Origin of the sequence: Photorhabdus bodei (assembly GCF_003287735.1) — a bacterium.
GTDB lineage: Bacteria > Pseudomonadota > Gammaproteobacteria > Enterobacterales > Enterobacteriaceae > Photorhabdus > Photorhabdus kayaii.
The window spans coordinates 1-53,995 of sequence record NZ_NSCM01000030.1 but is presented as its reverse complement, the minus strand read 5'-3'; the positions used below and the strand labels follow the sequence as shown (position 1 = coordinate 53,995).

The 53,995-nt window shown below is 42.2% G+C and carries 55 protein-coding genes, 1 tRNA gene and 1 pseudogene; 35 read left to right on the top strand and 22 right to left on the bottom strand.

Annotation, left to right across the window (positions count from 1 at the left end; genetic code table 11):
- On the bottom strand, positions 1-565 hold a 565-nt coding region (locus CKY02_RS15740; protein ID WP_146747456.1), incomplete at its 3' end, for a POTRA domain-containing protein.
- 476 nt (positions 566-1,041) lie between these two features.
- On the opposite strand from CKY02_RS15740, the gene CKY02_RS15735 reads away from it, so the two are divergent.
- The gene (locus CKY02_RS15735; protein WP_112896020.1) at positions 1,042-1,224 is read left to right on the top strand and encodes a hypothetical protein; all 183 of its coding nucleotides are present in this window, start codon (positions 1,042-1,044) and stop codon (positions 1,222-1,224) included.
- Between the two features lie 71 nt (positions 1,225-1,295).
- On the opposite strand, the gene CKY02_RS15730 is transcribed toward CKY02_RS15735, so the two are convergent.
- Both CKY02_RS15730 and CKY02_RS15725 read right to left on the bottom strand, forming a co-directional pair.
- Positions 1,296-1,916: a tyrosine-type DNA invertase gene (locus tag CKY02_RS15730; protein WP_112896019.1), complete on the bottom strand. Its 621-nt coding sequence runs from the start codon at positions 1,914-1,916 to the stop codon at positions 1,296-1,298.
- Positions 1,916-2,110, bottom strand: coding sequence for a hypothetical protein (locus CKY02_RS15725; RefSeq protein WP_112896018.1), 195 nt, complete (start codon positions 2,108-2,110; stop codon positions 1,916-1,918). Before CKY02_RS15725 ends, CKY02_RS15730 begins: the two co-directional genes overlap by 1 nt.
- Before the next feature lie 560 nt (positions 2,111-2,670).
- Here CKY02_RS15725 and CKY02_RS25805 point away from each other — a divergent pair.
- From CKY02_RS25805 to CKY02_RS15705, 4 genes and pseudogenes are all read left to right on the top strand, one after another.
- Positions 2,671-2,829: pseudogene (locus CKY02_RS25805) on the top strand (MurR/RpiR family transcriptional regulator); the annotation flags it as partial.
- Between the two features lie 326 nt (positions 2,830-3,155).
- On the top strand, positions 3,156-3,485 hold the full coding sequence (locus CKY02_RS15715; protein ID WP_112896017.1) for a hypothetical protein: 330 nt from the start codon (positions 3,156-3,158) through the stop codon (positions 3,483-3,485).
- 80 nt (positions 3,486-3,565) lie between these two features.
- On the top strand, positions 3,566-4,237 hold the full coding sequence (locus CKY02_RS15710; protein ID WP_112896024.1) for a helix-turn-helix transcriptional regulator: 672 nt from the start codon (positions 3,566-3,568) through the stop codon (positions 4,235-4,237).
- Positions 4,238-4,292: 55 nt separating this feature from the next.
- The gene (locus CKY02_RS15705) at positions 4,293-4,988 is read left to right on the top strand and encodes a helix-turn-helix transcriptional regulator (protein ID WP_112896016.1); all 696 of its coding nucleotides are present in this window, start codon (positions 4,293-4,295) and stop codon (positions 4,986-4,988) included.
- Positions 4,989-5,307: 319 nt separating this feature from the next.
- Here the strand turns inward: CKY02_RS15705 and CKY02_RS15700 are convergent, their stop codons facing one another.
- From CKY02_RS15700 to CKY02_RS15690, 3 genes are read right to left on the bottom strand one after another with little or no spacing between them, the layout of a single operon-like run.
- Positions 5,308-6,564 (bottom strand): PTS ascorbate transporter subunit IIC, encoded by a 1,257-nt coding sequence (locus tag CKY02_RS15700; RefSeq protein WP_112896015.1) that lies wholly within the window; start codon positions 6,562-6,564, stop codon positions 5,308-5,310.
- 13 nt (positions 6,565-6,577) lie between these two features.
- Positions 6,578-6,865, bottom strand: coding sequence for a PTS sugar transporter subunit IIB (locus tag CKY02_RS15695; protein ID WP_112896014.1), 288 nt, complete (start codon positions 6,863-6,865; stop codon positions 6,578-6,580).
- A 28-nt stretch (positions 6,866-6,893) separates the two neighbouring features.
- Positions 6,894-7,337 (bottom strand): PTS sugar transporter subunit IIA, encoded by a 444-nt coding sequence (locus CKY02_RS15690; protein WP_112896013.1) that lies wholly within the window; start codon positions 7,335-7,337, stop codon positions 6,894-6,896.
- Positions 7,338-7,614: 277 nt separating this feature from the next.
- On the opposite strand from CKY02_RS15690, the gene CKY02_RS15685 reads away from it, so the two are divergent.
- Positions 7,615-8,655, top strand: a complete 1,041-nt coding sequence (locus CKY02_RS15685; protein WP_112896012.1) for a LacI family DNA-binding transcriptional regulator — start codon at positions 7,615-7,617, stop codon at positions 8,653-8,655.
- Between the two features lie 62 nt (positions 8,656-8,717).
- Here CKY02_RS15685 and CKY02_RS15680 read toward each other — a convergent pair whose 3' ends face one another.
- Together CKY02_RS15680 and CKY02_RS15675 are read right to left on the bottom strand one after the other, a co-directional pair.
- Complete coding sequence (locus CKY02_RS15680; RefSeq protein ID WP_112896011.1) at positions 8,718-9,119, bottom strand: nuclear transport factor 2 family protein; 402 nt, start codon at positions 9,117-9,119, stop codon at positions 8,718-8,720.
- Between the two features lie 181 nt (positions 9,120-9,300).
- On the bottom strand, positions 9,301-10,356 hold the full coding sequence (locus tag CKY02_RS15675) for an alkene reductase (RefSeq protein WP_112896010.1): 1,056 nt from the start codon (positions 10,354-10,356) through the stop codon (positions 9,301-9,303).
- Here CKY02_RS15675 and CKY02_RS24755 point away from each other — a divergent pair.
- Positions 10,328-10,483, top strand: a complete 156-nt coding sequence (locus CKY02_RS24755) for a hypothetical protein (RefSeq protein ID WP_167405316.1) — start codon at positions 10,328-10,330, stop codon at positions 10,481-10,483. The two genes, CKY02_RS15675 and CKY02_RS24755, sit on opposite strands and share 29 nt — an antisense overlap.
- A 368-nt stretch (positions 10,484-10,851) precedes the next feature.
- A complete protein-coding gene (locus CKY02_RS15670) occupies positions 10,852-12,573 on the top strand; it encodes a phospholipase D-like domain-containing protein (RefSeq protein WP_112896009.1) in 1,722 nt (573 codons plus the stop codon).
- A 194-nt stretch (positions 12,574-12,767) separates the two neighbouring features.
- Here the strand turns inward: CKY02_RS15670 and CKY02_RS15665 are convergent, their stop codons facing one another.
- Together CKY02_RS15665 and dsdX are read right to left on the bottom strand one after the other, a co-directional pair.
- Complete coding sequence (locus CKY02_RS15665) at positions 12,768-14,099, bottom strand: D-serine ammonia-lyase (RefSeq protein ID WP_112896008.1); 1,332 nt, start codon at positions 14,097-14,099, stop codon at positions 12,768-12,770.
- A gap of 291 nt (positions 14,100-14,390) precedes the next feature.
- Positions 14,391-15,728, bottom strand: a complete 1,338-nt coding sequence (gene dsdX, locus CKY02_RS15660) for a D-serine transporter DsdX (RefSeq protein WP_112896007.1) — start codon at positions 15,726-15,728, stop codon at positions 14,391-14,393.
- A 241-nt stretch (positions 15,729-15,969) separates the two neighbouring features.
- On the opposite strand from dsdX, the gene dsdC reads away from it, so the two are divergent.
- Entirely contained in the window at positions 15,970-16,908 is a 939-nt protein-coding gene (dsdC, locus tag CKY02_RS15655) for a DNA-binding transcriptional regulator DsdC (RefSeq protein ID WP_112896006.1), read from the top strand.
- Between the two features lie 318 nt (positions 16,909-17,226).
- Positions 17,227-17,799 carry an Ail/Lom family outer membrane beta-barrel protein gene (locus CKY02_RS15650; protein ID WP_112896005.1) on the top strand — a complete coding sequence of 191 codons (573 nt, stop codon included), beginning with the start codon at positions 17,227-17,229 and terminating at the stop codon, positions 17,797-17,799.
- Between the two features lie 180 nt (positions 17,800-17,979).
- Here the strand turns inward: CKY02_RS15650 and CKY02_RS15645 are convergent.
- Positions 17,980-18,055 (bottom strand) — tRNA-Lys (locus CKY02_RS15645).
- 252 nt (positions 18,056-18,307) lie between these two features.
- Between CKY02_RS15645 and cycA the strand changes: the two genes are divergently transcribed.
- Positions 18,308-19,714 carry a D-serine/D-alanine/glycine transporter gene (gene cycA, locus CKY02_RS15640; protein WP_112896004.1) on the top strand — a complete coding sequence of 469 codons (1,407 nt, stop codon included), beginning with the start codon at positions 18,308-18,310 and terminating at the stop codon, positions 19,712-19,714.
- 170 nt (positions 19,715-19,884) lie between these two features.
- On the opposite strand, the gene CKY02_RS26745 is transcribed toward cycA, so the two are convergent.
- The gene (locus tag CKY02_RS26745) at positions 19,885-19,953 is read right to left on the bottom strand and encodes a helix-turn-helix domain-containing protein (protein WP_420899235.1); all 69 of its coding nucleotides are present in this window, start codon (positions 19,951-19,953) and stop codon (positions 19,885-19,887) included.
- A gap of 459 nt (positions 19,954-20,412) precedes the next feature.
- Between CKY02_RS26745 and CKY02_RS15630 the strand changes: the two genes are divergently transcribed.
- Positions 20,413-21,441 (top strand): NAD(P)-dependent alcohol dehydrogenase, encoded by a 1,029-nt coding sequence (locus CKY02_RS15630; protein ID WP_112896003.1) that lies wholly within the window; start codon positions 20,413-20,415, stop codon positions 21,439-21,441.
- A gap of 3 nt (positions 21,442-21,444) precedes the next feature.
- Positions 21,445-22,956 (top strand): xylulokinase, encoded by a 1,512-nt coding sequence (xylB, locus tag CKY02_RS15625; protein ID WP_112896002.1) that lies wholly within the window; start codon positions 21,445-21,447, stop codon positions 22,954-22,956.
- Between the two features lie 245 nt (positions 22,957-23,201).
- Here xylB and putP read toward each other — a convergent pair whose 3' ends face one another.
- Entirely contained in the window at positions 23,202-24,740 is a 1,539-nt protein-coding gene (putP, locus tag CKY02_RS15620) for a sodium/proline symporter PutP (RefSeq protein WP_112896001.1), read from the bottom strand.
- 486 nt (positions 24,741-25,226) lie between these two features.
- On the opposite strand from putP, the gene putA reads away from it, so the two are divergent.
- Positions 25,227-29,207, top strand: coding sequence for a trifunctional transcriptional regulator/proline dehydrogenase/L-glutamate gamma-semialdehyde dehydrogenase (putA, locus tag CKY02_RS15615; protein ID WP_112896000.1), 3,981 nt, complete (start codon positions 25,227-25,229; stop codon positions 29,205-29,207).
- A gap of 84 nt (positions 29,208-29,291) precedes the next feature.
- Here putA and CKY02_RS26740 read toward each other — a convergent pair whose 3' ends face one another.
- The 4 genes from CKY02_RS26740 to CKY02_RS15595 all read right to left on the bottom strand — a co-directional run bounded on the left by CKY02_RS26740 (position 29,292) and on the right by CKY02_RS15595 (position 32,503).
- Complete coding sequence (locus CKY02_RS26740) at positions 29,292-29,540, bottom strand: GNAT family N-acetyltransferase (RefSeq protein ID WP_112895999.1); 249 nt, start codon at positions 29,538-29,540, stop codon at positions 29,292-29,294.
- Between the two features lie 360 nt (positions 29,541-29,900).
- Positions 29,901-30,413, bottom strand: a complete 513-nt coding sequence (gene fliZ, locus CKY02_RS15605; protein WP_011146218.1) for a flagella biosynthesis regulatory protein FliZ — start codon at positions 30,411-30,413, stop codon at positions 29,901-29,903.
- A gap of 53 nt (positions 30,414-30,466) precedes the next feature.
- Positions 30,467-31,189, bottom strand: coding sequence for an RNA polymerase sigma factor FliA (locus tag CKY02_RS15600; RefSeq protein ID WP_112896022.1), 723 nt, complete (start codon positions 31,187-31,189; stop codon positions 30,467-30,469).
- Between the two features lie 246 nt (positions 31,190-31,435).
- Entirely contained in the window at positions 31,436-32,503 is a 1,068-nt protein-coding gene (locus CKY02_RS15595; protein ID WP_112895998.1) for a FliC/FljB family flagellin, read from the bottom strand.
- Between the two features lie 274 nt (positions 32,504-32,777).
- Between CKY02_RS15595 and fliD the strand changes: the two genes are divergently transcribed.
- From fliD to fliT, 3 genes are read left to right on the top strand one after another with little or no spacing between them, the layout of a single operon-like run.
- Entirely contained in the window at positions 32,778-34,199 is a 1,422-nt protein-coding gene (gene fliD, locus CKY02_RS15590) for a flagellar filament capping protein FliD (protein ID WP_112895997.1), read from the top strand.
- Between the two features lie 12 nt (positions 34,200-34,211).
- A complete protein-coding gene (fliS, locus tag CKY02_RS15585; RefSeq protein WP_011146214.1) occupies positions 34,212-34,622 on the top strand; it encodes a flagellar export chaperone FliS in 411 nt (136 codons plus the stop codon).
- Positions 34,622-34,996, top strand: coding sequence for a flagella biosynthesis regulatory protein FliT (gene fliT, locus CKY02_RS15580; protein ID WP_112895996.1), 375 nt, complete (start codon positions 34,622-34,624; stop codon positions 34,994-34,996). Before fliS ends, fliT begins: the two co-directional genes overlap by 1 nt.
- 375 nt (positions 34,997-35,371) lie before the next feature.
- On the opposite strand, the gene CKY02_RS15575 is transcribed toward fliT, so the two are convergent.
- Entirely contained in the window at positions 35,372-36,202 is an 831-nt protein-coding gene (locus CKY02_RS15575; RefSeq protein WP_112895995.1) for a DUF2829 domain-containing protein, read from the bottom strand.
- Positions 36,203-36,799: 597 nt separating this feature from the next.
- The gene (gene fliE, locus CKY02_RS15570) at positions 36,800-37,111 is read right to left on the bottom strand and encodes a flagellar hook-basal body complex protein FliE (protein WP_112895994.1); all 312 of its coding nucleotides are present in this window, start codon (positions 37,109-37,111) and stop codon (positions 36,800-36,802) included.
- Positions 37,112-37,395: 284 nt separating this feature from the next.
- Here fliE and fliF point away from each other — a divergent pair, with 284 nt between their 5' ends.
- The 18 genes from fliF (at position 37,396) to CKY02_RS26350 (ending at position 50,689) form a co-directional block, all read left to right on the top strand.
- Positions 37,396-39,099 carry a flagellar basal-body MS-ring/collar protein FliF gene (gene fliF / locus CKY02_RS15565; protein ID WP_112895993.1) on the top strand — a complete coding sequence of 568 codons (1,704 nt, stop codon included), beginning with the start codon at positions 37,396-37,398 and terminating at the stop codon, positions 39,097-39,099.
- Positions 39,096-40,088 (top strand): flagellar motor switch protein FliG, encoded by a 993-nt coding sequence (fliG, locus tag CKY02_RS15560; protein ID WP_112876887.1) that lies wholly within the window; start codon positions 39,096-39,098, stop codon positions 40,086-40,088. Before fliF ends, fliG begins: the two co-directional genes overlap by 4 nt.
- Positions 40,081-40,785 carry a flagellar assembly protein FliH gene (fliH, locus tag CKY02_RS15555; RefSeq protein ID WP_112895992.1) on the top strand — a complete coding sequence of 235 codons (705 nt, stop codon included), beginning with the start codon at positions 40,081-40,083 and terminating at the stop codon, positions 40,783-40,785. Before fliG ends, fliH begins: the two co-directional genes overlap by 8 nt.
- Entirely contained in the window at positions 40,785-42,149 is a 1,365-nt protein-coding gene (fliI, locus tag CKY02_RS15550; RefSeq protein WP_112895991.1) for a flagellar protein export ATPase FliI, read from the top strand. Before fliH ends, fliI begins: the two co-directional genes overlap by 1 nt.
- Before the next feature lie 42 nt (positions 42,150-42,191).
- Positions 42,192-42,635 carry a flagellar export protein FliJ gene (fliJ, locus tag CKY02_RS15545; RefSeq protein WP_112876884.1) on the top strand — a complete coding sequence of 148 codons (444 nt, stop codon included), beginning with the start codon at positions 42,192-42,194 and terminating at the stop codon, positions 42,633-42,635.
- Entirely contained in the window at positions 42,635-43,933 is a 1,299-nt protein-coding gene (locus CKY02_RS15540) for a flagellar hook-length control protein FliK (protein ID WP_112895990.1), read from the top strand. Before fliJ ends, CKY02_RS15540 begins: the two co-directional genes overlap by 1 nt.
- Before the next feature lie 19 nt (positions 43,934-43,952).
- Positions 43,953-44,204, top strand: coding sequence for a hypothetical protein (locus CKY02_RS23985; protein ID WP_146747455.1), 252 nt, complete (start codon positions 43,953-43,955; stop codon positions 44,202-44,204).
- A 68-nt stretch (positions 44,205-44,272) separates the two neighbouring features.
- Positions 44,273-44,749, top strand: coding sequence for a flagellar basal body-associated protein FliL (fliL, locus tag CKY02_RS15535; RefSeq protein WP_112895989.1), 477 nt, complete (start codon positions 44,273-44,275; stop codon positions 44,747-44,749).
- 5 nt (positions 44,750-44,754) lie between these two features.
- A complete protein-coding gene (fliM, locus tag CKY02_RS15530; RefSeq protein WP_112876881.1) occupies positions 44,755-45,759 on the top strand; it encodes a flagellar motor switch protein FliM in 1,005 nt (334 codons plus the stop codon).
- Positions 45,752-46,171 carry a flagellar motor switch protein FliN gene (fliN, locus tag CKY02_RS15525; protein ID WP_112895988.1) on the top strand — a complete coding sequence of 140 codons (420 nt, stop codon included), beginning with the start codon at positions 45,752-45,754 and terminating at the stop codon, positions 46,169-46,171. Before fliM ends, fliN begins: the two co-directional genes overlap by 8 nt.
- 1 nt (position 46,172) lies before the next feature.
- Complete coding sequence (gene fliO, locus CKY02_RS15520; protein WP_112895987.1) at positions 46,173-46,625, top strand: flagellar biosynthetic protein FliO; 453 nt, start codon at positions 46,173-46,175, stop codon at positions 46,623-46,625.
- A 46-nt stretch (positions 46,626-46,671) separates the two neighbouring features.
- Complete coding sequence (gene fliP, locus CKY02_RS15515) at positions 46,672-47,388, top strand: flagellar type III secretion system pore protein FliP (RefSeq protein WP_112896021.1); 717 nt, start codon at positions 46,672-46,674, stop codon at positions 47,386-47,388.
- A 20-nt stretch (positions 47,389-47,408) separates the two neighbouring features.
- The gene (gene fliQ, locus CKY02_RS15510; protein ID WP_049581963.1) at positions 47,409-47,678 is read left to right on the top strand and encodes a flagellar biosynthesis protein FliQ; all 270 of its coding nucleotides are present in this window, start codon (positions 47,409-47,411) and stop codon (positions 47,676-47,678) included.
- 2 nt (positions 47,679-47,680) lie between these two features.
- Positions 47,681-48,463 carry a flagellar biosynthetic protein FliR gene (gene fliR, locus CKY02_RS15505; RefSeq protein WP_112895986.1) on the top strand — a complete coding sequence of 261 codons (783 nt, stop codon included), beginning with the start codon at positions 47,681-47,683 and terminating at the stop codon, positions 48,461-48,463.
- A 355-nt stretch (positions 48,464-48,818) separates the two neighbouring features.
- Entirely contained in the window at positions 48,819-49,229 is a 411-nt protein-coding gene (locus CKY02_RS15500; protein WP_112895985.1) for a cytidine deaminase, read from the top strand.
- 266 nt (positions 49,230-49,495) lie between these two features.
- Positions 49,496-49,756 carry a type II toxin-antitoxin system RelE family toxin gene (locus CKY02_RS15495; protein WP_112895984.1) on the top strand — a complete coding sequence of 87 codons (261 nt, stop codon included), beginning with the start codon at positions 49,496-49,498 and terminating at the stop codon, positions 49,754-49,756.
- A 109-nt stretch (positions 49,757-49,865) separates the two neighbouring features.
- The gene (locus CKY02_RS15490) at positions 49,866-50,204 is read left to right on the top strand and encodes a helix-turn-helix domain-containing protein (protein ID WP_338015629.1); all 339 of its coding nucleotides are present in this window, start codon (positions 49,866-49,868) and stop codon (positions 50,202-50,204) included.
- 353 nt (positions 50,205-50,557) lie between these two features.
- Positions 50,558-50,689, top strand: a complete 132-nt coding sequence (locus tag CKY02_RS26350; RefSeq protein ID WP_274382147.1) for a hypothetical protein — start codon at positions 50,558-50,560, stop codon at positions 50,687-50,689.
- A gap of 727 nt (positions 50,690-51,416) precedes the next feature.
- Here the strand turns inward: CKY02_RS26350 and CKY02_RS15480 are convergent.
- The 3 genes from CKY02_RS15480 to CKY02_RS15470 all read right to left on the bottom strand — a co-directional run bounded on the left by CKY02_RS15480 (position 51,417) and on the right by CKY02_RS15470 (position 53,821).
- Positions 51,417-51,686 carry a type VI secretion system PAAR protein gene (locus tag CKY02_RS15480; RefSeq protein WP_036783358.1) on the bottom strand — a complete coding sequence of 90 codons (270 nt, stop codon included), beginning with the start codon at positions 51,684-51,686 and terminating at the stop codon, positions 51,417-51,419.
- 126 nt (positions 51,687-51,812) lie between these two features.
- On the bottom strand, positions 51,813-52,829 hold the full coding sequence (locus tag CKY02_RS15475) for a hypothetical protein (RefSeq protein WP_112895982.1): 1,017 nt from the start codon (positions 52,827-52,829) through the stop codon (positions 51,813-51,815).
- A 182-nt stretch (positions 52,830-53,011) separates the two neighbouring features.
- Complete coding sequence (locus CKY02_RS15470) at positions 53,012-53,821, bottom strand: hypothetical protein (RefSeq protein ID WP_240002065.1); 810 nt, start codon at positions 53,819-53,821, stop codon at positions 53,012-53,014.
- Positions 53,822-53,995: the final 174 nt, after the last annotated feature.

The following is a 53,995-nucleotide window of genomic DNA, read 5'->3' as shown; positions in this document are numbered from 1 at the left end:
AACGTTGCAAGTTTTCCAATCCCTGCTCGATATCCCGTAAATCCAGCAGTTTGCCTTCACGCGCGGGAAAGGGGGTTATCCGCTGGATATATTTCCCGCTGTCAGGGGTATAGCGGATATGCCGGATGTTGCCCGGTATCATCACCAGTTTTAAGGTGTGGGTACGCAAATCCTGGGGAGGAGCCAGAACCCGGCTGGTGACATAGCCGTGATTAATGAGCTGATCTTGCAACTGGGTTATCAGCCGACTAATGCCTTTATCGCCCAGGCAATGGTTTTCGCCCTGTTGGGCGACACGCCGGAGCGGTAACCAGTGCGGGAAATTTTCGGTACCTGCCAATACGACATGAGTGACAGGAAAACAGGGGGTTTCCACCGCAAAGGCGGCTGACTCCCCGGTTTCCGGTACCGACAGATGAACTTCCGCAGGCGGCGGGGCTAATTGCGCTTCCAGCGCTTGCTGACGGGCCTGTTGATGAATGAGTTGTTGATCTGCGATGTCGGCGGCCTGACTGCCTGAAACCACGCTACAAAAAACCACAAATACTAAAATACTGCTTTTCATTGACTTTCTATTCCACAATGTCGAAACAGCATTAACCACGAATTTAACTTAGCGATCAATATTTAGGGTTGATTATCAACCGGGCAACTAAAATAGGGGGTTGGTTAAGATAGCAGCAAAAACAAGAGGTTATATGACAAGGCAAAAAACAGGCCAATGTGATTATTTTGTGACAACATTGTATAAAAAATAGATTAATATTAATCATTTAATAATCAACATTAATAATTTCAAATTAATTTTATTTCTTTTGTTTTGGTTATGTGGTGTGAATCACATTTATGATGATTAATTTCGGTATGAAATTACTTGAACTGTGACGGTTGTTGTTAATTTGTGATGAGGAATTACCTTTTTTGATTAGGTTGGATGATGATTTTTAGCTCAGTTGGCAGAACAGGTATTAGGCTATTGCGGATTGGGAGATAATCATCAGAAGCAGGTGTTCGTAATTAATTCACAGATTGGAAAAAATCATGAAAAAACATTCACAGCCACTTAAAGAAAATAGATATTTATTAAAAGCGTTATCCCAGAGGCTATTTACTATTGCCCCTCAACTTCCTGGATATAATAAAATCATTGGCTATCAATCAGCAGAAAAAACAAGGGAAACGGTTTTACTGTATTACAGCAATGGTAAGGATCTCCCCGTATGAGAATCTTAAAAGTCATACTTTTAAGATGGTTTTTATGTATGCGCCTTAACAGGCGCATACATCAGAATCACTTATTCAATTGAACAAGCATTTTCCTGTGGGACATAATCAAAGTGTAATTCCCGGCTCCGATTCCTTTTTACACCCCAAACACCGTGGAAACGCTCTGCATTACTGGCAGTATACCGCACAGTATGGCGAATATTGCTGTGCCCAAGATAGTCTTGTATCAACCGCGTATCTATTCCCCTATCTGCAAGTGCAAAACCGCAGGCATGGCGCAACATGTGCGGATGAGAACCTACGGAAATATTAGCCAATTTCCCTAACTGACTAATAATTTGATAAATGCGCTGGCGAGTTAGTGGTTTTCCGGTACGCGACAGAAACAACCAATCACTTTCTGCCCCTCGGAAGGTTTTACGGACTTTTAGCCACTCCCTGATCGCCTGGATTTCATAGCCCAAAAGAGGATGAATAGTAGAAAATCCGCCTTTTAAACGCCGGATATATAAACTTCCATCCTCCAAATCCAGATCAGATATCCGTAGATACCTAGCTTCACTAACACGTAAGCCATGAACAAAACTCATGTATACCAGACAATAGTCGCGCTCCCCATTAGGGCTCTTTTTCGCCATTTCCAGCATACTTTCCACTTCGTGTTGCGTTAGATGTCTTCGCTGACCCATTATGGTCTATCCCAAATATTCTTTGTTTCAACGCATTTAACATGCTGCGTTATCTGTAACTGATTAAGACCCGGAACCAACCCTAAATCCCCCATAGTAATTAAACCTGCACCGAAATGGCGGCAGATGACTGTATAAAAACCCTGTTTCTGTACTTGATCTATGCTCAAGCTGCGTAATGGATAGATATTCAATGTCTGTTCTCCGGTAATCCCCCCCTATTCTTACCATCACAAGGCCAAAAGAAAAATAGTGATTCAATTAACCGATCCCCACCAAATAAGGCTTTTTGGCTAGAATTACCAACAAAAATCGCTGCAATAGGCCTAATAACCATTTTAACAAAAGGACATGTCCGTCAGATTGATATCTGGTTCAAATCACTAAGGAAGGATGTTGATGCAGCAATGTTTGCCGGCTTCCGATAAACATTTAATCCCTCTATCTTTGCTAGAGGAACCCGGCAGACAGCAAATCTAACAAACTGGTAACACAGGTAGACGATCCTCTATGCAGAATGATCTGGTATATCAGCTAGATACAATATTCAGCTTTTCAAACCACTACCAGATTTTATCCATGTCGTCATCAATGATGCCTTTTATAAATTTTTTAAACCTCAATATTATGACCCATTATTGCCCTCCTCCGCCAATCATTTGCAACAAAATTTGGTTTGCGAGTGTCTCACGCGTTTAAAAGTTACATGTTACTTTTCCCGTTAATTGACGTTAAGGGGTGATCCACATCCTCTACCCGCTCATCTGCTAATCCATTGGCTTCACTAGCTGATGTGCGCTTTGCGCTGTATGACGAGGCAATTTATTTCGATGCAGAAATCAACGAAATAACTTCATTCGAGTCTAACCTGATCATGTTCATTGATTTACTATTATTACAAGCAACGTCTTAATTCATTGAGTACAAGCTATACAATATGATCTCGACAGCCAAGGAAAATAAAAACAGAGAAAGAGATGTTAAGAATTAAATCAAACCTGTATAAAAACCATTTAAATAATTTCAGAACTAAACAATATTAACACTTATATTTTTTACATAGAGGTATTTTTTACACAGAATAATAAACCATTTAATTAACAGATATGTGTAAAAATCAATAAATTTTATTTCTTTACGAATTAATTATTGCAATCTCTTATATATTCAGGTTATTTTAAGTGTAATCATTAAAAAAACGCTTCAGATAATGATTTAAAGACTCATTAAGGAGTTGCCATGTTAAATATAAAAAACAAACAAAATAATATTACTCCGCAATTAGTTTACATGTGGGAAAATAGTCATGATTTTTGGGAAACTAAACATTGCCGGTCAAAATTTATTTATGCAAATCCGCTTTTTTGCCAACGACTTAACTTATCTGAACATTCTGATATTACCGAACTTTCAGCAAGTGAGTTACCCTCGCCTATTGCAAAATATGAAAATTCAGGAAGTTGTATTAATACTCTCTTTGATGCCAATAAAGAAAAAGATTTCTCTCTAACCTGTCTGTGTTTTACAAAAATACATCGGCCAAAAATAAAAAGAATATTGTTGTCTTAACGATGTTGATCTCGACACACCAGAAAAATTTTTGCAACAAGAAAGCATTATGTTTTCCTAAATCAAAATATTACACAAATATGACTAGAAAAAATTCAACCACTTCGTTACAAATAATCAACACATTGGAAGCAAGCAATGAACCGTGGGGAGTAAAAGATAAATCTTCCTGTTTTCTCTATGGTAATAGTGCATTAATTAAACTCCAAAATATAAATGCCAACTATGATTATGAAGGTAAATATGATAGTGATATTCCCTGGAAAGGTAATGAATTTGCCAAAAATTTTATTACACATGATTTGCAGGTCATAAAAAATAGAGAAAGTATTTTATCATTAGAGACACATGTCTTTGGCCGAGATAAAGTTTTATCATCTTATTTCCAGGAAAAATTTCCATTCTATGATGATAAAGGTGAATGCATCGGTGTTCTTTTCCATGCCTGGAAAGTTCAGGATAATTCACTGACTCGGCTATTTCACAGTAAACTGCCCGCTTCTATTATGTTTCAATCGCCGACTCATCTCCTTACTGAACAAGAATGGGAAGTTGTCTTTCTTTTTCTACAAAAATATAGTAGGACACAAATCTGTCAATTACTCAAAATTTCAAATAAAACCATAGAGGAATATATAAGAAAGATTTATAATAAATTGAAAGTTAACTCAGACTCACAACTGGAGGAATATTGCCGACTAAATAGTTTTGATCTCTATGCACCAAAAAGGTTCTTATTGTCTTACTTATAAATATCGTCTATTTATTCAAATTTTTTATAAGGTAATAATGTTATAAAGGTCAAATATGAGTCAATCAGGATGTAAAAAAGTCCCTTTTATTACTCCTCAATTAACTAATATGTGGGATAAAAGCTCAGAACCGTGGTTTGTAAAAGATAAGGAGTTCCGCTTTATTTATGCAAATAAAATGTTTATCAAAGCTAATAAGCTACCTGAAAATATTGATATTATTGGGTATACCGATAAAGAATTACCTTCGCCAGTTAATCAATTCTCTCATCTTTTTGAGGAACATGATCATAAGGTGTTACAGGGTATGCAACGAATATCATCTCTTAGCACTTACCCTCAAGCAAAAAATGAACAAGCCACATCCTATTTCTGTGATAAATATCCGTTAATGGATGAAAATAAACAGTGTATTGGTATAATTGCTCACGCAAGAGAAATACATAATTTTACTGTATCTCATTATATGGAGAACAATATTCCTATATCAATTCGATTTCAACAACCTAACAATCTATTAAAAGAGAAAGAATGGATAATCATTTTTTTATTCTGCCGTGGCGTTAGTAATAGATATATCGCTGACGAAATGAAAATTTCATATCGCACTGTGGAAAAATATTTCGAAAGTATCTATGAGAAACTATCAGTTAGCTCAGCAATTGAGTTAAGAACACTTTGCAAAGAGAATAGTTATGATCTTTATATTCCCCCCCAATACCTTCAATCTATAGGCCATATTTTGCTATAAATAATCGATTTCATTATTACATATTTCTCTCTGACCTGTTTAATTAACCTGAATTTTGCTTAAATTTCCCCTAACTGATATATGGATAACAATTTGATAAATCAAAATAAAGGGCTAAAAACGTGACTAAATAATCATTTTTTTGAAAATTTACTTTTCTATTTCTGTTGAAGACTTTATATAAAAAACGATGAAACCAAGAAATTCTCATGAGCACTGACGGGTGCTTTATCATGGTCGAATGGTTTACATCAACATTTTGGCAAGAAACAGGGTGTTTATGACCCTGTTTCAATTCCAAGATCCAGATACTCCACAATCAACGAACAATAATACCTAACAGAATGCCCAATGCGCCAAAGTCAGCATCACTGAATGTCGTGTTAGCAATACCGATATCCCCCAAAACGGGTAACAGAAATACGGGTAAGAAGGTAATCAGAAAGCCCTGAGTAAAAGCCCCAAGAATAGCGCCTCTACGCCCCCCTGTCGCATTACCAAAAACCCCGGCCGCCGCACCAACAAAAAAATGCGGCACAACACCGGGAATAATGACCGTCATACCCAGTGCATACAGTACAAACATACCGATAACACCAGCCACAAAACTGCTCAAGAATCCTACCAATACTGCATTAGGGGCGTAAGGAAAGACAACCGGGCAATCTAACGCAGGTTTAGCATTTGGGACCAGTTTGTCAGAAATTCCTTTAAATGCAGGAACAATTTCTGCAATGACCATTCTCACACCTTGCAGAATAATGTATACACCTGCGGCAAAGGTAATAGATTGCATTAGCGAGAACATTAATCCATTTTTCCCACCACTGACTTCCCTCACAAAATCACCACCAGCAAATAAGCAACTGATCATGAAAATAATCGCCATCGTAAAAGAGATGGCAACCGGTGTATCACGCAGAAACAGCAAGCTTTTCGGAACATTCATCTCTTCGGTTGAATGGGCCTTATTTCCTAGTTTGCTGCCAATAAAACCAGCGAGAACATAGGAAAGCGAGGAAAAATGCCCAATGGCAACGTCGTCAGAACCTGTTACTTTCTTCATATATGGATGGACAATCGCCGGGAAGAAAACCATGGCAACGCCAACAACCACAGAACCAATAGCCACCAACATCGAGCCTTTGATCCCCGCTGTTGCCAGAATCACCGCGACCATCATGGACATAAATAATGTGTGGTGCCCAGTCAGAAAGATAAATTTCCACGGGGTAAAACGTGCAATCAAGATATTGATCACCATAGCAAAGAACATGATCATTGCCATTTCTTTACCAAAACTCTTTTGCGCAATGGAAACAATTGCTTCGTTGTTTGGTACGACTCCCTGAATACCAAAAGCGTGTTGGAAAATTTCAGCAAAACCCCCCAGTGAAGAGACGACTAATCCAGCACCCGCCCCCAAGATCAAAAACCCCATAATGGTTTTTATAGTACCTTTGATACATTCAGTCACCGGTTTCCTTTGCACGATCAAACCAACAAGCGCGATAAACCCCACCAAAATCGCCGGTTCTGACAGAACATCACTCATCAGAAAATGAAAAAATTCCATGACAATCCCCCGGTTACAGTGCACCAAGTTCAACTAATGCCACGGACAGACGTACTTTCATTGCCGATTTATCCACCATATTGTCCAGCGCAACAATTTTGCCATCGACTGCCTGAATAACCAGTTGTTCTGCAATATCTTTAGTACCGACAAAAATGTCGCTTTGAGTTGCTTTTGCTGACCCCAGATCAACGTGATCAACACTGGCATCTATTCCCATCTCTTTCAGAATATTTTTGATGCTCATTTCCATCATCAAGCTGGTACCTAACCCATGTCCGCAAACGACAGTGATTTTCATACTGTTACCCCATAGCAAAAATAACGACTTAATACTTGTTAATCACGGCAAGAATCTCTTCTTTACTTTTGGCACTCATCAGTAATGCAATATCTTGTTGATTATCAAATAGTTCGGCAAGTTTAGCGATCACTTCGATATGGCTGTTGCTATCAGTTGCCGCCAAGACAATCAACAAATTAACCGGATCATTTTCTTCAGAACCAAACTCCACTCCTTTGCTAATCACAGTTAACGCTAAAGCTAATTTGTTGACCCCTTGTTCCGGTCTGGCATGTGGCATAGCAATTCCCGGCCCAACAACATAATAGGGACCAATTACCTCATGCGAACGATAAATAGCATCAATATAACAAGAAGAAATGGCACCATTTTCCACCAGAGGCTGACAAGCCATCGCGATTGCTTCGCGCCAATTTTTAGCATCCGGTATCACTTGGATCACATCTTGGGTGAGTAACGTCTTTAGCATCAATCTCCCCTAATTAAAATCTCATTCCGCTCTACCTACCCTCTGTCTTCTGTTTTCTGTTTTCTATCTTTATCTTCTGCTAGTGATATTAGTCACAAATGATAGCGCTATCTATGATCGTAACTCATAATTGTGATAGCGCTATCATTTGTTATTTGATTAATTCACCAGAAAGCGAAAGTACATCATGGTTTTTTCCCCACGGTTTGCCTGAGATCAGGTAGAATCCCATCGTCAAATTCATAGCCGTTAATTAAAAAAATAGAAAAATATTTTGATGAAAAAGACACGAAAACGCCGTAATACAGGGCGAGTAACATTACAAGATGTTGCTAAGTATGCTGGTGTCGGTTCAATGACAGTTTCACGCGCATTGAGAACACCAGAAGTGGTATCGGATAAATTGCGAGAAAAAATTGAACACGCTATACAAGAATTGGGATATATCCCAAATGGCGCTGCCGGCGTACTTGCTTCGGGCCAAAGTAATATTATTGCAGTACTTGTGCCCTCACTGACAGATAAAGCTAGTGCTACATTTATACAGTCACTGCAACAAGTGCTGAATAAACATGCCTTTCAAGTTTTGCTTGGATGTCATGAATATAACCATAATAAAGAAGCTGAAATTATCATGACATTACTGCAAAGCAATGCAGTAGCATTGGTGATTTTTGGTTCGCTATTGGCAGATAAAACCCACAGCAATATTTCTCATATCAATATTCCCATTATTAATGTTGCAAACTCTCATCAACAGCAGACGGCAATTAATATAGAAACCGATTATTCCGCGGCTGCCTATACGTTGACTGAACATATGTTGAATAATGGCCGCAAGCATATCGGTTATATTGGTGCCCAAATGGACAACCGTTTACGCAATCAGCAAATTAATGGCTGGCATAAAGCCATGCTGCATCACTATCAGAATGCTGACCAAAATATCACTACCTCGGATACTGCTAGCATGCAATTTGGTCGCCAGGCAATTACTGAAATGTTATTACGTCAACCTGAACTGGACGGTGTGATTTGCAGTCATGAAGTGATTGCCCTAGGTGTCATGTTTGAATGTCAGCGGCGTCTACTTAAAATACCCGCTGATTTGGCTGTGGCTTGTCTGGATGGTTCAAATAACTGTGACCACACACAGCCAACACTGACATCAATTCGCATTGATTATCCCCAAATAGGCAGGGACACCGGAAAATTACTGATAAAACTGCTCACTCAACAAGGTGAAGATGAAACAAAACATCAAAACAACCGATATCACCTATTTTCGTATAAGTTCGAGCCTAGACAAAGTGCTTAGCAAAATTAATCACCCTATGCTATTGTTTGGCTCAGTTAATATTGCTGGCATAATAACCGATGTCACCGAATAGCATAATCTGCATGAGCACGCTCAACTTGAAGCGTATCGGCAGTTTGTTGTAATTTAACTAACCGCCCACCCCGCACTGTCCATATATGAACGAAACGAGAAATGAACCGTTTGCCACGCTTCACCCGTCCCAAATAATTACCCAGAACAATGATATGATCATCTGACTCAAAATATTCAGAACTGTCCACCACAAACTCATCAATATCATTTAAAAACGGCACAAAAAAATTATTTAATACATCCTCAATTCCTTCATAAACCCCACCATACCGAGATCCTTCGGTAACATCCCAAATAATATCACTCGCCATGATCTGGCGAAGAACATCAATATCACCCATAGAGTCGTAAAAACGACGAACAATAGATACATTTAATGAATCTGACATTATCATTCTCCTTCAAATTATCCTGCAATGAAATATGACCGGCTCTTATAAAATGAGCCAGCCGGATATCTTGGGACGTTCAACCAAAAAGCGCCATTAAAGCTTTAAATTAACATCCCCGAAAAACAATTCGAATATCTTTCATGTTAGGCTATCCATTGTGGGTAAGATATCCCCTTACCTAGGTAAGCGCTGGATAATCAGTATAGCCTATAGCTCCAGGAACCATAAACGTTTCCGGTTGTTGTTCATTAAATGACGCTTTAACCAAAAACCGGTGAGGTAAGTCTGGATTGGAGATGAATAATTGACCAAAAGCCACTGCGTCAGCCCGGTCGTCAGCAAGAACTTGCTCGGCACTTTCTTGAGTAAGTTCCTCGTTAGCAATATAGGTTGACCCAAAAGCCTCTTTTATCACCTTACTTAAGTCACCATCAACCACAGCATCACGTGAGAAGATAAAAGCAATACCTCGTTTACCAAGTTCACGTGCTACATATCCAAACGTCGCCACAGGATTGGAATCCGCCATAGAGTAATAACCACCACGTGGGGACAAATGCATGCCAACACGTGATGATCCCCAAACTGAAATACAAGCGTCTGTCACTTCCAGCAGTAATCGAGCCCGATTTTCGACTGAACCTCCGTACTGATCTGTGCGCAGATTAGCATTATCTTGCAAGAATTGATCGAGCAAATATCCATTGGCACCATGTATTTCTACGCCATCAAACCCTGCCGTTTTCGCATTTTCCGCTCCGCGCCTGAATGCTTCGACAATACCGGGAATTTCCTCAGACTCAAGCGGCCGTGGAACCACGAAAGGACGTTTTGGGCGTAATAAGCTAACATGACCATCAGCCGCAATTGCACTTGGCGCCACTGGCCGTTCTCCATTAAGGAAAACAGGGTCCGATATCCGCCCCACATGCCAAAGCTGTATAAAAATACGCCCACCAGCAGCATGCACAGCATCCGTGACCAATCGCCAACCAGCAACTTGCTCATCTGACCAAATACCCGGCGTATTCTCGTAGCCAACTCCTTGCGGAGTTACTGAAGTCGCTTCGCTGATAATCAAACCCGCAGAAACGCGCTGAGCATAGTATTCCGCCATCAGCGCATTAGGGACACGCCCTTCTCCTTCTGCACGATTACGTGTCAGAGGAGCCATAATGATGCGATTTGGCAAGTCGAGATCACCAATGCGAATTGGGTCAAAAAGTGTAGGCATATTTTTTCTCTCATATATACCCGTTATCCTTCAAGTTGCCTCTTTGTTGGCGGCACTCGCTCACCCCGGTCACATCGTTACCTATGCTCCCGGGGATTCACTCCCTTGCCGTCGCGATGCATCTTGAAATCCATAGGGTATAGATTAATAAACTTCAATCTTTGGATCTTTTTGTCCTTCTGACATAACGCGACACCTTACCGCTATTGACTTCGCTTTTTGCCAGTAAAGAATCAAGGATAAAAGAGTACGGCAAATCAGGGTTATCGCGGCCAATCTTAGCCCAAGTTTAGGCTTCATTGAATTGTTTATATCGCCTGAATTACGGATCTATGACTCAGAAAAATCGATTTATCTCCCCTTTAAAAATGCGAAGTCGGTTCTATCTTTTTTAACTTCCCCTCCTCAAAAATTGATTATGATTATAAATAGCTTACCTGATGCTGGCAGGCTGTTGGTTGATATGTAAAAAATTGTTGCTTGGAGGATGTATATATGAATTTATTGGATGGTTTACAAAAAAAACTGGACGGTTACTTTAATAAAACAAGTGAAATCAACTATGTAAAAATATTTGATACTCCCAAAATATGGGGGCTTCCTTTTGGAAAAGAGATAATGCCACAGGCGGTTAAAAGAGCAGTGGAATTTGAAGAGGCTATTGTAAGCATTCTGGAAAACATGCGTTATCGCTGCGATATTTCCTCCTTGAATGCCCCGGATGCAGAGTGGAGAAAAGTTATCCTATCAGCTATTGATCGCGCATTTACCAAAAAAATAGACAGGAAGGACAGAACTCAAATAAGATTCTTATTCGCTCAAACACCGACATCTTTGTTAAACGGTGTGAATTCATACTTTGAAGGTACCCCTGAATATCTGGCATTGAAGAATGATATTATTAAATTAATTCAAGAAAGGAGAGATCATTGGGAGTGTATACCTGAAATATGGATTGGTCGGTTTTACAGGATAGTAGACGGACTTAAAGTATCATTAGAGAAGAAAGTGCTGCCAGAAGAAATGTTCCCAGAAGATGATACCAGAATGACATGGAATCATACAAAAATTATCGCAGTTGATGGAATTGAGTCATTTGTCGGGGGCCATAATTTAAATATGGATCTTTTTAAAAACTACCCTCCAGTTCATGATGTCTCTGTTAAAGTTATAGGAACGGCATCATTAAGCTCACAATTATTTTTAAATAACATGTGGGAGGCTGATACAGACCTCTTAACTAAAGAATTCTTTGATATAGATGAAAATCGATGGGTTAATGCAAATGGTATTGTGGGAAAGCCGGCAGATCCATTAAAAAAAGAGCACATTACTGAATATATAGACAGAAAAAAAGAAGAATGCCTAAAAAATCCACCCAAGGACCCAGAATATAAGAAAACAAGCAGGATATTATCCGTAGGTAAATATTGGTCTGGGCCTGATATGCGAACGGATTATAAAAAAGGCTCCGAAATAATGAAAGAGTTTATAATAAAGAATGCAAAGAAAAAAATCCGCATGTCCCAACAGGATCTTGTCAGTGCATGGAAAAAACAATGGCGAGATCATCATGTGTGCCGATGGTTGATCGAAGCATTACTTTCCAACCCCGAACTGGAAGTTCAAATTGTTGTATCGCCACTTGATGCAGCAGCAGGTGCGGCTGGTGATCAATATTCTTTTGGTTCTGGAGCCAAAAGAACGTTTGAAATATTTAAATACTATTTGACACATGATGAGCATACCGATGAGAAGCTGGAAGATCCGGATGGAATCAGGCAAGCCGCACTGAAAAGAATTGAGGTTGCCCCTTTTTTCTTTACAGACAAAGTACCTGAAGATCTTTTGATTGAAGGTACTACATACAGATGGCCAACCCCGGATGAAAATTCTTATACTGCTACGCTAAAAGAACCGTCTCTTTCTGAAAGACCTCCACAGATAGGTGCTATAGGACGCCCATTCCGATCCTTAATTAAAGCAAGTGGTCCGGTATATCCCAAAGTTCCCCCTGCTCCTGGGAATCATGCAAAAGTAACAATAATTGATGATGAACTCTACGTGGTTGGTTCTGATAATCTCTATCCGGGGTATCTTTCGGAGTTCAACTATCTTATTGAGGGAGAAGATGCGGTGAAAGCTTTCATAGAATCCTACTGGGAACCGTTGTGGAAATATTCAGGAATACATTCATTTAATTACAAAAATGTTTGATGTTAGTAACAAATGTACTGATATATTCCCGCCAACCGTTGGCGGGAATATCACTTGAAAAACATTAAGGAGATGACTTTTCAGAGTAGGAAACCAAATCAACGCGTTTTTCAGTAATAACCTGGAGGCCAGCAGGATATTGAACCTGATAAACCAGATACTGGCAACCGGATTACCCCTGTGAAAAAGACCAATTAGATTTTGGCTGTCGCCAAATATTTTGTCATTTCATCATCGGGCACCATACCACCGCCGGTTGCCCAAACCAAATGCGTAGCCTGTTTCATCTTTTCTGCTGAAAGGTTCTTATTGTTCAGGTAATCAAGGTTTCCACTCACACGAGCAGGACCCGCCATCCCAACTAACGCCGAAGGCTCTAACCGGATACCTTCATCACGATCCAGTAAACCCAACAGATTATACATTTCCTGATCTTGAACAGTATAAAATCCATCCAGCAAACGTTCCATAGCGCGCCCAACAAAGCCAGAAGCCCTGCCTACCGCAAGACCATCAGCAGCAGTGATATTGTCGATTCCGATATCCTGCACGCAAATATTGTCATGCAAACCAGTATATACCCCCAACAACATACTGGGAGAATGGGTCGGTTCAGCAAAAATGCAGTGCACATGATCACCAAAAGCCAGTTTCAATCCAAATGCAACACCACCAGGACCGCCACCGACACCACACGGCAAATAAACGAATAATGGGTGATCTTCATCAACCACAATATTCATCTGCTCAAACTGCGCCTTTACCCGTCCACCTGCGACAGAGTATCCCAGAAACAACGTTTGGGAGTTTTCATCGTCAATAAAGAAACAGTTAGGAGCAGATTCGGCTTCTTTACGCCCTCGGGCCACGGCTACCCCATAATCTAGCTCATGTTCCACGACATTGACCCCATGTGAACGTAGCTTTTGCTTCTTCCATTCACGAGCATCGGCAGACATATGCACGCTGACATTAAAGCCCAATTTTGCACTGACAATACCAATGGACAGCCCCAAATTGCCGGTAGAACCTACAGCAATGCTGTATTGATTAAAGAACTGTCTAAACTCTTCTGAAAACAGTTTGCTGTAATCATCGTTTTCAGAAAGCAACCCCGCCTGTAATGCCAATTTTTCCGCGTGAGTTAACACTTCATAAATTCCACCACGGGCTTTAATCGAACCGGAAATGGGCAAGTGGCTATCTTTTTTAAGCAAAATGCTCCCTGTGATACCCACACCATAATGTTGCTCCAGTGTTTTTTGCATCGTAGGTATAGCCACTATTTCTGATTCAATAATGCCATGTGTGACGGCGGTTTCCGGAAAAGCTTTACATAAATAAGACGCAAAACGATCCAAGCGTGCTTCAGCATCCTCAACATCATCAGCGCCCAAACCGACAAAAGGCAATCCCTCTTTCAAGGTGGTATTACAAGGGTTAAGCCAGAAGATTTCCTCTAATTCCATCAAATTTTTTACTAACGGATGTTCATTTAGTAATTGTTGAATTTCAGTACTTTTCATATATGTATTAACCCAAGATGAGTGTTTCCCTGGTATGTAAAAACAACTCTTGCTTTTTTGATTATTAGAATTTCTTATTATATTTACTGTAACTTCCTATAAATATCAGCACATCATACTTTATTTTTTATCTTCCCCTTATTTTGATCACTACGTTAATGTTTATCTTGTTTATTATTTTAGATATAAATCTGCCTATTTTATAGGCTTCCCTGGTATTGACACTCCGCACTTCTTATTATTATTTTTCAAGCTGAGCGGTTACTTCTTTCCATTACATAATGGTAGCCATTACACGATGGTAGAAAGAAGAAACGTCCCAGCCAACGCAACCACAGAGGCAATAAATGTTGCGGTTGTATAATACTTAAAAGTTTCACTGAGCGTTGTTCCGCAATATTGCCTAACCAACCAAAACAGTGAATCAGTCACAATAGTACAGCCGATAGCACCAGAACCAATAGCCAATGTAATGATTTCAAGGCTAATATCTGGATATAGCGGCAGCATAGGCGAAACAATCGCTGTTGCCCCCATCATTGCGACTGTTGCTGAACCAACCGCCGCATGCAAAATAATGGCAACCAACCAAGACAAAAGAATTGGGTGCATATCCAGATTCGACAAAATAACAGCCAATGTATCACTAAGGCCACTGACTTTTAAAATACTATTAAATGCTCCACCCGCGCCGATAATTAATAAAATATTGGCGATAGAAGAGAAACAATCTTCCGTTTTCGTCAACAGCGTACTCATTCCCATATTTTGCTTGATGCCCAAGGTGTAATAGGCAACAAACGCGGCAATGAACATGGCTGTAATAGGATTACCAATAAATTCCAGCACCGTATAAAACGTGGTACCTTTTTCCATATTTAATTCAGCAGCCGTTTTAAACAACATTAACCCAATTGGCAATAACACAGTAAACAATGTCATGCCTAAAGAGGGTAAATTCTCTTCTTTACGAACTGCAATTTCAGAAAATTCAGCCGGAACCGATTTAAAAGGCAGACGGCTACCGAGAAGTTTCTGAAATAATGGACCACCCACCAAAGCTGCAAACAGGCCAACTATCAGCCCATAAATAATCACCGAGCCAATATCCGCACCTAGTTTATTCGTCACATATAATGCAGCCGGGTGTGGAGGAACAATACAGTGAACCGCCATCAACGCTGTACATAATGGGATCGCTAATTTCAGCAGTGACGTATTGGTTTTCCTGGCAATAGAAAATGCCAGTGGAATTAACAATACCACCCCGACTTCGACAAACAGCGTAATACCACAAACCAGACCAATCAGTACCATAATGATATCAGGTGACAGCCATCGACATTTTTGCAATGTGATACCAATACGCTCTGCCGCGCCGGATATCTCCATCATCTTACCAAGAATGGTCCCCAGACCAATCACTACGGCTAAAAAACCTAACGTATCCCCGATTCCCCCTTGAATGGCGCTCACCATTTCAACAGGGTTCATTCCCATTAAAGCACCGACATAAAAACTGGCTAACAATAGAGCAAGAAAAGGGTGAATCTTTAATTTAATTATCGTAAATACAATTAACACAATACTTGTGAGTAACGTACCAATCACCCAAGGTTGTGAATCCACTTAATCATTCCCCACAGTTAACCTTTGTTCGTCACACGAATTTTCATTATTGAATATGAATATTCAATTTTTGACAAATGATTAATACATAGCCATGCATGAATCAGATTGAGCCAATTCAGTGATACCGATCAAAATTTTCACTTTATTTGCGATTTAAATCACTAAAACTATCTGAAACATACCGCCTTAATGATACGGTTATATTATCCGTCGTCGATGAACTAGAAACACGATAAATATGTACACAGATGATAATTTCATGGTTGTGAATAAGTTACTCAATGGAAGCCAGTTATCAAAGCTGCATACATTTGAGATAGCCGCTCGTCACGGCTCTTTTGTTCTGGCTGCTGACGAATTAGCTATCACTGCCAGTGCGGTCAGCCATCGAATCAGTTCTCTGGAACAAGAGTTAGGATTCAAACTGTTCCAACGTTTTCACAGAAAAATTGAATTAACTTGTGAAGGAAAGCGTTTATTTTGGACAATTAAATCAACGCTGGAACACCTAAATCAGGAAATTCTGGAAATAAAAAATCAAGAGTTATCGGGTAACCTGACTATTTACTCCCGCCCAACCTTTACTCAATGCTGGCTAGTGCCTAAATTAGCTGATTTTAATCAGCTATATCCATCCATTAACCTGAACATTTTAGTCGGTAATGAAAATGTGAATTTCCGCGGTTATGGTATCGATCTTGCGATCTATTTTGATGATATTATATCCAACGAATTATCACATCAATATCTGATGAGTGAGTATATTACCCCGGTCTGTAGCCCGCAGTATGCCGAACAACATAATCTAATGGGAAATATTGATAATTTACGATACTGCACACTATTGCATGATAAACAAGCATGGAGCTACGATTCTGATACCAAAGAGTGGAATACTTGGGCAGAACACTTTGACATGACACTGGAGCCATCACAAAAGTGTATTGTCTTTGATCGTTCCGATTTAGCTGCCGTGGCTGCAATACACCATGCAGGTGTTGCAATGGGAAGAAAAAATATGATTTGGGAAAAAATTGAAAACAATGAATTAGTCGCCCCCTTTCCCAACACTGAAGTATTATGTCAACAATATTACTATACCTGTACCCTGCCTCAACAACAGAATGAGAAAGTCAACGCCTTTATCCAATGGCTAAAATCAACTATAGATAAATAAAAATATAGCCAACCATTAACGGATATAACAAACCTGCTCTATTTTAAGTGGCGACAGTTAGTCGCCACAGAATCTAACAATGGATTCTACCGTACTTTCAATCCCATCATTTATTGGCTCTAGTAGTTTTTTCTATAATCACTATTTCTATCCTTAAAAATTCAGTAATAATGTAATTATTTGAAAATAACATCTAAATTTAATCAAAAAATATATACTAATGGTGTAAGTTATGATATTAGTCACAACTGCTAGTAAGCAAATCGTTTAAATGAGTTATAAAGTCGTTTATTTTAGAAGTATATAGAGTGTAATGAAATGCAAAAATTGTTATTAAGCTGTGGAGTTATCTTTTCTGTATCCGCGATAACTTTGCCTGCTCAAGCAGAACAACATACAGCCTCAATCGGATACGCCTATGTGAAACCACAAGATGTAAGCGCACTAAATGGCGCAACATTGAGTTACCGATATGAGCTTGATGATCAATGGGGGCTATTATCATCATTTACCTTTGCTAAAGGAGATGAAAAAGAGACAACAAAGGATTACCACTCAAAAGGTGATATTAAGTACTATTCCCTAATGGCGGGTCCGACCTATAGGATTAATAATTATATTAGCTTATATGGTCAACTGGGATTATCCAGGATTAATGCAAAATCTTCCACCCACTATAGACCTTCCCCTCGCTATAGTGATAGATATATTGAAAAGGAAGCAGTAAGCAAAAACACTTTAGGTTGGGGCGCGGGTTTTATTATCAACCCAACTACCAACACCTCAATTACTGCCGGTTATGAAGGTAGCCGTTTTAGTATTAAAGACGGAAATGAGAAAGATCATTTATCTACTAACGGTTTTAATATAACTGTCGGCTATCGTTTCTAATTTAATTAATGAGCAATGTATCATCACCGGGGTTGAATATTCCACAAAATTGACAATCTTGGTGATTTATCGAAATAATCTTAACTCAATTCTGCATGCCAGAAAGCCTGACCCTCACTTAAGAAAGCTTATCAACAATGAGTAGCCGCCGATAATTAACGCGTTTGATTGGCCTTAACTTGGTGGGTTGTCGGGGGCTCGAACCCCGGACCAATTGATTAAGAGTCAACTGCTCTGCCGACTGAGCTAACAACCCAATACAAGTAATTATTCCTCTACACAAAGCTGTCGTCAATATATTATGACTATTTTTTTCTAAAAGAATAATTCACATTCAATTCCAACAACATTGACAAGTTAAATTGCAACCAATTTGTTTTTAAAGTGAGATCAGACTGTTATTACTATAGTAATCTGTGTCACAATATTTTTCGCAAACATCATCATATATAAGGCCACTTAAAGAGCCGTAACAATTTACCTAAGAAAATATTGGATACTATATACTATGGCAGAAAATATACACACTTCACTTTCCGCTAAAACCGGGGAAACGCAGTTGCAACGTAATCTAAGCAACCGGCATATACAACTTATCGCTATTGGCGGCGCCATCGGCACGGGTCTGTTTATGGGATCAGGGAAAACAATCTCTCTCGCCGGACCATCGATCATATTCGTTTATATGATTATCGGTTTCATGCTGTTCTTCGTGATGCGCGCAATGGGTGAACTATTGCTTTCAAACCTGAATTATAAATCATTCAGTGATTTCTCCGCCGATTTGCTCGGGCCCTGGGCAGGTTTTTTCGTCGGCTGGACTTATTGGTTTTGTTGGGTCATTACCGGTATCGCCGATGTAGTCGCAATCACTTCCTATATCAGCTATTGGCAACCAGATTTTCCACAATGGCTTACTTCCCTACTCTGTGTTTCACTATTGCTCTCCCTGAATCTGGCTACAGTGAAATTATTCGGGGAAATGGAATTCTGGTTCGCGATGATAAAAATCGTTGCCATTATCGCTTTAATCGTGACAGGTGCTGTTCTGATTGGCATGCATTTTCAATCTCCAGCCGGTCATACCGCTTCACTGGCAAATATATGGAATGATGGTGGATTCTTTCCCAAAGGGTTAAGTGGATTTTTTGCCGGATTTCAGATAGCTATATTTGCCTTTGTGGGCATTGAATTAGTAGGCACAGCGGCCGCAGAAACTAAAGATCCAATGAAATCGCTGCCCAGAGCCATTAATGCCATCCCGATTCGTATTATCACCTTCTACGTGCTGGCGCTGATAATTATTATGTCAGTCACACCGTGGCGTTCAATCATCGCAGATAAAAGTCCTTTTGTTGAGCTGTTTGTTCTAATCGGTTTACCCGCTGCCGCCAGTATCGTGAACTTTGTGGTATTAACCTCCGCCGCCTCTTCAGCAAACAGTGGGGTTTTCTCCACCAGCCGCATGCTATTTGGATTAGCAAAAGAAGGCGACGCACCACGGCAATTCAGCCGCCTTTCACGCCGTTCCGTTCCTGCATCAGGGTTAATCTTCACCTGTTTATGTTTATCCTGTGGTGTAGTGCTGATTTATTTAATTCCTGATGTTATGCATGTATTTACCCTAGTCACTACCGTTTCAGCCATTCTATTTATGTTTATTTGGAGCATGATCCTGTGCTCATATTTGGTTTACCGAAAACGTCGCCCAGCATTACATAAGGCTTCAACCTATAAAATGCCATTGGGTGTTATCATGTCATGGGTCTGTCTGGCATTTTTTGCATTTGTTCTGATATTACTCACTTTACGGGATGATACCCGCCAAGCATTAATCATCACGCCTATCTGGTTTATGGTTTTAATTATCGGTTTTCAAGTTGTAAAAAAACGTAGAACACGTTTGTACAGTTAACTTATTCAAATCCTTAATATCTATATGACCTGTTGGAATAATACTCCACAGGTCTTTTCTATTGCTGCAAGCTGAAAAATTACTACTACACTTACAATCCAGTATTTTTTGAGTCACTTTAAGCCCATGATTCCAGACAAAACGCACACAATCGCATAACTATCGCATAACTATCGCAGGCGCTGCAACTGTTCTTCGGTGAGTTCTAGTCTGAATTTGTAGGCTTTTAGAATTACCATTATCATTCAGTGTGTCATAATTTATTTCCATGGACTATTCCATATTTAGTTAATTTCAATGCAAAAATATCAAATTAATCGCTGCGTTCCTTAATCTCCATAAACGTTATTATTAAATAATCATTTAAACCCATTCAGTCACGCAAAAACGTCATATCACGATCTTTATCGAATTCAAATATCCAAACGCTTTATTCTTGAATTGAATATATCTTTTGCCAAAAAAGCTATTGTTTTTTCAATATACAGTTGCTTGCTCATACTCATAATATTGATATCATTATATTATCAATATATATATTAAAATAGTGACCAAGTGGAAAATTCACTTTTTAATATTGACACAAAAACATCACCATTTAATAAGACCTTAACTTAAATCACATAAATATAATAATTTTCGATCTAATATCCCTCCAAATAAATGATATCGGTAATATCAAAATAAGAGGGCAGATCATGAAGGCATTAGTATTAGAAAAAGCAGGTCAGATTTCAATTCAAGACTGGGAAGCCTCCGAAATACTGGGTGAAAATGATGTTGAAATAAAAATTCACTCGGTGGGGATTTGCGGCAGCGATGTGCATTATTATCAATACGGGCGCATTGGGCCATTTGTTGTCGAAAAGCCGATGATCCTCGGGCACGAAGCATCAGGTGTCATCACAGCAGTAGGTAAAAACGTGACTCACTTAAAAATCGGTGATCGTGTCTGTATGGAACCTGGAATTCCTAATCTGCAATCACCACAATCACGGGCGGGTATTTATAACTTAGATCCAGAAATCCGTTTCTGGGCGACGCCCCCTATTGATGGTTGCTTACGTGAAAGGGTTATTCACCCGGCAGCATTTACGTTCAAATTACCTGATAATGTCAATTTTGCCGAAGGTGCAATGGTTGAACCATTAGCTATCGGTATGCAAGCAGCCACAAAAGCAGAAATTAAACCTGGAGATATCGCATTAGTTGTTGGTGCTGGCACGATCGGAATTGTTACCGCACTTGCTGCATTAGCCGGTGGTTGTTCTGATGTCATTATTTGTGATGTGTTCGATGAAAAACTAGAAATTGCAAAACAGTATCCAGGTCTTCACCCGGTTAATAACAAAGTACTTGCTGAGAAAGTGAATACCTTAACCGATGGTAATGGCGTCAATATTCTCTTTGAATGTAGTGGCGCAAAACCCGTCATTACCACTATTTCAGAGCACATTGCACCGGGTGGAATAGCTGTTCTGGTCGGTATGCCTATTGATCCAGCGCCATTTGATATTGTCTCTGCTCAAGCTAAAGAGATCACATTCAAAACTATTTTCCGCTACGCAAATATGTACCCTCGTACTATTCGTTTACTTAGCTCTGGCAAGCTCAAGGTAACTCCCCTATTATCCGCAACCTATAAATTTAAAGACAGCGTTCAGGCGTATGAACGAGCCGCGGAAGGTCACCCGACAGATATCAAAATTATGTTGGAAATGGAGTAATACATGGCGCTCTATGCTGGTATCGATTGCGGTACACAAAGTACTAAAGTCATTATTGTCGATAGCCAAAAAACGCATATTTTGGGTGAAGGCAGCTCGCCTCATCCAATAATTAGCGATTCAAACGGCCGTCGTGAACAACAGGCTCACTGGTGGACAGAGGCATTGGAAAGTGCCTTTTCTCAAGCGATCGAGCAAGCAGGAATTTCTGGTACAGAAATTGCCGCACTTGCCGTATCAGGTCAACAGCACGGTTTTGTTCCTCTGGATGCAAAAGGTCATGTTTTAGCACCGGTAAAACTCTGGTGTGATACTGAAACTGCGGTTGAAAATCAGGAAATTATTGATGCACTCGGTGGTACGCAAGCTGCTTTAGCACAACTCGGATTAATGCCGCAAACAGGTTATACCGCATCTAAAATTCTTTGGTTCAAAAAATACCATCCTGAGTTATGGGAAAAACTGAACGCCGTTTTATTACCTCATGATTATCTCAATTATTGGCTAACAGGCAGATTAGTTGCCGAATATGGTGATGCTTCAGGAACGGGATTATTGAATATTCGTAAACGCGAATGGGATAACCAAATTGCCCAATTCATTGATCAAGATGGCCGTCTTTGGAATGCACTGCCTGAATTGGTTTCCGCTGAGACCTGTATTGGCACAGTAAAGCCTGAAATAGCAAGAAGATTAAGGCTTTCACCGACAACCAAAGTTGCGTCTGGCGGGGGCGATAATATGATGGCTGCAATTGGAACGGGCAATATCGTTCCTGGCATCACGACCATGAGTTTAGGCACCTCTGGCACCCTATTCACTTACTCTGACAAACCAATTGTCGCTGATTCTGAAATGATCGCGGGTTTCTGTTCCTCTAATAATGGATGGTTACCATTGATTTGCACGATGAATGTGACTTCAGCCACAACCGCCATTCAAAAGCTGTTTAATATGGATATTCAGGCTTTTAATGACACATTGAACCAGAGTAAACCCGGTGCTAATGGTTTGATGATGCTACCGTTTTTTAATGGTGAACGTGTTCCACCGCTTCCCCACGCCAAAGCGAGTCTCCATAACCTGGATATTAGCAATATGAATCAACAAAATTTCATTTTGGCGGCAGTTGAAAGCGCCACCTACGGGCTACGTTTTGGTATTGAATTATTTCGCAAGCAAGGGATTGAAATTAATGAGATCCGTTTGACCGGCGGCGGCGCTCGCAGTAAAAAATGGCGGCAAATTGTGGCTGATGTCATGAATACGCCTGTTATTTGTGTCACTAACCAAGAAGCTGCCGCATTAGGTGCGGCTATTCAAGCTATGTGGTGTGATTCCTTGGCAGAAGAGAAAGATAAACAAGCGCGGCTCGCCCACCTTTGCCAATATTTTGTTCATCTTGATGAAGAAACCCGCACCGTTCCAACCCCCGAAACGGCCACATTATATGATGTGTTTTATCAAGATTATTTATCTCTGCTTACCACTGAATATCCCGAGGTGAAGATATGACGACATTGGTCGCCGATAATTCTCTTAATGAATGACTCAAAGTTACTGGCACCCAATAATTTTTCATGATGAAAAAACAAACCTCGCTATTTTAAACGAGGTTTGTCGGCAGTGTGGTGAAGGCGTTTCGCCTTCACGCTTTTTTACCTTTATTTCAATTTACTTTATTTCAACTCATTTATACCTGTCATCCTTCAAGTTGCCTCTTTGTTGGCTGCACTCACTCACCCCGGTCACATCGTTATCTATGCTCCCGGGGATTCGCTCCCTTGCCGCCGCGATGCATCTTGAAATCCATAAGGTATAGTCTTATATTGCGCCTCAGCATCAATAAAACGCTGTTGCGCTGCGCTGCTCGGCGCTTTACCCAACAGACTCACAATCACGATCGCAATAGAAGCTAAGATAAAGCCAGGAATAATTTCATACAACGCAAACCACTGGTATTTCATCCACACCAATACCGTGACGGCCCCTACCAACATCCCCACTAACGCGCCATTACGTGTCATACGTTTCCAGATAACAGAAATCAGTACGACCGGGCCGAACGCAGCACCAAATCCAGCCCATGCATTACTGACCAGAGCCAGTACTTTATTGTCCGGGTTGGTTGCTATCACCATCGCGATGACCGCCACCAGCAGCACCATGAAACGCCCCACCCACACTAACTCTTTCTGGCTGGCAGATTTACGGATAAAGGGTTTGTAAAGATCTTCCGTCAAAGCACTTGCACACACCAGCAACTGACAGCTTAAGGTACTCATCACCGCGGCCAGAATAGCAGAGAGTAAAATGCCCGCTATCCACGGATTAAACAGAATAACCGCCAATTCCATAAAGATACGCTCACGGTTGGCTGTGACCGGGCCAGACAGTTCAGGATGTATTTCAAAATAAGCAATACCAAAGAAACCGACAGCAATAGTGCCTGCCAAACATAACACCATCCAGGTCATACTGATACGACGAGCCTTGCGGATAGTGTGATGGGAGTCTGCCGCCATAAAACGCGCCAGAATATGTGGCTGACCAAAATAACCTAACCCCCAACCCAACAGCGAGATAATGGCAACAAAGTTCAACCCTTTAAACATATCCATATAAGCCGGGCTTTTTGCTGCTATCAGAGCCAGAGAGGTATCAATGCCACCCACGGAGAAAATAACGATGACCGGCGTCAAGATAAGCGCAAAGATCATTAATGAGGCCTGAACCGTATCAGTCCAACTGACCGCCAAGAAGCCGCCAAGGAAAGTATAGGCAATTGTTGCCGCGGCACCGAGCCACATGGCCTTCTGATAACTGATACCAAACGTACTTTCAAATAACAATCCTCCGGCAACCACGCCAGAAGCACAATAGATGGTGAAGAAGATCAGAATAACCAGTGCAGAAATAATACGTAGAATTTTGCTACTATCCTCAAAACGACCGGTGAAATAATCCGGCAATGTTAGCGCATTATTATTGACTTCCGTCTGGATACGTAGCCTGCCTGCCACCAATTTCCAGTTCAGGTAAGCACCTAAAGCAAGACCAATGGCTATCCAGCTTTCTGAAATCCCCGCAAAATAGACTACGCCAGGTAAGCCCATTAATAACCAGCCACTCATATCCGAAGCACCGGCAGACAAAGCCGTTACCACGCTACCTAATCGCCTTCCTCCCAAGATATAGTCATCAAAATTTTTGGTTGAACGATAAGCCAAAAAACCTATCAACAACATTCCAGTAATGTAGACAATAAAGGTGATTAGCATTGGTGTATTTACTGTCATGCAAGTTCTCCATAGTGTTATCTGTGTTTTGCAAATCCGCAGTTCTCCCGGGTACACAGAGTTTTCCCTGTCAGGTTCAGGAACGTTGCACCTGATTGCACCTAAAGATGGACCATAATTCTAAATTGAAATAATTATTTTTGTAACCAATTAGAAAGTTACAGTGAATCCTAGATTAGCATCAGGTAATTTAACAACTAATTAACGCCATTTTTTACAAAAAACGTTTACTGAATCACATTTATTTGATTTAAAAATTATACTTTTTAACCATTTTAGGGTTATACGCCTACATGAGCCACAAAATGTTAAACCAATATATATCAATCAAATAAAGTCACAAAAATAAATATATCCACCTAATTATAATAACTAGATTAATTTCACAAAAATAAAACAAGCGATTCTCATAAGGTTGCACAAAGTTGCAACATGTCAGATATTATCATGCAATTTTAGATAAACCTTACCTATTAAGGAGCAAGGATGGGTAGTACAACAATGGGCGTGAAGCTTGATGAAGCAACGCGCGATCGCATTAAAGCTGCGGCACAACGGATTGACCGCACTCCACATTGGCTAATTAAACAAGCTATTTTTAATTATCTTGAACGTCTTGAAAACAATGAACAGATCGCTGAACTCTCTGCTAGTCAGGATATTAAAGAAGAGAAGATAATCGCAGAAGAAACGGTAACAGATTCGTCTCATCAACCTTTCCTCGACTTCGCGGAACATATCCTGCCTCAATCAGTAAAACGTTCCGCAATTACTGCCGCCTATCGCCTGCCAGAAACACAGGCCGTTCCCATGCTGCTACAACAGGCGCAATTGCCAGAAGATCAGGCACAAGCGACTCATAAGCTGGCTTACAGCATTGCAGAAAAATTGCGTAACCAGAAAAACAGCATGGGTCGTTCAGGTCTGGTTCAAGGGTTATTGCAGGAATTCTCGCTTTCATCTCAGGAAGGCGTTGCGCTAATGTGTCTTGCGGAAGCCCTGCTCCGTATTCCTGATAAAGCCACTCGCGACGCGCTGATCCGCGACAAAATCAGTAACGGCAACTGGCATTCTCACCTAGGCCAAAGTTCGTCCATGTTTGTCAATGCAGCAACCTGGGGGCTACTGTTTACCGGCAAACTGGTTTCTACCCACAACGAAGCCAAACTCTCCAATTCACTGAATCGCATTATCAGTAAGAGCGGCGAACCATTAGTGCGTAAAGGCGTAGATATGGCAATGCGCCTGATGGGTGAACAGTTTGTGACCGGAGAAACCATCGCCCAAGCGCTGGCAAGTGCACGTAAGCTGGAAGAAAAAGGGTTCCGTTACTCCTACGACATGCTAGGTGAAGCCGCTTTAACTGAGGAAGATGCTCAGAATTATATGGTTTCCTACCAACAAGCCATTCATGCTATCGGGAAAGCATCTAACGGCCGCGGCATTTATGAAGGGCCTGGAATTTCCATTAAGCTTTCTGCCCTGCACCCGCGTTATAGCCGTGCTCAATATGAACGCGTCATGAATGAGCTATATCCACGCCTGCTTTCTCTGACATTACAAGCTCGCCAATATGATATTGGTATCAATATTGATGCCGAAGAAGCAGATCGCTTGGAAATTTCTCTCGATCTGTTGGAAAAGCTCTGTTTTGAACCGCAACTGGCTGGCTGGAATGGCATTGGTTTCGTTATTCAGGCTTATCAGAAGCGCTGCCCCTTTGTTATCGATACAGTTATTGACTTAGCACAGCGCAGCCGCCGTCGGCTGATGGTGCGACTGGTAAAAGGCGCTTACTGGGATAGTGAAATTAAACGTGCTCAAATCGACGGGCTGGAAGGTTATCCAGTTTACACCCGCAAAGTTTATACTGACGTTTCTTATCTGGCTTGCGCCCGCAAACTGTTGTCAGTACCTAATCTGGTTTATCCTCAGTTCGCTACCCATAACGCCCATACTTTAGCTGCTGTTTATCATATGGCGGGCCAAAACTATTATCCCGGTCAATATGAATTTCAGTGTCTGCATGGCATGGGAGAACCATTATATGAACAAGTGGTCGGGAAAATCGCTGATGGTAAATTAAACCGCCCATGCCGTATTTATGCGCCAGTAGGCACTCACGAAACGTTGTTGGCCTATCTGGTCCGCCGTCTGTTGGAGAATGGCGCTAACACCTCCTTCGTCAACCGTATCGCCGATACCACATTACCACTGGATGAACTGGTTGCCGATCCGGTGAAAAAGGTTCAGAAACTGGCCGAAACCGAAGGTCAAATCGGTCTTCCACATCCGAAAATTCCTCTGCCTCACAATCTGTATGGCAAAGATCGCGCAAACTCAGCCGGTCTGGATCTTGCCAACGAACATCGTCTGGCATCTCTTTCCAGTGCGCTATTAAGTTCTGCTACCGAAGAACGGTATAGCGAGCCACTACTGGGCGGCAATTATCACCATCAAGATGAGTTACCAGCCGCTAAACCGGTTATTAACCCGGCGACACCTTCGGATATTGTCGGCCATGTTCGTGAAACAACTGAACAAGAAGTCGGTCATGCGCTGGATGTCGCAACAGAAGCTGGCGCAATCTGGTTTGCGACGCCACCATCAGAACGGGCCGCTATTCTGGTTCGTGCGGCGGAATTGATGGAAAACCAGATGCAACCGCTATTGGGTATTTTGGTTCGGGAAGCTGGCAAAACCTTAAATAATGCGATTGCTGAGGTACGCGAAGCGGTCGATTTCCTCCATTATTACGCAGGACAGGTTCGCCATGATTTCGCTAATGATACGCATCGCCCACTGGGGCCAGTTGTCTGTATCAGCCCGTGGAACTTCCCATTAGCCATTTTTACCGGACAGATAGCGGCTGCATTGGCTGCCGGTAACAGCGTATTAGCAAAACCTGCGGAACAGACCCCATTAATTGCGGCAACAGCGGTCAAAATACTGCATCAAGCAGGTATTCCCCACGACGCATTGCAATTATTACCCGGCCGAGGTGAAACCATTGGTTCTCTTCTGGTGGGTGATGAGAGAGTACGAGGCGTGATGTTTACTGGCTCCACTGAAGTGGCCGGCCTATTACAACGTAATATTGCCGGACGACTTGATGCACAAGGGCGCCCAACCCCTCTGGTTGCCGAAACTGGTGGTCTGAACGCCATGATTGTCGACTCTTCCGCACTGACAGAACAAGTTGTTACTGATGTGGTCGCCTCTGCTTTTGACAGTGCAGGTCAACGTTGCTCTGCCTTGCGTATCCTTTGTATTCAAGATGATGTAGCAGAACGCACCATTACTATGCTGAAAGGCGCCATGTCTGAATGCCGGATGGGTAATCCTGAGCGCCTGTCTACCGATATCGGCCCGGTCATTGATGCGGAAGCCAAAGCTGGCATTGATCGTCATATTCAAGCAATGCGTACCAAAGGGCGCACGATTTATCAGGCAGCACAAGATAATGTGGTTGACAACCAAGAGTGGGATCAAGGCACCTTTGTTAAACCGACACTAATTGAACTAGAAAGCTTTGATGAATTTAAGCAGGAGATTTTCGGGCCGGTTCTGCATGTTGTCCGTTTTAAACGTAATGAACTGGATAAATTGCTGGATCAAATTAATAGTTCCAACTATGGCCTGACTCTGGGTGTCCATACTCGTATTGACGAAACGATTGCACAAGTTACCGCTAAAGCGAAAGTCGGTAATCTGTATGTTAACCGCAACATGGTAGGCGCTGTTGTTGGCGTACAGCCATTCGGTGGTGAAGGCTTGTCTGGTACCGGACCGAAAGCAGGCGGCCCACTCTATTTGTACCGTCTACTCTCTTGCCGTCCTCAAAATGCGATCAACCAAACGTTGGAACGTCAAGATGCTGAATATCCATTGGATGCCAATGCCCGTTCAGCGCTAATGGCTCCCTTTGATGCACTAACAGAATGGGCAGCCAATCAGCACAACGAAGAGCTAAATCAGTTAGTTCAACAATATAAATTGCTGGCACAAGGTGGCACCACCCGCCTGTTGCCTGGGCCGACGGGCGAACGCAATACTTACACCTTGTTACCTCGTGGTCAGGTGCTGTGTCTGGCGGATAATCAACAAGATACATTCATTCAACTGGCAGCAACACTGTCTGTAGGCTGTCAATTGCTATGGCAAAATGATGAACTACATCAGAAACTGTTTTGTCAATTGCCAGATAGCGTCCGTAAATCAATTAATTTGGTTCAGGACTGGCAGAGTGAAGATACGGCATTCGAAGCGGTTATTTACCACGGCGACTCTGATCAACTGCGTCAAGTTTGCGAACAAGTCGCTCAACGTAAAGGCGTTATCATTTCCGTACAAGGTTTTGCCCGTGGAGAAACTAATCTGCTGTTAGAGCGTCTGTTACATGAACGTTCACTGAGCATTAATACCGCAGCGGCGGGAGGTAACGCCAGTCTGATGACTATCGGTTAATTTCGGTTATAGCTAAGGGGAACACATCAAAAATGTGTTCCCCAAGAGTCTTAGCTTAATCACTGGTTGTTTGCCCACGGTTCATTATTGTTTCAGATATTCCTTTAGCCATATTCCTTTAGCCATATAGTATTCATCTGTCAGTTCACCATTTATAAACAGTGAGCCAGTTCTGATGCCAGAAAAAATAAAGCCTGATGACAAATACCGCTTTATTGCCAATGTGTTTTTTATTGCAACGGTTAACTCAAGTCTGCTAATGCCATTTTTCCGTGACCAATCTTGCGCTTTGTCGAGTAGAACTCTCGCTATGCCTTTGTTTCTATACCTTATGGATTTCGAATGATGTTGGGATAATTAATGTTGAGACGGCTAAAAAAATAATAAGGTAAAATAAATTGGCACCTATTGTGATATTTAAAAAACTTCCCACATCACTTCTGTAATTTTAAGCAAATGAAATAATAGAAAAAATCCCGTAACAAATAGGTAATTTGCCCAACGTATAAATTCTTCCACACACCCTGATGGGCGATTAAACCGGATTAATGAAGAAAATGAGTTGCATTATTATTCATAATGAAAGAAACGAACCTCGTTATTTTTAACGTGGTTTGTCCGCGGTCCAAAGGGAACACATCAAACATGTGTTCCCCCAAAATTAATCATCTCTTTGCTGTTTATATTTCCAGCTTAGTGACCGCCCTGTTGCCAGCTCAAATACTGTTCATACTTGCGCAAAGCAATGTTGTAGTTACTGAATGCCGACTGTGACAGCTTTTCACTCAGTTTTTCCTGAATTTTCTCTGTTGTGAACTCTTTTACAGGGTAATTGCTTGAAGTGAGCAATTCATCCAAACGTCGTAAACGAACCACATACTCACGAACAGTACTATGACTCATTTCAGTCTGTTCAAACAGGTACTGTTTGAACGACATGATGTCAAAATAATCTGTCTCGCTATTGCAATAAATCTCACTGCAAAAACGACATAACGCGACAAATTTATCTTGCAGCTCATCCCAGGTCTTGTCATCAATCAACTCCGTCATCTCGGAGATGGACTCTTTGTTGATCACTTGGCCATTAAAAACCAAAGAGATACGGTCAAGAGCCTTGTGACAATGCAAGCAATGAGTTTGACTATGTTTGTAGTCTTTAATGTAACGGCTGAGCGGCCGTTTCTTTTGTGTTGTAACAGACATAAGAGATAAGCCCTGTGTGTAGTCTTAAACAAAAAACAAAATAAGCAAAAAAGTTACTTTTCCGGATTTAAGCGTGCCCGCAAGCGTTTAATCGCCTGGCTGTGTAGCTGACTTATACGGGACTCCCCGACTTCAAGTACTGCGCCAATCTCTTTCAGATTAAGTTCTTCCTGATAATACAGCGTCAGAACCATTTTTTCTCGCTCAGGTAACGAATCGATAGCCTCAATTACCCGTTGACGAACGTCACTCTCCAGCAATTGTTGTAAGGGATTAGTTTCATGCCCTTCTTCAATGACAGGTTCACAGCTTTCACCATGAATTTCATGCCATTCGTCATACGAAAACAACTGACTGTTATTCGTATCTAACAGTATCTGCCGATATTCTATCAGATCAATCTTTAATTCTTTAGCAACTTCCTGCTCACTGGCTGGACGGCCTAAGTCTTGCTCAAGTTTACGGATGATGTGCGTCACTTCGCGCGCATTACGACGCACGCTACGCGGAGCCCAATCGCGGCTCCTTAACTCATCCAACATTGCACCTCTGATGCGTTGTACCGCATAAGTGGTAAACGCGGTTCCTTGTAAGGAATCAAAACGTTCCACCGCATTTAGTAAGCCGATTCCCCCGGCCTGAAGTAGATCATCCAGCTCCACACACGCGGGTAACCTAACTTGTAGCCTTAACGCTTCATGGCGAACTAATGGTACGTAGCGCTTCCAGAGGCTGTTTTTGTCCATCACGCCTTCGGCGGTATACAAATCGCTCACAACAACAGACACCTTTGGAAAAAGAGACTAACCATCATTATCCAATCCCCTAACAAGGGCAATCGTTTGAACAATGTAGTAAAAACACTTCTTTTTCACCTATGCGAAATTTATTGTCTGCCTAATAGTATCACAAATTTTAGGCTGTTCCTGATAAACTCCTAAAAAAGAAGGACCGGCGAGCCGATCCTTGATTTGTTTGGATTTTTATGTGAATCAGGTTCACATATTGCCCTAGCTGAGCAATTAACGCAGCAGAGACAATACAGTCTGAGGCACTTGGTTAGCCTGAGCCAGAACCGCAGTACCCGCTTGTTGCAGAATTTGACCACGGCTCATGTTAGACACTTCGGTCGCGTAGTCAGCATCTTCGATACGGCTACGAGCAGCGCTCAGGTTGTTAACGGTGTTGTTCAGGTTGTTAACGGTAGATTCCAGACGGTTCTGGATAGCACCCAGAGAGCTGCGCAGGCTGTCAACTTTTGCCAGAGCCTTGTCCAAAGTTTCCAAAGGCTTTTCTGATGCTTTAGCAGTGATGTCTTTATCTGCTGTTAATTTACCATCTTTAGCAATAGTGGCTTCGAAATATTTTACTTTGCCATCTGTATCGTCAGTACCTTTGACAACATATTTGTCAGGATCAACTGAACCATCATCCTTAACGGCTTTATAGACTTCTACATTTTTCAGGTCCTTAACTTTAGCGTCGGCAGTATGATCGATAGTTTTCTTCCCACCTGCACCATCGTCAACCTGTGTAACTGCTTCTCCGTGTGGAACTTCCTTAGAAACAGTGAATGTTCCCAGTCCCAGAACTTCTTTGTCGATTTTTTTCAGATCAATATCGATAACTTCATTATCATTAGCACCAACCTGAACGGTCATTTTGCTATCTTCACGCAAAACACGAACGCCGTTGAACTGAGTTTGTTCAGAAATACGATCAATTTCCTTTAAACGCTCAGCAACTTCTTCCTGGATAGATTTGGTATCACTCGCAGAGTTGGTTTCGTTGCTTGCCTGAACAGACAGTTCACGAATACGTTGTAAGTTGGTGTTAATTTCGTTCAGAGCACCTTCGGTAGTCTGTGCAATAGAGATACCGTCGTTAGCGTTACGTGCTGCCTGAGTCAAACCTCTAACATTTGCAGTGAAACGGTTAGCGATCGCTTGACCAGCCGCGTCATCCTTCGCGCTATTGATACGCAGACCAGAAGACAGACGCTCGATAGCGCTACCCAAAGTACCCTGGGCTCTATTCAGGTTATTCTGAGTCAGCAGGGACAGGCTGTTGGTGTAGATGACTTGTGCCATAGTTAGAGTTCCTTTTTAAAATCAAGTCGATATATAAGTTTGGGTTTTACCCACGGTGTTCATCACCGCCAACAGTTTTATCGGCGCTCCTCAAAGAACCTTTAATTTTTCTTGAAAAAACTTTTTCTTTTTTATCACGCTGTACTGATAAGCCAAACAGCGTCGGTTCTTCACGACTATTCCTACCATAGAAAAATTATTTTTATTAGTAAACTTTTCTAAAAAATTACCGATAACCGGTTCAATAAAGATTTACTAATAAAGGAGTCAATAAATGGCTAGCATTTCTTCATTAGGCGCCGGGTCGGGGATGGATTTGGGCTCTATATTGGATAAACTTCAGGCAGCAGAACAAAAGCGTTTAGTCCCTCTGACACAACAGCAAACCAGTTATAAAGGTAAGCTAACCGCTTTTGGTACGTTAAAAGGCAGTTTAGAAAAGCTGGAAACCGCGTCTGAGTCACTGAAAAAGTTCGATAAACTTAGCACAACCACTGCCAGCGAAAAACATGATGCATTCGTTGCCAGTACGGATTCTAAAGCCAGCCCAGGTAACTACAGCATTGAAGTTAAACAATTGGCACAAGCACAATCATTACAGACAGAAGAAGTCAGTAATATCAAAGAGTATATGGGTGAAACTTTGGGCGAAGGTAAAACCCGAACAATTACCATTACTCAACCTGGCGAAAAAAAGCCGATGAAAATCGAGCTGACAGACGGACAAACATCCATTATTGAGATCCGTGATGCCATTAATAAGCAGGAAGGTAATGTCAACGCCAGTATTATTAAAGCCAAAGATGGCGAAAACTATTTAGTGCTAACGGCTAAAAAAGCGGGCACTGAATCCGTGATGACCATCAAAGTTGAAGGCGATAACAAACTCAGTCAATTTCTAGACTATCCGGGTACAACGAGTAAACTCACTCAAACGGTTGAAGCGAAAAATGCCCTCTTGACCGTTAATAAAATCCCAATTGTACGTCAGACAAACCATATTACCGATGCACCCGAAGGCGTTAAACTGGATCTCAAAAAAACGACCGAGGATAAAGATAACCCTGGGGAACATAAGCCAGAAATTTTGGTCATATCCCGTGATATTGAGCCGATGAAAGAGGCGATTAAAAACTGGGTTGATACTTATAATGAATTACAAACGACATTTGATTCACTGACCAAATTTAAGCCAGTAAAACAGGGTGAAGAACCGTCGAAAGATAATGGTGCTTTATTAGGTGACAGCACATTACGCGGAATACAGAACCAGCTAAGAAGCCAGATTTTCAGCTCTCAGGCGGCTAATGATATTCCAACCCTGAATAAACTGGGCATTAAACAAAAACTTGACGGCAAGCTGGAAATTGATAACGAAAAACTGGAAAAAAATCTAAAAGAAAAACCGGCTAATGTAAAAGCATTCTTTATGGGTGACGGTAAAGAAACGGGTTTTGCCACCCAAACACATAAGCTATTAAAAGATGCTCTGGATAGTCATGAAGGTACTTTAGTTACCGCGACTAATGGCATTAGCAAACGTCTAAAAAACCTTGATCAACAAGTAGACAGGACGAAACAGAATATTAACGAAACAATTGAACGTTATAAACGCCAATTTTCACAACTGGATAAAATGGTCTCTTCCTTGGGAAAAACCGGTAGCTTCCTCTCACAATTACAGCAAATGAGATAATTAAAGGAAATTATGTATCAACGTTCGGCAAGTCAATTATATGCCCAGATAGATGTGGAGAGCGAAATTATGAACGCCTCCCCCTATCAGTTGATTCAGATTTTGTTCAACGGGGCGCTTAGCGCCCTACGTCGAGCAATTATTCTGATGGAACAAGGTAATATCGCGGAAAAAGGCGCAGCTATTTCCAAAGCGATCAATATCATCGATAATGGCCTCAAACAGGGGTTAGATAATGAAAAAGGTGGAGAGCTGGCACACAATCTCGCTTCCCTTTACGACTATATGACCCAACGTTTACTCTACGCTAATTTACGCAATGATGAGCCAGCCATTACCGAAGTAATAAAGTTACTCACCGAGATTTCAGACGCTTGGCGGCAAATTGGCCCTCATTACAACGCCAGTCAGGATATTGTTTAATGGATAATAAAATGGATCTTTTGTCAGCTTACCAACAGATCCTAAGTTTAAGTGAGCAAATGCTTAATTTAGCTAAAAATGAAAAATGGGATGAACTTGTTGATATGGAAATCACCTACCTCAAAGCAGTAGAAGTGATCAGCCACTCTTCAATATCATCGACGACTTCTCTTTCGTTACAGCAAAAAATGACCAACATTTTGCAGATAATTTTAGATAATGAAAATGAGATTAAAAAACTACTACAGAAAAGACTTGATGAATTAAGTAAACTCATCAAACAAGCAAGCCAACAGCAATTATTAAATGATAGCTACGGCCAATTCCCTGTTGAACCCTATCATACTCTTATGAACTCTACGGAACAAAAGTAATTGAGAAATAAAGGTGATGTACTTTCATCACCATTATTTACCCCTTTGTGAGCTTGGTTTAGGATGTATTGATTTCAATTCAGATTATAAGAAACCTTGGCAATTAAATAGTGTGTTGCTTTTCATTCTCAGTATCTTATATGTCAATGAAAGGTATTTTACATTTCTGACTTAAATGAGGCTAAGCGTCTTTAAAACCTTATAATATCCCAGTCTACAAATCAGGATTGTTCTTCATATTCCATCCTCATCGTGACTAATAGATATTAATGAATTGTTATATGTAGCCCTGTGATTTAAGTTGATTGTGAAAAATAAAAAGACCACGCAGGAGCGCAGCCTTGAATTTAGGGTGTAGATTTGAATTATTTATTCTTATGCATCACTCCAATTTAAGTAAAAACGCTTAGTTACACCTGTTTGCTTTATAATTCTGCCTAGTTTTTCAGTATCCACTTTATGTGGATTATTGGGCGGGTCATTGTTATATAAAACACCGGATGTGGAATTTGTTATATCTGAACTCCATTCTGGGCTTGTTCCAAGATTATAGGTTATATTGTCAACTTTGACATAAAGATTTTTCTTAAATAATTCTTTCACCTTTTGAGAATTAACTTCATCAAAGGATACAGAAAAATGAATATAACCTGGATTTTCAACAGTATGGAATATTAAAATATTTTTAATATCTATCTTATTTTGGATAATAGTTAAAGTCCCTATGGGAGCGGCATTAGAGTCACTTATTTTATTTTCACTCAAATATCCATAATATCCAGCTTTTTCGCCAAACTCTGATTTAAGATCGAAAACCAACATATCATCTGACTCTGGTTCAGCCTTTACCTTATCTTCAAAAAAATTCCAATCACAAGCCATCATATCTTCTTGTGTTGGCTGCCACGGTACAAAGTTACCGTGCTCATTGCGTAGATCAATATGCGTCAAGTAATCATATTTAGTGCCAACGGCGACACCATCAACAGCGTAAGCACTGCCTTCTTCTACTGTTAAATCATTCACACGAGGAACAATAGCCAAATACATCTTTTTATCACTCCAAACAGAACGAGCGACAAGTTTGCGTAGCTTTAATTGAATCAGGGCCCAAGAAAAAGAACCAACCGGAGCGATAACACTGTGACATTCATATTGCTTAGGATCAAACGGACATTCATTTTCAGGTTTCATAACTTCAGACATATTATTTCCTTATATCTATACCCTATGGATTTCAAGATGCATCGCGGCGGCAAGGGAGCGAATCCCCGGGAGCATAGCAAACTATGTGACCGGGGTGAGTGAGCGCAGCCAACAAAGAGGCAACTTGAAAGATGACGGGTATATAAATAATTAAAAATTAAACCACATAATTTAACTTTTAATCTATTATTAAACATTCAGTAAATTTTTATGAATTAATGCAACCGGCATAAAACTTAAGATTCAATTATAACAGGATATACCGCTCATTCTCCTTATCGTTTTTTGATACTTATCAACAAGTTAACATTAATCTCAGAAATTAGAGTTGAGAATTATTATTCGAAACCGTGACACCTTAAATATTTTATTGACAATGAATTTTACCACTTTCCTAGGAAAGATTAACTAAGGAATAACAAAATGGGCAGCGCTGAAATGTGGACAGAAATGCAAAAGCCACCTACAAATACAGGTGGCTGCTGACAAACTGGGCGGGATAGATAACAAAGAACCTGTTTACTTCTAAAAATTAAAAAAGCATACCAAACAGGAAATACAGAAGGTTGATAACGATAGACATCAATAAATTAATACCTACACCTGCATATTCATAATCTCCTGATAAGAAGCCACCAGCTTATTTCTTACCTGGACGCCCATTTGCAAAGCGATACTGGATTTCTGCATCTCCACCATCACATCATTCAATTCAACACCGGGTACACCTAGTGTAAAATCCTGAGTTTGTTTTGTGGCATTTAAACGTGTTTGATTAATTTTACCAACAGCCGCCGTTAATTGACTGGCAAATCCCCCCTGCAATGGCATGGGTTTTGCGATACTGGCTGCCTGTAATGCCTGAGCCTGCATCTGTTGCAACACGCCTTCAATTGCTTGAATTGACATAAAAACCTCGTGTTAAACCACCCTATATCCTACGCAATTCAATGCCATATTAACCCAAAGCTTATACGGCATATTTTCAGACCGCCACCCTAACATAGCCCCCTCAATCTAAAGCGGGTAATTAAAGTAAAAAGTCAGGGCTTATTGTGCCATTAAAAGATGAGTGAACAGCGAATAATGACAAAACTGAAAATAGGAAGAATTTTTTCGCTTGCGTATGGGGAGTCTGTTTTGTTACGCCACGCTTTTAGTATTCATGTTGAACAGCAAGGCAAGGATCGTCTATGAGTGCCGCAACAACCGACGTTGAAAATCAAACTAAAGGTTTCAGTGCTATCATTAACCAGATAAAAGCTGATCCTAAAGTGCCATTATTAGTTGCCGGCAGCGCAGCCGTTGCGATTGTCATTGCCCTTTTCCTGTGGTTACGCAGCCCCGATTATCGGGTGCTTTACAGTAATCTGAGCGATAAAGATGGTGGCGATATTGTCACCCAATTAACCCAATTAAATATCCCTTACCGTTTTGCCGAAAATGGCGCTGCTATCATGATCCCTGCCGAACAGGTGCATGAGACACGGCTAAGATTGGCGCAACAAGGGTTGCCTAAGGGTGGAGCTGCTGGATTCGAGCTACTCGATAAAGAAAAGTTTGGGATCAGCCAATTTAGTGAGCAAGTTAACTACCAAAGGGCATTGGAAGGTGAACTGTCACGCACCATTGAATCTTTAGGGCCGGTGCAAAATGCCCGAGTTCATCTTGCACTCCCTAAACCCTCGCTGTTTGTCCGTGAACAGAAATCGCCCTCAGCTTCCGTCACCGTTGGATTACTGCAAGGTCGTACACTGGATGAAGGCCAGATAAATGCCATTGTCCATATGGTTTCCAGTAGTGTCGCCGGCTTACCGCCGAGCAATGTCACCATCGTTGATCAGGCCGGACGTCTGTTGACCCAAGCCGACGCTACCGGACGCGATCTGAATACCAGTCAACTGAAATACATTCAGGAAGTAGAGAACCGCTTCCAACATCGTATTGAAGCGATTCTGGCTCCGGTTGTCGGTCGTGGTAACGTTCACGCACAAGTGACGGCACAGGTGGATTTTTCACGTCGTGAAGAGACCGCGGAAGAATATAAACCTAACCAGCCACCAAATCAGGCGGCGGTTCGCTCAAAACAGTTAAGCGAGAGCGAACAGAGTGGCGGCCCTCAGGTTGGCGGTATTCCCGGTGCGCTTTCCAATCAACCGAGCCCTCCACCGAGTGCGCCGATTGATAAACCAAATACCAAAGAGAACAACAAAAACGGCAAGAGCGATAAGAAAACCTCATCCGCCGGTAGTAGTAACGAGCGCACGGTCAACAGTAATCGCAATAACCGCCGTGACGAAACCACAAACTATGAAGTGGATCGGACTATTCGTCATGTGCAACAGCAAGCCGGTGGTGTTGAACGCTTATCCGTCGCCGTTGTCGTCAATTATGTCACGGTGGAAGGCAAAAATGGCCCGGAAACTCAGGCGCTAACCCCTGAGCAATTGGCAAAAATAGAAGCGTTGACCAGAGAAGCGATGGGCTTTTCTAAAGAGCGTGGCGACAGCTTGAATGTAGTTAACACGCCATTTACTGAAAGCAAAGAAAATATCGAGGTTATTCCTGTCTGGCAGAACCCAATTCTGTTGGAAAAAGCCTTCGATTTTGGCCGCTACCTGCTATTGATTCTGGTGGCATGGCTGTTATGGCGCAAAATGGTTGTGCCTCAACTTGCCAAAAAACGCGCTGCGGAAAAAGCCGCCCTTGAAGCACAGAAAGTTCAGAAAAAACAAATGACTGAATCTAGTGCAGAAATGGATGAAAAAACGCGCCAGAAACTGACACGTCAACGAGTCAGTGCTGAAATTCAAAGCCAACGCATTCGCGAGCTGGCAGAAAAAGATCCTCGCGTAGTGGCACTGGTGATCCGTCAATGGATGAGTAACGAACAATGAGCCTGAACGGAACAGAAAAAAGCGCCGTCATGTTAATGACCCTGGGAGAAGATCAGGCGGCCGAGGTGTTTAAACACCTGAACTCCAGGGAAGTCCAGCAACTCAGTATCACAATGGCAGGCATGCGCCAAATTTCTAATCAGCAACTGGTGGATGTATTGGCAGAATTTGAAGAAGATGCCGGCCAGTATGCGGCACTGAGTATCAACGCCAGTGACTATTTGCGCTCGGTGTTAATTAAAGCGCTAGGTGAAGAACGCGCCTCCAGTCTGCTTGAGGATATTCTCGAATCCCGTGAAACCACCACCGGTATTGAGACCCTCAACTTTATGGAACCACAAATGGCAGCCGATATGATCCGTGAAGAGCATCCACAGATTATCGCCACCATTCTGGTTCACTTAAATCGTGGACAAGCAGCCGATATCCTTGCGCTGTTTGATGACAAATTACGCAACGACATCATGCTACGTATCGCAACTTTTGGTGGCGTACAGCCGGCGGCACTGGCTGAACTGACAGAAGTGCTCAATAACCTGTTAGACGGTCAGAATCTCAAGCGTAGCAAAATGGGTGGCGTTCGTACCGCGGCTGAAATTATCAACCTGATGAAAAGTCAGCAAGAAGAGAATGTTATCGAAGCCATGCGTGCCTACGATAATGAACTGGCACAAAAAATCATCGATGAAATGTTCCTGTTCGAAAACCTCATTGATGTGGATGACCGCAGTATCCAACGCCTGTTGCAGGAAATCACCACCGACTCTCTGCTCATTGCACTGAAAGGCTGCAACCAGCAACTACGCGATCATTTCCTCAACAATATGTCTCAACGTGCCGCAGAGATTATGCGCGATGATCTGGCAAACCGTGGTCCGGTACGGATGTCGCAAGTGGAAAGCGAACAGAAAGCGATTCTGCTTATTGTTCGTCGTCTGGCAGAAAGCAGTGAGATTATCCTAAATGGTGGCGACGATAGCTATGTCTGATAAGTTAAACAATGCTGACTGGCAACCCTGGAAACCAAACGAACTCACACAGTGGGAAAAACTACGGGCCAAACCAGAGCCCGTTGATGACTCACAGGAAGACTCTGAGCACAATGAAATCCTTGAACAAGCGGCAATGCTGGATAACCTGAAAGAACAGGCTCGACAAGCAGGCCATGAACAGGGATTTACCGAAGGTCAAGCGCAAGGTTATGAAAAAGGCTATCAAGCCGGCTTAGAGGCCGGTCTGGAACAGGGACGAAAAGATGCCATTCAGCAGCAGCAACCTATCACCGAGCAGTGGCAAAATCTGCTAGCGGATTTCCAACATTCATTGGAAGGACTTGACACGATCATTGCATCCCGCTTGATGCAACTGTCACTGACCGCGGCGAAACAAATCTTGGGTCAACCGGCGATTTGTGATGGCACTGCCCTGCTCAATCAGATCCGTGAATTTATTCAACAGGAACCAATGTTGAGTGGAAAACCCCAATTGCGGGTTCATCCACGAGATATGCCAATGGTTGAGCAACAATTAGGCAACACGCTCTCATTACACGGCTGGCGCTTACTGGCAGATAACAAACTGCATCCCGGTGGTTGTAAAATTAGTGCCGATGAAGGCGATTTGGATGCCAGTTTGGCAACCCGCTGGCATGAGTTATGCCGGCTGGCCGCACCGGGGGAATTGTAATGACAGCAAGACTCGGGCGCTGGCTGGCGACACTGGATGCTTTTGAGCAGAAACTGGAGAAAACTTCACCAGTGCGTCGTTATGGACGCCTGACCAGAGCGACCGGGCTGGTGATGGAAGCAACAGGTTTACATCTGCCTCTCGGAGCAACCTGCCTGATTGAGCGACAAAACGGTAGCAATGTTGAAGAAGTTGAAAGTGAAGTTGTCGGTTTTAATGGCGAAAAACTTCTTCTCATGCCACTTGAAGATCTGGAAGGGATTGTACCCGGCGCCCGGGTATACGCCCGCCCATACAGTGAAGATTGTGGCAGTGGACGCCAGTTACCACTTGGCCCGGAACTGTTAGGGCGAGTTTTGGATGGCGCCGGTCGTCCACTGGATGGTTTTCCTTCGCCAGATACCGGCTATCGAGCGCCACTCACCACACCGCCAATCAATCCTCTGCAACGTACACCAATCAGTGATGTACTGGATGTCGGCGTGCGAGCGATTAATGCCCTACTGACCGTAGGCCGTGGGCAGCGTATGGGATTGTTTGCCGGTTCCGGGGTCGGTAAGAGTGTTCTGCTTGGCATGATGGCACGTTACACACAAGCTGATGTGATTGTCGTTGGCTTGATCGGTGAACGTGGCCGCGAAGTTAAAGATTTCATTGAAAACATCCTTGGCACCGCCGGCTTAGCCCGCTCAGTGGTTGTCGCCGCACCCGCCGATATCTCACCTCTGTTGCGCATGCAAGGTGCCTCCTACGCTACCCGTATCGCTGAAGATTTTCGTGACCGGGGTAAACATGTATTGCTAATTATGGATTCATTGACCCGCTATAGCATGGCGCAACGTGAAATTGCCCTAGCCATTGGCGAGCCTCCTGCAACCAAAGGCTACCCGCCTTCGGTTTTCGCCAAACTTCCGGCACTCGTGGAACGTGCAGGCAATGGGGTGAATGGCGGTGGCTCGATTACCGCGTTCTATACCGTACTCACCGAAGGTGATGATCAGCAAGACCCGATAGCCGATGCTGCCCGAGCAATTCTCGATGGTCACATCGTCCTCTCCCGTTCGCTGGCAGAATCAGGACATTACCCGGCGATTGATATTGAAGCTTCTATCAGCCGCGCAATGACCGCACTCATTGATAAGCAGCACTACCGGCGGGTACAGCAGTTCAAACAACTACTCGCAAGCTATCAGCGTAACCGTGATCTGATTAACGTCGGTGCTTATGCGGCTGGCAGTGATCCGCTATTGGACAAAGCCATTGAGCTTTATCCCTACATGGCACAATTTCTACAGCAAGATATTGAAGAGCGTAGTGAATATGAAGCTGCCCGCATTCAATTACAACAGTTGTTACCTACATAACGTAACGATTTTCTGGGCGTTGCCATTAAAGCGAGGAATAAGATGCAGCAACAATCACCTCTCATAACCTTGCGTGACCTTGCACAAAATGCAGTGGAAAAAGCCGCCACTCACTTAGCACAAGTTCGTCAGAACTATCAGCAAATGGAGCAACAACTCGCAACGTTGATGGGCTATCAGGATGAATACCGGGAACGCCTAAATGACACATTGAGTAATGGTATGCCATGTACCACTTGGCAAAATTATCAGCAATTCATGAAAACGCTGGAAAAAGCGATTGAACAGCACAAATTGCAGCTTAATCAATGGCAACAGCGGCTTGATACGGCTTTATCACAGTGGCGGGAAAAACAACAGCGCCTTAATGCCTTCGATACTTTGCAACAACGGGCAGATAACAACCGAAGATTACATCAGAACAGAACGGAACAGAAACAGATGGATGAGTATGCCCAACGTAGCGCACAACGGAGAAATAAATAATGAATCTCACTCTTTTGCCTGCCGACCTGAAACCGACAGAAAATCAACCACCGCGCGGCAATTCACTCACTGATGCCGATCAACCTTCGGCTTTTGCTCAGTTTCTTAATCTGGAAACCGAACTGGCGCAGAAAGGCGGGGCCAAACCAGGAAAAGTATCATCCAAAGAAGGAGAAGAGATTATAGATGATACAGACCACGATTTGTCGCCACTATTATCTGTCCCAAACGAATTGTCTATCGCGAATGAATTATCTACCTCAAATGAAATACCAACGGAACCGATTACCTCCTCGCTGATTCCCCTTGATGTAAAAGCAGATGCAAACAAACAACCGGTTGCTGTTGATGAGAAACTTATGTCAGCAGAAGAGCTGGCGGCAAGTTTACCCATACAATTATCCGGGTTAGCCATCAAATCAGAAAACCAGAAAAGTAGCCTCCAACCTGACGGACTCGTTAAGCATAATGATAAAAACCGTCAAATTAGCGTTACAGGATTATCGACTGAAGAGAATCCTCTGACAGCGATTGCAGAACAACCAAAACAGGAAGAAGAAAAAGCGGAAGCCTTTTTTAAAACCAAACCTGAAAACGGATTTGGGCAAAATTCTTCGGTAAAACCCAAGATTGCTGTCGCAACTATCCAGCATGAAACTGCAACTCAGCCTCATCCACGTGAATCAGCACTAACTCAAACTACCGCTCAAGCTGAGATCCAGCCCGCGCCAGCAGTCACTGAAAATCAACAAACCGGGCAAATCTCCTCTGTGGCAACCTCTCCCCTGCTCTCCGCAGGGCACAATCAGACCGCCCAGTTTCAGTTATCCAGTGCCTCTACTCCCTTACTGAATGCCCAATTGGGTAGTGAAGAGTGGCAACAACAATTAAACCAACAAATTATTTTATTCAACCGCAATGGCCTGCAACAGGCAGAGTTACGCCTGCATCCACAAGAGCTAGGTGCCTTGCAAATCCGCATGTCCGTTGAAGATAATCAAGCACAATTACATCTGGCATCGGCTCACAGCCATGTCCGGGCGGCACTGGAAGCGGCATTACCTGGACTTCGCCACGCACTGGCAGAAAGTGGTATTCAACTGACCCAAAGCAGTGTCAGCAGTGACAACGCTAGCCCGTGGCAACAAGAACAACGCTCTGATTCACAACATTCAGGCGGAACCGCAAGCCGCAATGCGGATGCCACCTCGGAAAATCACTCAGCCACTGAATCCACAGTACATTTAACACCTCATCAACTCGCGTCCGCCCGAGGAGGTGTGGATATTTTCGCCTGATAGTGGAAAATATTTATACGTGCTTATACCCAACAGTGAAGGGTATATACCCTATGGATTTCAAAGATGCATCGCGACGGCAAGGGAGCAAATCCCCGGGAGCATAGATAACGATGTGACCAAGGTGAGTGAGTGCGGCCAACAAAGAGGCAACTTGAAAGATAACGGGTATAAACAAGGTTCACAACAAACGAACGAGTTAGTCGTTTTTTCCCCGTTTGTTCCAGCTATTGCCTGCGGAAATACGCGGGATAATGATTATCGATATTGATGGATAAGTCAGCCCACTATGGAATGCGTGGACACTTATCCGCAACAAAAACAGGAATTTGTCTGTCCATGTCTGACTATAGCTACGAGCATAAACGCAAAAATCCATTTGGGATGATACTGTTAGTACTGATTGCCGTTATCGGTGCCGCCATCGGGGGATACAGTTGGTGGGCACTTAAACAAGCAAAAGAGAGTGACTCCGCGGCATCCAAAGCCATAGAAGTCCCTGTCTTTATGACTCTGGAGCCTTTCACCGTCAACCTGATCGACAATGAAGATCACTTTGACCGAGTGCTCTACATTGGTGTGACTTTACGTTTAGCTGATGAAAAAACTCGCCAGCGTTTCCACGAGTATCTGCCGGAAGTTCGTAGTCGTATGTTGTTGCTATTATCACGCCAAAAATCGGCCGATCTGGCTCATGACAGCGGTAAATTGCGTCTGATGGACGACATCAAGCAAACACTTCGCCCAACCTTGGTACCCGGTGAACCGGATCAGGTCATCACCGATGTGCTGTTTACCACGTTTATTCTGCGATAATCACCATGAGTGACAATATTCTTTCACAGGCAGAGATTGATGCTCTGCTCAATGGCGACAGTGCCAGTGACGACGTGGAAAATACCGCGTCCGGGGAAAATGAGGTTCGCCCTTATGATCCCAATACCCAACGCCGTGTTATTCGGGAACGTCTGCAAGCACTGGAAATTATTAATGAACGCTTTGCTCGTCATTTTAGGATGGGGTTGTTTAACATGCTCCGCCGTAGTCCTGACATTACCGTCGGCGCAATAAAAATTCAGCCTTATCATGAATTCGCCCGTAACCTGGCGGTACCGACCAACCTTAATCTGGTTCATCTGAAACCGCTAAGAGGAACAGCGCTGTTTGCATTTGCACCAAGCCTGGTTTACATCGCGGTAGATAACCTGTTTGGTGGTGACGGACGTTTCCCGACCAAAGTGGAAGGTCGTGAATTCACCCATACTGAACAGCGAGTGATTAACCGGATGTTACGCATGGCGTTGGATTCCTATCGTGATGCCTGGAGCGCCATTTTCAAAATTGAAGTGGAATATATTCGCTCTGAAATGCAGGTGAAATTCACCAACATTACAACATCACCGAACGATATTGTGGTGACAACGCCATTTCAAGTGGAAATTGGTGCGTTGAGTGGTGAATTTAATATCTGTATTCCGTTTGCCATGATCGAACCACTACGGGAACGTCTGACCAATCCACCATTGGAAAATGCCCGGCAAGAAGACAGCCTGTGGCGAGAAAGCCTGGTAAAACAGGTTCAGCATTCAGAGCTGGAATTGGTCGCTAACTTTGTTGATATCCCGCTGAGGCTGTCAAAAATCCTGCAACTTCAGCCGGGCGATATCTTACCTATTGATAAACCCGAACGCCTGATCGTTCACGTTGATGGTGTGCCCGTGCTCACCAGTCAGTACGGAACATTAAACGGGCAATATGCCCTGCGTGTCGAACATCTTATTAACCCCGTTTTAAATGCTCTGGATGAGGAACAGCCCAATGAGTGATGCTAAGCAACCCACAGATACCGCTTCAACCGGATCTGCCGAAGATATGTGGGCAGAAGCTCTGGAACAACAGGCCGCGCAACAACAAACCTCGGACAGCGGCGCGGCGATTTTTGAATCTCTGGAGCCTCAGGATACACTGGCTCACTTATCGGATATCGACCTGATTCTGGATATTCCGGTCAAATTATCCGTAGAATTGGGCCGGACAAAAATGACCATCAAACAACTGCTGAGATTATCTCAAGGTTCAGTCGTTTCTCTTGATGGCCTTGCCGGGGAGCCGTTGGATATTTTAATCAATGGATATCTGATTGCTCAGGGTGAAGTTGTGGTTGTATCCGATAAATACGGTATCCGTATCACTGATATCATCACCCCTTCTGAACGTATGCGTCGCCTGAGTCGTTAATATGGCTTTCCAGCCCTCTTTACATAATGGCGCGGCAGGTTCCGCCGCGCAAACCCAAGCGGTTACTCAAGTCGCCACATCCGCGCCACTTCCCGCAGGTCAGACGTTGATGCAGGTCAGCAGCGCGCTAGCGGGGGTATTGCTATTGATTTTTACCCTCACTTGGCTAATACGCCGTATAGGGCTGTTTTCCAACAAAGGGAAAACTCAGCAACAATTGAGTATCAAAGCCAGTTGCTCCCTGGGGCAACGTGAACGTGTCGTCATTGTCGAAGTTGAAGATAACTGGCTGGTATTAGGTGTCACTGCTCAGCAAATTAATTTATTACACCAGATGCCAATACCTGAATCCCACCGTGATACCACCGAAGAACAAACTATAAAACCGGCACTATTTGGTCAGATTTTAAAAAATACGCTGATGCGACAAGGCAAAGATGATGAAAAAAAGTAGTTCTCTCTTTATAAGGGATAAGTTTGCATTGTCATGCCGCCTGGGGATGATACTCGCTGCGCTTATTTTACCGATAGATGCCGCGGCACAGTTACCGGGCATCATCAGTCAACCGCTGGCAAACGGTGGGCAGAGTTGGTCACTACCGGTTCAAACATTAGTTTTCATTACCGCGCTGACGTTTATTCCCGCCGCCTTACTCATGATGACCAGTTTTACCCGCATTATTATCGTGTTGGGTTTACTGCGTAATGCTTTAGGCACCCCATCGGCACCACCGAATCAGGTTTTACTTGGACTGGCGTTATTTATGACGTTTTTCATTATGTCACCGGTTTTCGATAAAGTTTATCAAGATGCTTATCTGCCTTTCAGTGAAGATAAAATTAGTCTGGAAACCGCGTTAGAAAATGGCGCCAAGCCGTTACGGCAATTTATGTTGCGTCAGACAAGGGAAAACGATTTAGCGCTGTTTGCACGTCTTGCTGATCAACCGCCGTTTGAAACCGCCGATTCTGTTCCTATGCGAGTACTGATGCCGGCATTTATTACCAGCGAATTGAAAACCGCTTTTCAGATTGGTTTTACCCTGTTTATTCCATTTTTGATTATTGACCTGGTGGTCGCCAGCGTATTGATGGCGTTGGGGATGATGATGGTCCCCCCTGCAACCATCTCACTGCCCTTCAAACTCATGTTATTTGTCTTAGTTGACGGCTGGCAATTACTACTGGGTTCTCTGGCACAAAGTTTTTACGGTTGACCTGAAAAGAGGCAAACATTATGACTCCTGAATCAGTAATGGCATTGGGAACAGAAGCCATGAAAGTCGCATTGGCGCTAGCTGCGCCGTTGCTGTTAGCGGCTTTATTATGTGGTTTAATTGTGAGCTTATTGCAAGCTGCAACACAAGTTAACGAAATGACACTATCATTTATTCCCAAAATTCTGGCGGTATTTGTCACTACCGTTATCGCCGGCCCTTGGATGCTAAACCTATTGCTGGACTACATGCGTGAACTCTACAGCAGCATACCGGTGATAATTGGCTAGTTATGATCTCTTTTAACAGTGAAATGCTGATCCAGTTCGTCAGTGAATTTTTCTGGCCGCTGGTTCGGGTGCTTGCGCTGTTCAGTACTGCGCCATTATTCAGTGAAAAACAGGCACCTAAGAAAGTCAAAATAGGACTGGCAGTGATGGTAACACTGCTCTTGATGCCAAACCTGCAACCTGCGCAAGTGCCTATTTTCTCTGTTGCGGCATTCTGGGTGATGCTCCAGCAAATCCTGATTGGGACATCACTTGGCCTGACAATGCAAATTGCCTTTGCAGCCGTGCGTCACGCCGGTGAAATAATTGGTTTACAGATGGGGCTTTCATTCGCTACCTTTTTTGATCCCTCCGGCGGCCCCAATATGCCTATTTTGGCACGAATCTTTAACCTCTTGACCTTACTGTTATTTCTGGCCTTTGATGGTCACCTATGGCTATTATCGGTTCTGGCAGACACCTTCCAGATTCTTCCGGTACAACCACTGCAACTCAGCGCTCAAGGATTTTTACTGCTAGCACAAAGCGCCAGTATGATATTTATCAACGGCATGATGCTGGCTCTACCATTGATAACACTATTATTAACACTGAATTTATCATTGGGGATTTTAAACCGGATGACACCACAACTTTCCATCTTTGTGGTCGGTTTTCCGTTAACACTAACTACCGGTATATTGGTACTCACACTTTTAATCCCGATGTTCGCGCCATTTACCGAACGTATGTTTAGTGAATTATTTAATCGACTGGCGGTCATTATCAGTGGGATGGTTATTTAAAAAAAAGTCTACCTAGAAAAAACCATCCGTATTTTATATGATATATACCCTATGGATTTCAAGATGGATCGCGACGGCAAGGGAGTGAATCCCCGGGAGCATAGGTAACTATGTGACCGGGGTGAGCGAGTGCAGCCAACAAAGAGGCAACTTGAAAGATGACGGGTATAAATTGTACTGTTTTATTAACCCAGAAAAATAAAATAAGCTAACGAGATAGGAGCAGTAAATTAATGAATATATACCCAATGGATTTCAAGATGGATCGCGGCGGCAAGGGAGCGAATCCCCGGGAGCATAGATAACTATGAGACCGGGGTGAGTGAGTGCAGCCAACAAAGAGGCAACTTGAAAGATGACGGGTATAGAACAAGAGTTATATAATGCCGCAGTTAACTTAATTGAAAAACGATATCCCAAAGGATGGGGTGGCGCTGCCGCGGTACGGACAGAATCGGGCAAAATCTTAACCAGCATTGCCCCTGATACCAAAAATGACGCATTATCTCTTTGTATGGAAGTTGGCGCCTATTTAGACGCCCATAAACTGAATGAAGCGGTAACGCACTCTATATGTCTTTGCCGTGAAGATGCCGGTTGTGAATATATCATTTTGTCACCCTGTGGAATATGTCGGGAACGTCTGGCTCATTGGGGAGGCTCAGTAAAAGCGGCGGTGACTAATGAAAAAAACGAGCTGTTATTTAAAACCATACGTGAACTGCAACCTTATCATTGGTCAGCCGTTAATGGGGAAAAACTCTAAACTGTATGACTAAGTAGCCCTCTCTTCCCTGACAGTCGTCTCCCAGGCTGTCTTTCCTTGCCAATACAAAATCAACCGTTCTCAATGTCAGTTATAGAGATATCTCTGTAGTTAACATTATTAGCTTACTACTTGATTATTAGACTTACTATTCTTACATTAGAAAAATGGACATAAAAATTAGAGTTTTCTTGTCAATATCAGACTTTCAATCTAATATTAATCTCATCTAAAATAGATCTGTTTTTTAATCGATAAGGGAAAAAATGATCAAAGTGGTTTGGTCTGGTCGAGCTGCTAAACAGTTAGCCAAGATCGACATCCGGTACCAAAAAGCGATTTACAAAAAAGTATCGGAACTGGAAAGCTTCCCAATAGTTCAACTGGATATAACAAAGCTGAGCGGCAGCAAAAACCAGTATCGATTAAGAGTAGGTGATTATCGCATCTTATTTGACGTAATTAACGGTGAACCTGTGATCATCGAAGTCAAAGAAGTAAAACGCAGACAAACAAACACCTATTAGCAAAAAATAACAAGGAAAAATCATAATACATTGTATTATATTGATTAAATTTAATTTAACCGGAGTAAATTCTATGCCTGTGATTAACTTTATTACTGACGAAAACGGTGTGCGGCAATCAGTCATCCTGCCTATAGCGGAGTATGAACGTCTACTAGTCCTGTCTGATCGAGATGAAGATTATGTATCAGTATCATATGAAGTAGGTGAAAATGATGAAGAAACTATCCCACATGAAGTAGTTGGGATCATGGTTGAACAACAAATTAGTATCATTGCTGCTTGGCGTGTTTATCGCGACTTGTCACAATCAGAAGTTGCAGAAAAGTTAGGTGTCGGTCAGTCTGCTGTCTCTCAGTGGGAAAAATCAGAAAAGCCTCGTCGATCTACCCTAGAGAAACTAGCTACGCTGTACGACTGCCGTATCGGCCAGCTTATAGTCGACTAAATTCAGAAAAGCCTCGTCGATCTAGAAGCGAAAAATACTCAAATGATCAACTGGTATTGGATAATAGTTTATTAACATGAATACGGCCAATTTTGCCGTATTCATGTTACATTTTATCTTCCCAAAAGGTACGAAAGGTGAAATCCATTTCATTAATTTATTTTTCAAGGTGTTAAAAACGATAAAAACAACGGTGAAAACGTTATACCGATTAAAACCATAATTAAAACAATAACTTTTAATAACAGTTTAAAACCTGCCTGTCATAAAACCTAGGACGGGATTTAATTTTTTTCTTGCCTTAAATTCGCATAGTAAATGCAATTAAATCTTCTTTCAAAAAATTGCATTTATTGAATTATACCCTATGGATTTCAAGATGGATCGCGACGGCAAGGGAGCGAATCCCCGGGAGCATAGATAACAATGTGACCGGGGTGAATGAGTGCAGCCAACAAAGAGGCAACTTGAAAGATGACGGGTAAAGATAAAAATCGGATATGATTAGCATCGGTTAAAAGGTAAAACACAATAACTGATGTTCATTAAACTTCACAAAAAACCGGTGCTAAAAATGGTAAAAACAACGGTGAAAACGTTATAGCGATTAAAACCATAAGTTAAAAGAATGACTTTTAATAACAGTTTAAAACCTGCCTGTCATAAAACCCAAGGCAGGAATTAACTTTTCCCCTACCATATCAATTTATTTATCAGCGGTTTTATACTTCATTTATTTTAACCTGCCAGAATCATTTAAAGGTGAAAATACAGAAGTATTAATTTTTTATATCAAGGGAGGATTTAACTTGGTTAAAACTTTTCATAAATAGAGTTAATGGAATTTAATCGAAATCATTAACCATTAATAATGAATTGAAAATAAATCTGCATGTAAAACAATATTCCCCAAATAGATGGGGATTAAGGTTCTTTCCCGCCAGTTATTTTATGAAGAAAATCGTAAAAATAACGCAATAAAAAAGAGATAGACAGTGTGGATTGTCAGACAGACACTGTTTTCCCACCAATGAAATTGCTGCCGGTATACCACCCGCTTCATCAACCACTCAAATATCCCCTATCGGTTCAATCTGATTATAATGAAAAACCCATTTCCCGACTTTTAACACTAATTTTGTGAATATAAGGGTCCGGGGTTTTACAATCACAAACGGCGCTGCGCATATTAACTGAGAATATATTTTTTCCTTAACCAATATTAACGCTACCACCACCAATCACAACTCCACCACAACTCACTGCATCACCGGTTCTCGCCGCAGGTTTACCATCAACAAAAACGGTACTGGAACCACCGGCAATTATGCGTGAATGAGATGAATGTGGCGCTAAACTATCGCCCTGACGAGCTAAAGGAATACCATCAACTTTCACGCTGGTCGATCCCGAAATAACCGATGTCGCTCCACAATCATCATGCGCTGTGCCAATATCACCAATCTTTACCGCATTACCCATATTTCTTCCCCCATATCTGGCAGAATTAACATAATTAGTCTTTATCTTGCGTAACCGATAATAGCTTTCTTTTGCTGTTCCTATCAAGAAAAAATATCGGGTCAAATAACCCGATATTGCTATCCATTAAATTACCTGAACAAAACGACCATTAATCAATGAAAAGATTGGTGCGACGGTAGCCAGAATAGTATCGCCATCTTCATCAACATAATAGTAGGATATTGGGGAATTTTCTGGATCTGATTTATTCACCAATCTGACCATTCTGCCCTGATTCATTATTTTAACGGTATAGTCATCCCAATTAATTGGCTTCATTTTGAAACCTTTTTCGTTGATATCACTGTAAGCAGATTGATCAGCAAAAATACTCTCTTCACTTTCATTAGTAGCCCAAGCCCAAGCTTTGAGCGCAACTTTTTGTTGTTCCATAAGAGTATTTATATCTTTGGCATTATAAGCCTGCCAGACCGCCATATAAGCCTGTTGCAATTGCTGACGCTGTTCAAGTGTATCCGTGTAAGGGGTTGCTTTCACCCATTCCCAATCAGGTAAGCCACTGATTCTTACACTACGGCTAAATCGGTATAAGGTCATATTAGGAGGAAATTCTTTCGGATTAAAATACTTTTTCTCTACATGCCCATCTTCTATATTTTGAGCCTGTACCACATGGCGCACTACCGGTGTGCTAATAGCAGCATATTTCGCTTCATTCGCGGGTGTTGTTGCCACAGGCTGACCATTTTTATCAATTGCCACTTCAATTGCCGTCAGTACTTCACTTTTTTTACCACGCATAGCCGTCAGTTCCAGCGTACATTTGGCCTCAGGGTTAAAATGATTGCGGTCTTTATCTGATAACGCATCTGAGGAAAACCAACCCAGCGCACCAAACTCCAGACTGACTTCATTTTCACCATTTGCCATTAATAGCATAGAAGCTGTGCTGGAGGTACCAAATCCCCGGCCTTCCAGGGCTGAATCTCGGTTATCCATTCCTGTTACGCCATTGGTTTTGATGTCACAAAAGGCATATTGGATATCGAATAAACTGCGGATATACAACTGCGGTTCATTTGCGTTAGCACCTTGCATTACCATCACGCCTAATAATAGCAATAACCATTTTAATCTCATTTTATCCTCACGTTCCGGTGTAACCCGGTGATAAGTGGAATATTATTCAACTTTAATATTAACCAAATCCACAATCCCAGTGTCGTTTTACAATCACCAAATGCTGTATCGATATTACCGACTTTTATTGCATTTTCCATCAAGAGAAAATATCGGGTCAAATAACCCGATATTGCTATCCATTAAATTACCTGAACAAAACGACCATTAATTAATGAGAAAATCGGCGCGGTAGTAGCCCAAACTGTTTCCCCATCTTCCTCATCAACGTAATAGTAGGATACCGGATAACTTCCCGGATCTGATTTATTCACTAGTCTGATCATTTTACCCTGATTCATTATCTGAACCCGGTAGTCATCCCAATCAATTGGCTTCATCCTGAAATTTTTTGCATTGACATTATTATAAATAGGCTGATCAGCAAAAATACTCTCTTCACTTTCACCAGTGGCCCAAGCCCAAGCTTTGAGCGCGATTTTTCGTTGGTCACGAATTACCTGCAAATTTTTTGCCTGATAAGCCTGCCAGACCGCCACATAAGCCTGCTGCAATTGCTGACGTTGTTCTGGGGTATCGGTATAAGGGGTTGCTTTCTCCCATTCCCAATCAGGTAAGCCGCTGATTTTTACATTACGACTAAACCGGTATAAGGTCATATTGAGTGGATATTCTTTCGGATCAAAATACTTTTTCTCTATATGCCCAGCTTCTATTTTTTCTGCCTGTATCACATGACGTACTATCGGTGTGCTAATAGCAACATATTTCGCTTCATTCGCGGGTGTTGTTGCCACAGGCTGACCATTTTTATCAATTACCACTTCAATTGCCGTTAATACTTCACTTTTTTTACCACGCATAGCCGTCAATTCTAGACTACATTTCGCTTCAGGATTAAAACGGTTACGGGTTTCATCTGATAGCTTATCTGAGGAAAACCAACCCAACGCACCAAATTCCAGACTGACTTCATTTTCACCATTTGCCATTAATAGCATGGAAGCTGTACTGGCGGTACCAAATCCCCGGCCTTCCCCTGTCTTTCCTACACAAATATTTTAACCCGCCCCCTCGTTATTGAACTTTTACCTCATAGATTGATCCCAATAAAAAACACGACTTGAGGTAATCTTTATGTTTTCAACCTGCGCCGAACAATGGGC

Excerpts from the sequence above, each read along its gene's own strand:
- CKY02_RS15715 (WP_112896017.1), top strand. The coding sequence starts at position 3,156 with ATGTTAAATATAAAAAACAAACAAAATAATATTACTCCGCAATTAGTT.
- CKY02_RS15650 (WP_112896005.1), top strand. The coding sequence starts at position 17,227 with ATGCAAAAATTGTTATTAAGCTGTGGAGTTATCTTTTCTGTATCCGCG.
- CKY02_RS15670 (WP_112896009.1), top strand. The coding sequence starts at position 10,852 with ATGAATTTATTGGATGGTTTACAAAAAAAACTGGACGGTTACTTTAAT.
- putA (WP_112896000.1), top strand. The coding sequence starts at position 25,227 with ATGGGTAGTACAACAATGGGCGTGAAGCTTGATGAAGCAACGCGCGAT.
- CKY02_RS15690 (WP_112896013.1), bottom strand. The coding sequence starts at position 7,337 with ATGCTAAAGACGTTACTCACCCAAGATGTGATCCAAGTGATACCGGAT.
- fliZ (WP_011146218.1), bottom strand. The coding sequence starts at position 30,413 with ATGTCTGTTACAACACAAAAGAAACGGCCGCTCAGCCGTTACATTAAA.
- fliP (WP_112896021.1), top strand. The coding sequence starts at position 46,672 with ATGATACTCGCTGCGCTTATTTTACCGATAGATGCCGCGGCACAGTTA.
- fliQ (WP_049581963.1), top strand. The coding sequence starts at position 47,409 with ATGACTCCTGAATCAGTAATGGCATTGGGAACAGAAGCCATGAAAGTC.
- fliJ (WP_112876884.1), top strand. The coding sequence starts at position 42,192 with ATGCAGCAACAATCACCTCTCATAACCTTGCGTGACCTTGCACAAAAT.
- CKY02_RS15705 (WP_112896016.1), top strand. The coding sequence starts at position 4,293 with ATGAGTCAATCAGGATGTAAAAAAGTCCCTTTTATTACTCCTCAATTA.
- fliE (WP_112895994.1), bottom strand. The coding sequence starts at position 37,111 with ATGTCAATTCAAGCAATTGAAGGCGTGTTGCAACAGATGCAGGCTCAG.
- CKY02_RS15475 (WP_112895982.1), bottom strand. The coding sequence starts at position 52,829 with ATGAGATTAAAATGGTTATTGCTATTATTAGGCGTGATGGTAATGCAA.
- fliD (WP_112895997.1), top strand. The coding sequence starts at position 32,778 with ATGGCTAGCATTTCTTCATTAGGCGCCGGGTCGGGGATGGATTTGGGC.
- CKY02_RS15675 (WP_112896010.1), bottom strand. The coding sequence starts at position 10,356 with ATGCCTACACTTTTTGACCCAATTCGCATTGGTGATCTCGACTTGCCA.
- xylB (WP_112896002.1), top strand. The coding sequence starts at position 21,445 with ATGGCGCTCTATGCTGGTATCGATTGCGGTACACAAAGTACTAAAGTC.
- fliR (WP_112895986.1), top strand. The coding sequence starts at position 47,681 with ATGATCTCTTTTAACAGTGAAATGCTGATCCAGTTCGTCAGTGAATTT.
- CKY02_RS15630 (WP_112896003.1), top strand. The coding sequence starts at position 20,413 with ATGAAGGCATTAGTATTAGAAAAAGCAGGTCAGATTTCAATTCAAGAC.
- CKY02_RS15700 (WP_112896015.1), bottom strand. The coding sequence starts at position 6,564 with ATGGAATTTTTTCATTTTCTGATGAGTGATGTTCTGTCAGAACCGGCG.
- fliT (WP_112895996.1), top strand. The coding sequence starts at position 34,622 with ATGGATAATAAAATGGATCTTTTGTCAGCTTACCAACAGATCCTAAGT.
- CKY02_RS15730 (WP_112896019.1), bottom strand. The coding sequence starts at position 1,916 with ATGGGTCAGCGAAGACATCTAACGCAACACGAAGTGGAAAGTATGCTG.
- fliL (WP_112895989.1), top strand. The coding sequence starts at position 44,273 with ATGTCTGACTATAGCTACGAGCATAAACGCAAAAATCCATTTGGGATG.
- fliG (WP_112876887.1), top strand. The coding sequence starts at position 39,096 with ATGAGCCTGAACGGAACAGAAAAAAGCGCCGTCATGTTAATGACCCTG.
- CKY02_RS15735 (WP_112896020.1), top strand. The coding sequence starts at position 1,042 with ATGAAAAAACATTCACAGCCACTTAAAGAAAATAGATATTTATTAAAA.
- CKY02_RS15665 (WP_112896008.1), bottom strand. The coding sequence starts at position 14,099 with ATGAAAAGTACTGAAATTCAACAATTACTAAATGAACATCCGTTAGTA.
- dsdC (WP_112896006.1), top strand. The coding sequence starts at position 15,970 with ATGTACACAGATGATAATTTCATGGTTGTGAATAAGTTACTCAATGGA.
- CKY02_RS24755 (WP_167405316.1), top strand. The coding sequence starts at position 10,328 with ATGCGAATTGGGTCAAAAAGTGTAGGCATATTTTTTCTCTCATATATA.
- fliI (WP_112895991.1), top strand. The coding sequence starts at position 40,785 with ATGACAGCAAGACTCGGGCGCTGGCTGGCGACACTGGATGCTTTTGAG.
- fliS (WP_011146214.1), top strand. The coding sequence starts at position 34,212 with ATGTATCAACGTTCGGCAAGTCAATTATATGCCCAGATAGATGTGGAG.
- fliN (WP_112895988.1), top strand. The coding sequence starts at position 45,752 with ATGAGTGATGCTAAGCAACCCACAGATACCGCTTCAACCGGATCTGCC.
- fliF (WP_112895993.1), top strand. The coding sequence starts at position 37,396 with ATGAGTGCCGCAACAACCGACGTTGAAAATCAAACTAAAGGTTTCAGT.
- fliM (WP_112876881.1), top strand. The coding sequence starts at position 44,755 with ATGAGTGACAATATTCTTTCACAGGCAGAGATTGATGCTCTGCTCAAT.
- CKY02_RS15680 (WP_112896011.1), bottom strand. The coding sequence starts at position 9,119 with ATGTCAGATTCATTAAATGTATCTATTGTTCGTCGTTTTTACGACTCT.
- CKY02_RS15710 (WP_112896024.1), top strand. The coding sequence starts at position 3,566 with ATGACTAGAAAAAATTCAACCACTTCGTTACAAATAATCAACACATTG.
- CKY02_RS15685 (WP_112896012.1), top strand. The coding sequence starts at position 7,615 with ATGAAAAAGACACGAAAACGCCGTAATACAGGGCGAGTAACATTACAA.
- putP (WP_112896001.1), bottom strand. The coding sequence starts at position 24,740 with ATGACAGTAAATACACCAATGCTAATCACCTTTATTGTCTACATTACT.
- CKY02_RS15595 (WP_112895998.1), bottom strand. The coding sequence starts at position 32,503 with ATGGCACAAGTCATCTACACCAACAGCCTGTCCCTGCTGACTCAGAAT.
- CKY02_RS15575 (WP_112895995.1), bottom strand. The coding sequence starts at position 36,202 with ATGTCTGAAGTTATGAAACCTGAAAATGAATGTCCGTTTGATCCTAAG.
- CKY02_RS15480 (WP_036783358.1), bottom strand. The coding sequence starts at position 51,686 with ATGGGTAATGCGGTAAAGATTGGTGATATTGGCACAGCGCATGATGAT.
- CKY02_RS15500 (WP_112895985.1), top strand. The coding sequence starts at position 48,819 with ATGACGGGTATAGAACAAGAGTTATATAATGCCGCAGTTAACTTAATT.
- fliO (WP_112895987.1), top strand. The coding sequence starts at position 46,173 with ATGGCTTTCCAGCCCTCTTTACATAATGGCGCGGCAGGTTCCGCCGCG.
- CKY02_RS15540 (WP_112895990.1), top strand. The coding sequence starts at position 42,635 with ATGAATCTCACTCTTTTGCCTGCCGACCTGAAACCGACAGAAAATCAA.
- CKY02_RS15470 (WP_240002065.1), bottom strand. The coding sequence starts at position 53,821 with ATGGCAAATGGTGAAAATGAAGTCAGTCTGGAATTTGGTGCGTTGGGT.
- CKY02_RS15495 (WP_112895984.1), top strand. The coding sequence starts at position 49,496 with ATGATCAAAGTGGTTTGGTCTGGTCGAGCTGCTAAACAGTTAGCCAAG.
- CKY02_RS15695 (WP_112896014.1), bottom strand. The coding sequence starts at position 6,865 with ATGAAAATCACTGTCGTTTGCGGACATGGGTTAGGTACCAGCTTGATG.
- cycA (WP_112896004.1), top strand. The coding sequence starts at position 18,308 with ATGGCAGAAAATATACACACTTCACTTTCCGCTAAAACCGGGGAAACG.
- fliH (WP_112895992.1), top strand. The coding sequence starts at position 40,081 with ATGTCTGATAAGTTAAACAATGCTGACTGGCAACCCTGGAAACCAAAC.